The organism is Tissierella pigra, from assembly GCF_018917845.1.
Lineage (GTDB): Bacteria > Bacillota > Clostridia > Tissierellales > Tissierellaceae > Tissierella > Tissierella pigra.
On record NZ_JAHLPJ010000001.1, the window covers coordinates 3,053,906 to 3,111,576 of the forward strand.

Here is a 57,671-nt window from a genome sequence, read left to right on the forward strand (position 1 = left end):
CTTTAGCTTCTTCTTTTTTTAGGACTTCATTTTCTACATTATCTACATCTAGACCAAAATCTTTCATAATATTATACGCTGTAATTCCTTCATCATTTTTTAATCTCTTTAAATATTCTAATTTATATGCACCTGATAAAAACTTACTTCCAACCATAGTTGTTCCAAAGTTTGAACCTTCTTCTTCTGCAAATATAATTAATTCAATTGGGTTTTCTAGTTTAATATTATTTTCTTTTATTATTCTAACTACTTCTAAAGCTGTAACTACTCCTGTAAGACCGTCAAATTTTCCTCCATTGGAAACAGTATCAATATGAGAACCTATCATTATAGAAGGTTTGTCTTCGTTATTATCCATATATTTTGCTCTAATATTACCTACACCATCTACATTAATAGATAATCCCAAGATTTTCATTTCCTTAGTTAAGTATTCCCTGACTTCTCTATCTTCTTTGCCATAAGAAAATCTAGTGCATCCCATATTGGGAGTTGCTGTAATCTTTGTTATGTTTTCTATATCATTTTTTATTCTTTCAATACAGGATTCCAATTTCATCCCTCCTTTATTTTTTATTTGTCATTATATATAGCAAATGCCATGCCAAAAATAGAAAGTTGAGTTATATAAATTTATTAAAAGTTTCTTTTCCATTATTTAAGGTATGGTCAACCCTTTTAAAAGCAAGGTTTTTCAATATTTTTTTAAAAAATAAATATTAATAAAACAAAACAATATCCTTTTAAAATTCCTAATTTAAGTAATTTTTTATTTAAAATTCAATAAAAAAAATAAGGTTTCGATGACATTCGTCATCGAAACCTTATGATTTATTTCATCAGCAGTATTTTATATTTAACTTCTTTGCTTTTTTTACTACTGTTGATTGGTCTATCTTCAATACTTCTGCAACTTTTCTAGTTGTTTTATATTTATCAAATGCTGATATTAATATTCTGCGTTCTAAATCCTCTACTGCCAATTTTAGAGGAATTATTTCATCAATATTGTTTTGTTCATTAGGTATTTCTAATATTTCTCTAACATTTATATCTTCAATTATGTCTCCAAGAGTAGTTATTACAAGTCTTTCAATTATATTACCAAGTTCTCTTATATTTCCTTTGTAATCGTAATTTATTAGAATATTATAGGCTCCTTGGGATATATATTTCTGTGTATTATGTTCTTTATTACATTTATCAAGAATTTTCTTGACTAATCCTGGTATATCCTCCTTCCTTTCTCTTAAAGGAGGAATAGTCACTGGTACTACATTTAAGCGATAATATAAATCTTCTCTAAATTTTCCTTCACTAATAAGTTTTTTCAAGTCCTTATTAGTTGCAGCAATTAGCCTTCCTTCAATCTTTATAGGTCTCTCTCCACCTACTCTAAATATCTGCTTTTCTTCTAAAGCATGAAGAAGTTTTACTTGAAGATTCATTGGCATATCTCCTATTTCATCTAAGAATATAGTACCCTTCCCTGCAATTTCAAATAGTCCTTTTTTTCCACCTTTATTGGCACCAGAGAAAGCTCCACTTTCATAACCAAATAGCTCAGATTCCAAAAGATTTTCTGGTATAGCACCACAATTAATTGGAACAAAGGGTTCATTCTTTCTAATACTACTTTCATGAATTACCCTTGAAATATATCCTTTACCTACTCCTGTTTCTCCTAATAGCAAAACTGTAGCATCTAAATCTGCTATATGAAGGATTAAATCCATTATCTTCCTCATTGAAGGACTTTTATAGCTTACATCAGAACTATCTATTCCCTGTCTCTTATTTAATTCTTTTTGGAACCATTGTAATTTACTTTGGACTTCTTTAAGTTCTAATCCTAGATTTTGATTCTCCGTTATATCTCTAGAAATATTTATTATTTTAGTTATATTATTATTTTCATCCAATATAGGAATTCCCGTTACCATTAGTATTTTATTAGCTCCCGTTTTTTGTATCAAGGTCACCTTTTTACCTTTTCTTATTACTTCTGCTGTAACAGAAACATCAAATACTCCATTTTTTTCTAGTTCAAAGGCGTTAATCCCAATTATCCCCTTTTCCTGAACTCCAAAATAAGGCTCACATGATTTACTTACTCTCGTAAATACTCCATTTCCATCTGCTATTGTGATTTGATCATAACTTAAATCTAGTATTAACTTTAATTCCTCATAGGCTTGTTTATAGTGGTCTAATAATTTATTATTGCTCATGGACATCGCCCCTATCTAGAATTGAAAATCTTATTATATATAATATCATTAACTTATATATTTTTGCAAATTCAGAGTATTATATAAAAAACGGATTCAAAAGAATCCGTTTTTTATATCTTAAATTGTTTTACTTGGTCATTTAATTTTTCTGCAATAACTGAAAGTTGTTCACTAGAGTTAGCAATTTCCTCCATTGCTGCAGTTTGTTCTTCTACAGATGCTGAAGCTTCTTCTGTTCCTGCTGCATTTTCCTCTGATATGGCTGATAAATTCTCCATTATTTTTATAATATCTTGTTTTTTAATAGTTATTTCATCACTAGAATGATTTACCTCGTTAATCGCCATCTTCATATCCTCTATGGCCTCAGCTATTCCAGCAAATTTACTATTTGTTATATCTACACTTTTAGTCTGTGATAAAACTATATCTTCTAACTCCTCCATAGTTTTTACTGCTGTTAATGTTTTATTATTTAAATCTTCTACTATAGTACCTATTTCTTCAGTAAACTTATTGGATTGTTCTGCTAATTTTCTTATTTCCTCTGCTACAACTGCAAATCCTCTTCCTGCATCTCCTGCTCTAGCTGCTTCAATGGCAGCATTCAGTGCCAATAAATTAGTTTGACTTGCAATACTTTTTATCATTTCGCTGGCATTAGCAATTTTTTCTGCACTTTCATTTGTATCTATAATAACTTGCTGAACTTCCTCAGAATATTTACTATTTATATCTGTTTTCTCCACAAGAACTTTAAGTACATCTAACCCTTCATCCTTTAGTCTATTTACTCTTTCAGCAGAATCATTTAGATTTCCTATATGAGATTCATTTTTCATAACTATATCTCCAAGTTCAGATATAGATAATACTCCTATTTCTGTATCCTTAGCCTGTTCAGTTGCTCCAGTTGCTATTTCTTCAATAGCTCTGGCAATTTCATCAGCAGCTGTGGCAGATTGTTGACTAATAGCTGTAAGTTCTTCTGATGAGGTGGCTAGACTATGGGATGTATCTATTACATTCTTAATTATATCTCTTACTGAAGTCTGCATTATACTTATTGCCTGAGATATTTCTCCTAACTCATCATTTTTATTTATTAAATCTTCTGATATATCATTGGAGAAATCCCCTTTTTCCATGTACTGCATTTGTTCCTTTAATCTAGTTATGATTTTCACAGCATAGTTAGAAACACTAAATAGAATAAATCCTAAGACTATAAAAGAAACAATCATAATTGCAACAACAAAAATAATATTGTTCTTAATAGTCTTCTGAACCTTATCCATAGAAAGCCCTATAGATACGGCACCAATATGTTCTCCGTTAATTACAACTGGGTATGAAATATCTAAAACATTGACATCACTTTCTTCATAGTACCATTCTTGTGTAAAAAGAACACCATCTATTGCTGCTGCTTTGCTACCTTCATCATCAAGTATTATACCTATTTCCTCTTTGTTATTATGCGCTAGGACTTGTAAGTTTTTATCTACAAATAATCCATAATAAATCTGTTCATCCTGAGATATTTCGTCTAGAAAACTTTGATAACTAAAAGAATCTGTCAGTTCTTGAACTTTATTTGCATTGATACCAACTTGTACAAAGGTTCCTTCTGATCCCTTTATATATCCATACTTTAAATAATTATCGGACTCTGAATCTTTTCTAATCTCCTCCATTAATTCCTTGTCACTACTTATCATGAAGTTATGAACAGCATGTCCCTTATCAGCCTTCCAGCCTATGTATTCATCAATATTGGAATATACGGCTACTCCATCTGAATTATAGTAAATTATTTGTTCTACTTCTAAATCTTCGGCCAATCTTTTTATAAATTCATTACTTAACATATTTTCGTTGCCCATTACCATTTTTCCAGCAGATTTAATTTTATTGTCTAAGAAATCATTGATTATTTCCAATGATCTATAGTTATCCTCTATATTGGCTATAAATCTTTCTGCCATATAAACTCCGTTATTCTCCATTTCATCCCTCAAACTTGTTCTCAAAAAATAAGAAGAAAAAATACCTATAGACGATATTACAATAAATACTACAATTAATGGTATTACAATTAGTTTAGTTTTGATAGATCCCCTTTTACTTTTGGAACTGGTTTTCATAAACTCCCTCCTATTTTTGTCGTTTGTTCAGCTTATTCAAAAAATTATACAAGAATAATATTCTTATATCACAAATTATAATCTCGATAATTCATACCCTTATTTACCTTTTCAAAACATCTTAATCATTGGCTTTTACAAATATATAACTTTCACATTATTTGCTTTTCCTAAGAAAAAGTTCTTCTATTTGAGATAAATATATAAATTTAATTCCTTCTTCCTCCAATTTTTTGGACATTTTCTCTATGGTATCTACAGTAATCTTACCACCTTGACCTCCTACATGACCAATTCCTATGGCATAGCCCTTTTCTAGAGCTATTTTTCCAAGCTGATTCATGGCTTTTGTAATAGAGTATTCATTTCTTTCATTGTCTAAAAAAACATCTCTTTGAAAGTATACTACTTCCAGCTCTTTACTTAGATCCGCTGCGACATTTGTTTCATCAGTTCTACTATTTAAGAAATAGAGATTTCTTTCCTTAACTACATTTAATATTTCTTTCATAATGATTTTGTCCTTCATAATCTTGGAACCCATATGATTATTTATTCCCTTCGCCCATTGCAGTTGGTCTAAGGCATCATTAATTATTTCTCTAATCTCATAATCACATAAATTACTTCGTATTGCTCTAGGTCCTAACCATTTTGGGTCTCCTTTTTCGGGTTCCATGGGTAAATGAAGTATTATTTCCATATTGGCATCATATGCTTTTTTAGCATCAATCTCTGTATATTCTAAAAATGGCATTACTGCTGCGGTAATTGGTATATTAAGTTTAGTAAGTTCATCTATACCTTCACCGTTGTTTCCAAAGTCATCTATAACTAAAGCTATATATCCTGATGGTGTTGTACTAGTTGGGACTGCCTTTTCAAAGAAAGCAAATTTAAAAATAAAAAGAAATATAATTATAAGAGCTAAAATAATAAAATTTATAGTTTTTTTATTTAAAATAATAATCATATAAACACCTCCCAAAAAATTATCAAGGAATAATCTATAAACTAATATATGAATTATTCCTTGATAATATTAATAAAAGCTTCTGTGGAATTATTATTAAGACTTAATAAATTATTAGTCTTAGTTGTTTTTTAGGGGGTTTCCTGCATTATACTGCTCATTATATTTACTATTTTTTCTCTTTTTTTGATTATTTCTATAGCAAGTTTTTTAGTTTTTCAATAGACTTTCTATCTTTTTCTAGAATTTCACCTGCCATATCTCTAGATTTATCATCTAAATCTCCTCTTAATACTTTTTCTGCCATATTAATTCCTTTAGTCTCTCCCTCTATGGCTTTTTTAACAACTTCCTCAGTATCTGAACTAGAACCTAGATCCATATTGAGTTTAATCTCTCCCATTGTTCCCTTCATGCCAAGATTTTCGTCTGGCTGTCCTCCTATATCTTGTATATAATTTGCTAACTTATGAATATTCTCCCGATGTTGTTTTTGTACTTCCTGAAAAACATTTTTGACACTGTCATCATCTAACCTAGATATAAAGTTATTAAAACTTTCTACTGCCATATATTCTCCTTGCAAAAGTCCATTAAGTGACTTTATCGTTTCTAAATTGCTACTCAATTTATATCCTCCTTAGAAAAATCTTATTATTTTCTCTATTTTTCCACTAGATTACAAATTTATTCCACTGGCAAGAAGAATAAAATTTCTATTGCAATTTAAATATTTATAGCCTAATGTACTCTTTTATCTAAAAACAATTATTCCTAAATGACTAAGTAAAATCTTGAAACCCATAAGTATTAAAATTAATCCACCTATAAATTCTGCTTTTGACTTGTAGACTGAACCAAAAACATTTCCTATTTTTACGCCAATCATCGATAGTATAAAAGTGACAATTCCAATAAATGAAACTGCTGAGGTAATATTCACATTAAGAAAAGCAAAAGTAACGCCTATTGCTAAGGCATCAATACTTGTTGCCAATGCTAAAACGGACATATTTTTAAAATCAAGAAACTCATTAGTACCTTCATTAGTTTGAGAATTAACTTCAATCCCACATTTACCTTTTCTTGACTCTCTAATCATAGTTATTCCAATGAATCCAAGCAATATAAATGCTATCCAATGATCCATATATGTAATTTTATTGTGGAATCTTATTCCGAGAAAATATCCAATCAAGGGCATTACTGATTGGAATATTCCAAAATACAAACCTACTATTCCAGCTTTTTTAATACTAATCCTATTCATAGATAATCCTTTGCAAACGGCTACTGCAAATGCGTCCATTGATAAACCAACTGCAATAATAAACAATTCAAATAAACTCATGTTTTTTTCTCCTTTATACTTAATTTTCTAATATAAAAAGAGCGTCTACGACGCGTTAAATATTTGCGTTACTATACTTCAATAATTTAAAAACTAAATTTTTCTGCTCATGTTAATATTCTATTTATTTTTGGTATAAATAAAATGGTGATAATATGAGCAGCTTTTCTATTAAAATTAAAGATATTTTTTCTGACCATTGGGATGCCTTTGTTTTGGAAGGATATTCCCTTCGTTCCGCTGTCTTAAAAAATGTTGATAAAATCATTAAGTGTGGTGACCCTTCTATGGGTCATGCTCTTTATCATTGTGAAAATTGCTCTAAATTTAAGTATGTCTATTTTACTTGTAAGAGCAGATTTTGTAATTCTTGTGGTGCTAAATATATTCAAGATCGTGCTTCTAAGATTTCTTCTAAGCTTATTAATTGCAAGCATAGGCATATTGTTTTTACCATTCCAGAAGAACTTCGTATCTTCTTTCGTAAAGACAGGAATTTGCTCCATTTACTCTTTAAAGCTAGTGCCGACACTATTCTTACTTGGTTTTCTAAGCTTAATAAATCTGAGAATTTTAAACCTGGTATTATCTCTACTATGCACACTTTTGGACGGGATTTAAAATGGAATCCACATATACATATGATTGTTACCGAAGGTGCTTCAGGGAATAAAACTATTTGGCGTAAAATTTCTCATATTCCCTTTAATATGCTTCGAAAGAGATGGCAAGCCACTATATTAGATTTTCTTCATAAATACTTAGGCAATTCTTTTTATGCTCTGAAGTCTCGTCTATTCAAGACATACTCTGATGGATTTTATGTTTATGCTAAATCTAATATGGATTCAAAGGCTAAGGATGCTGTTGAATATATTATTCGATATACTGGGCGTCCTGCTATGGCTCAATCTCGTATTCTTGATTATGATGGTAAATTTGTTACTTTTTACTACGATCGCCATGAAGATAATCAACGCGTTACTGAAAAAATACATGCTTTTGATTTTATTAAGCGTCTAATTATCCATATTCCTGATGAACAATTTAAAATGATTCGCTATTACGGCCTTTATGCCAAGGAATACACTCATTCCTCAAAGCTTTATCGCATGGAAAGCCTTGGAAAAAGAAAGTTTAGAAAAAAGTATTCTCATTGGCGTGCACGCCTTCTTCTTGCTTTTGGGCTAGATCCCCTTTCATGTTCTTGTGGCCAAACAATGGAACTGGTTGATATTTTTAATTTTAACAAGAACCCTTATATTGATAATTTATCTCCTCCTAGGTATAATAGTGCTTAGTAATTAATTAGCACTATGGGGGTTTTTTATTATGAATATTCTAGAAGGTTTTTCTAAAAATGATGATTTAGTAGAGTTTATCTGTACTAAATGCAATTATTCACTATGGGTTCCACGTTTCATTGTACAAGAATTAGAAGAAGATAATTTATTTAATGGACTTGATCCATCTGTACCACCACAACCTTTTTGCCAAGTTTGCGATGGTATCATGACTCCAAAATCTTATACTGGTATTCGTGGTGTTCATTACGAGTACAGAAAATAGTCTAACAATCTTAGGCTTTATTGGCATGCTCAAGATTCCTGGGCTGCCTTTTTTTTATTTAATAGGAAAAGTAGGACTTTCCTATTAAATAAAAAAAGACTTGTCTGCAGTCTTTTTCTGCAGACAAGTCTCATTATTTAAAATAAAGCCAGATAAATTTTATCAGTATGTTGACTTTATTACACAAATTTTATTGTGCTAATTACTCCCTTATCCTATCAACAAGTATATACAACAATACTTGTACTGTCAATATTATATTCAAATTATTGGCTCTGCATCAATCTATTATATACACTTATAATTATTTATAATAGGTTTTTAGAGCATCTTTCTGCAATTTAATTATTTACGATATTATAAAAGAGGCTTCACATAAGTTCTCTAAACTTATGAGTAGCCTCTAATATTTATATTTGGGCAACAAAATCGTAATAAATCAATTCCATCTTGTTTCAGATCTAGTAAATGTAATAGATTTGGGGCTTACTACATCATACCGCCCATACCACCCATGCCACCCATTCCTGCCATGGCTGCCATTGGGTCTTCTTTTTCTACATCTACTACTGCACTTTCTGTAGTAAGTACCATTGCTGCTACAGATGCTGCATTTTGTAGAGCTGATCTAGTTACCTTAGTTGGGTCTGCTATACCTGTTTGAATCATATCTACATATTTTTCATTTAAAGCATCGAATCCAGTACCTACAGCTTCTGCTTTAACTTTTTCTACAATAACAGAACCTTCTAATCCTGCATTAGTTGCTATTTGTCTAACTGGTTCTTCTAATGCACGAACTATTATACTAACTCCTGTTTTTTCATCTCCATTTGTAGTTTCAAGTAATTTAGCAACAGCTGGTATTGCATCTATTAACACTGTTCCACCACCAGGAACCATACCCTCTTCAACTCCTGCACGAGTTGCAGCTAGAGCATCTTCTATTCTAAGTTTTCTTTCTTTAAGTTCAGTTTCAGTTGCAGCACCTACTTGGATTACTGCTACTCCTCCTGATAATTTAGCTAATCTTTCTTGAAGTTTTTCAGCATCGAATTCTGAATCTGTTTCTTCAAGTTGAGCCTTGATTTGTTTAACTCTATTTTTAATTTCTTCTTGGTCCCCTTCTCCATTAACTATTACAGTTGTTTCTTTATCTACCTTAACCTTCGCTGCTCTACCTAACATATCAACAGTAGCTTCTTTCAAATCATATCCTAATTCTTCTGATATTACTGTTCCACCTGTTAATATAGCTATATCTTGTAACATTTCTTTTCTTCTATCACCAAAACCAGGTGCCTTAACAGCAATACAGTTGAATGTTCCTCTTAATTTGTTAACTACTAATGTAGCCATTGCTTCTCCTTCAATATCTTCAGCAATGATTATTAGTGGTTTACTCATTTGTACTATTTCTTCAAGAATAGGAAGAATTTCTTGGATATTTGTAATCTTCTTATCTGTGATTAAAATATATGGATTATCATATTCCGCTATCATTTTTTCAGTATCTGTTACCATATAAGCAGATACATATCCTCTATCAAACTGCATACCTTCTACTACATCTAAAGTTGTTCCCATGGATCTTGATTCTTCTACAGTGATTACTCCATCTTTACCTACCTTTTCCATAGCTTCAGCTATTAATTTACCGATTTCTTCATCTCCTGCTGAAATTGATGCAAGTTGAGCTATAGCTTCTTTGGAGTCAACAGTCTTAGAGAATCTTTTGATTTCTTCTACTGCAGTATTTACAGCAGACCTAATTCCTTTTTGAAGAATCATTGGGTTTGCACCTGCTGCAACGTTTTTAAGCCCTTCTCTAATAATTGCTTGAGCAAGTAAAGTAGCTGTTGTTGTTCCATCTCCTGCCACATCATTAGTTTTTGTAGCTACTTCTTTAACAAGTTGAGCACCCATATTTTCATACTTATCTTCTAATTCGATTTCACGAGCAATAGTTACACCATCATTTGTAATAAGTGGTGCACCAAATTTTTTATCTAATACAACATTTCTACCTTTAGGTCCCAACGTAACTTTTACAGTATCAGCTAATTGGTTTATTCCTCTTTCCATTGCACGACGTGCATCTTCTCCAAACATAATTTCCTTAGCCATTTATATCCACTCCTTTTTAAATTCAGTTAATAGTTTTTTTAGTGAATAACTAATAGTTGAAAAGATTAAGGACCCAAAAGTCTTACTTAAAACTTTTCACTATTCACTATTAGTTATTCACTGGTTTATTCTACTATTGCTAATATGTCAGATAATTTTAATATAGTTAATTCTTCACCATCTACTTTTATTTCAGTTCCTGCATATTTTGAAAATATTACTTTGTCTCCTGCTTTAATTTGATCTTTTTTCTTTTCATCATTTGTAATATCTGCACCGATTGCAACTACTTCAGCCATTTGTGGTTGTTCCTTAGCAGAACTTGGTAAAACTATACCTGATTTTGTTTTTTCCTCTACTTCAACCTTCTTAATTACAATTCTATCACCTAGTGGTCTTAGGTTCATAATCAACTACCTCCCTATGTTAATAGTAATCTTTTTCTTTTTATTAGCACTCATTGTTATTGAGTGCTAATGTTTACAATATATATGTTACTTAAATGAATTGATGGAATCAAGTCTTAAATTTGACTGTATTAAGTCATCATTTGCTAAAATATACCTTTTTATCCATCATTCTTATTTTTTCTTTAATTTACTCTTATTATCTTATTAAATTAACCAAATTTACTAATATATAGTAAATAATAGGAATAAAAACTGACGGAAGCATATTTCCTACCTTTATTTTTTTAATCCCTAGTATATTTATTCCTATTGCCATAATAAGTAGCCCACCAACTGCTGACATTTCATTTACTACTTGCGGAGTCAATAAACCTTTTACAGAATTAGCTAATAAAGTAATACTGCCTTGATAAATAAACACTGGAATACTTGAAAATGCTACTCCGATTCCTAACGTTGAGGAAAATATTATAGCTGAAATACCATCAAGAATTGATTTCGCAAATAATGTTTCATGATTACTTTGTATACCAGATTCAAGAGAACCAACTATTGCCATAGCTCCCACGCAATATACTAAAGAAGCTGTTACAAACCCTTTAGAAAAATTACTATCCTTCCCTCCAAATTTACTTTGCAAGGAATTTCCTAGATTGTCTAGTTTGTTTTCTATCCCAATTATTTCACCTATTATACCTCCTACTACAATACTTCCTATAACTAAAATAATATTTTCAGATTTAATTCCTCCCATTATGCCAATAACCATTACTGCAAGACCTATCCCATCCATTATTGTATTCTTATAATCATCTTTAATTCCTTTTTTTATACCTATACCTAATAATGATCCTATTATAATTGCTACAGTATTTACTATTGTTCCTAGCATAATTAATCTACCTCCTTAAATACAGTGAATAGTGAATAACTAATAATGAATAGTTACTTATTCCATTTTTACTCTATTTTTTTAATTATATTTTACTTTTCTTATATACATTGTCCTTATTATAATAAAATAAATCATCTGAAACACTAAATATCCCAATGCAACTACAAGTCCGTTTGCAAAAAGATTTTTTTGAAGTAAATTAGAAAGAGATTTCAATGCAAACAAAGAATGTGTAGTACTAACCACAAAGGGCAAAAAGAATATAGTCCCTATTTGCTTAGTTATTATCTTATTTATCTCCTTCTCCGTTGTTCCAATTTTTCTAAGTATGTCGTATTCTACTTTATCCTGTTTTACTTCGTTGAATAGTTTAAAATATATTATACTGCCTGAAGCTATAAAGAATAAAAAGGCTATGAAAAATCCTATGAATAATGTGAGTCCGAAACTATTTTTAATACTTTTATATGGAATTGCCTTGGCATAATAGCTGTATTCATATTTACTTCCCAACATCTCCTTTATTTCAACTGAAGCATCAAAGGAATTCTTCCATTTATCTAGTTTTATTCCATTGTATATAACTAGATCCTCATCTCCTGCTATTTCCAGCCAGTTTTCATAGTCTTTATCATTTAATATAAAGGCATCAAAATATCCTAGTTTATTTAATGACATTACACTATCATGTAATTCTCCACTTACTTTATATTCTTTTACTTTGTCCTTTAGTTTTAATTGTGCTGTTTCTAAAGGATACCTCTTAATCTTTTCTGGTTTACCATTATAGTCAATTATCTCATAAGGAAAATTATATACTACCTCATTCTCTTTTACTGTAATTTCATCCTTTCCTTGATAAACTGCTAGTTTATTATAATCCTCATTGGATATAAGTAAAATTTCTTCCCTAATATTATCATTAATTTTTTTTGATTCATTTTTAATCCTTATATTTTTAACTGTATGAAACTCATTTATTTTTAAATCATAATTTTCTAGGATTTCTTTTACTTTATCTATGCTCTGATTATCCTTCAATGTTTCTCCTTTTTGTATTATTCCAATATCCTCTGGTGTATCAATTCCTGATATACTTGAACTTTCTGTAAAAAATGAATATATAGTTTCTGTAGCAGTAAAGGTAATTGCACCTAAAATCGCTGCTGCAAATAATACCTTAGCTGTATCTTGTAATTTGAATATCATTTGAGAATAGGATATCATATTAACCTTTTTATAAAGGATATTTTCATTTTTTAAAACTTTATTAGCCACAGCTATGCTAAATTGAGTAAATGTAAAATAGGTACCAGCTACAACTATAAATATAACTGGAAGCATAGCCAAAGGGACAAAAGCTCCTTCTACAATCCAAGCTATACCATATCCTAAGACCAATAAACTAACACCAAGAATTGATTTTTTTCTCGAAAAGTTTGGTATTTCCTTAGGTATCCTATTGCTTTTAATCTGTTGTATTATTTCTTTATTTTTTATTTTAAAAAGCATTAAAATACTTACTATTTCAAATAAAACAAAAAACACTAAAATCGTAAGCCCTAAAGCCTTAAAGGATATATTAAATGGAAGGCTAATATCCATAAATGCTTCCATGGCCATAAGAAATAATTTAGAAAAAACTAATCCTGACAATATCCCAGTTCCTATGGATAAAATTGTTATTATAGTGTTTTCTATAAATACATATTTCCTTATTTGTTTTCTTGTCATTCCATATAAAGAAAGTAATCCAAACTCCTTCCCTCGAGACTTCAAAAATATGGAGGTAGAATATTCCACAAATAACACGGAAAATATTACTATAATAACTTGACAAGCTATCATACTATTAATTACTCCCATTTGTGATACTGGATGTCCACCTATACCCTTATAATTTAAAGAGGGATGAAATACAAAGTTAGCAAATATAAAAAATGCTGTAACAGCAAACGCATTGCTTAAATAATACATTACATATCTATATAGATTTCCTTTAACATTACTAAGAGCCATATTAGATATTTTCATTATACCCACCTCCTAAAAGAGATAAGGCATCTAATATTTCTTTAAAAAATATTTGTCTGTTAGAATCCTTAACTATTTCAGTGAAAAATTTTCCATCCTTTATCATTATTATTCTCTTACAGAAACTAGCTGCAAAGGCATCATGAGTTACCATTACTATGGTTGCCTTTCTCTTTTCATTAATTTTCTCTAAAGAACTCATTAAATCAAAGGATGCCTTAGAATCTAAGTTCCCTGTAGGTTCATCTGCTAGAATAATAGCTGGATTATTAATTAATGCCCTTGCACAAGCAGTCCTTTGCTGCTGTCCTCCTGATATTTCATAGGTTCTTTTATCTAAAATATCCTTAATATTTAATATGGATGATATTTCATCTAATTTCTTTTCTATTTCTTTTTTTAATAGTCCTTCTAAAACTAAAGGAAGAATTATATTTTCTTTTACTGACAATGTGTCTAATAGATTAAAATCTTGAAATATAAAACCCAAATTTCTTCTTCTAAATATAGCCAATTTATCTTCTTTTAGCCTGTATGGATCTTCTCCATTTATATTGATTTCTCCTGATGATGGAGAGTCTATTGTAGCAAGGATATTTAATAATGTAGTCTTTCCACTACCTGAAGGACCCATTATTCCCACAAATTCTCCTTCTTTTATATTCATGTTAAAATTATCTAACGCCTTTACTGATATTCCTTTGCCTTTGCTTCCATATATTTTAGATAAATCTTTAGTTTGTAATACTGCCATTTCATTACCTCCTGATTTGTATTTCTATATATATCATAATAATTTAAGGGAAATCTTTCTATCGATTTCCCTTTCAAATGGAGATATTATCTTACAATATTGTTAGGTTAGGTCATTTTCCGCAGTTTCCCAACTCAAATCTATTTACTCACTCCGTTCACTGTGTTAGGTCATAAATACTCTTGCCGTGGTAAAAAATAATACTTGATTTTGTACCTTCTCCTTCAATGGATTCTATGGATACTCCATGACCTAGTTTATCACATACATCCTTCACAAGGTACAGTCCCATTCCTGTAGATTCCAAATATTTCCTGCCATTCTTCCCAGTGAAAAAAGGATCAAACACCCTATCTAAATCCTGCTTAGGTATACCTACTCCCCTATCTTCAATTAGAACTACAGTTTTATTATTTTCATCATAGACTTCTATATCTATTACCTTATTATTACTATCCTTAACCTTCGAATATTTAATACTATTAGATAGTATTTGACTGATTACAAATTTAATCCATTTTTTATCGCTTTTAACTATTTTGTCTTCCTTTGAAATTATTTTAGGATAAATAGAATTTGCTATAAAGGCATTTTTATTTTCATTTATAATACTTCTAAGGATTTCAAATAAACTAACATCTTCTACTTTAAAGTCCAGTTCAAAATTGCTGACCCTAAGTGTATATAATGCCATTTCTAGACCATGAGATAGCTTTTCTACTTCCTCTCCAATACTTTCATAATTTTTTCTAGTATATTCATCAATATCCCTATCCCTTTCATCTTCCAAAATAAGCTTAATAACCGATACTGGAGTTTTCATCTGATGAATCCATCTATTATTAAAATAATTTTGTGTTTCAGAAGACTTTTTATGCTTTTCCAATGTACTTATATATTTAAGATAATTGCTGATTAAGACCTCTTTAAATAAATCATACTCTCTGCTTATTTTATCTGGAATATTGAATACATCAGTTAATTCAACATCATTATCCAATTTATTACTGATTAAATTATAAAACTTTCTTTTTCTCCCAAAATCAATAGATAGAAAAACTGTCAAGAATATAGTTGATAAAACAAAAGCATATATTATATTTGCTGTATGAAACCTTTCCTTTCTAATTATTAAATCAAGCATCATTATGATTATAGCTAGAAAATTACTAAGGAAATATATAATAATATAAAATAATCTATCTTTCAAATAATCTCTAAATCTCATTTTATCACCTAATCCCAAGTTTTTATCATGGAATAACCTTGGCCTCTTTTGGTCTGAATTGTATCATATATTCCTATATCCTCTAAGCGTTTTCTTAGCCTAGCAATATTTACTGATAAGGTATTATCATCTACAAACTCAACATCATCCCATAATTCTTCTAATAGTATTTCACGAGATACTATTTCATTTATATTGGATATAAGAATATACAGAAGACTAAATTCCTTTTTACTTAACTCTATCTTTTTCCCTGTCCATTCAACTATACTTTGATTTTTATATAAATATACTCCGTCTACTTCATATATATCCTTTGTATTGTTCTCTGCATATTCACCATATGTTCTTCTTATTGCTCCTTTTATTTTTGCCAATAATAAATCAAAGGAAAAGGGTTTTATGATATAATCATCCCCACCATTTTCTATTGCCATTACTTGATCCATATCTGAAAACCTAGCTGAAATAAATATTATAGGAACCTTAGATATACTTCTCAATTCTCTGCACCAAAAGAAGCCATCATAATTAGGTAAATTTATATCCAACAGGACTATATGTGGATTCTCAATTATAAATTCTCCTTTTATATTGGAATAATCCTTAACTGTAGTCACTATATAATTATATCTTTCTAATCTATCCTTAATAAGATTTAAAATTTTTTCATCATCTTCTATAACAAAAATTTTATACATTTTGTCACCTCTTAAATTCTGCACCCTTTACTCATTTATTCACTCCCATTGGGATAAGGTATTTCTCCTTTTCCCTCTCTTATAAAGGAATTTGTCCACTGTGGCATAGGTGGCTGATTATTTTCCTTAATCATTTCCTGCCATTTTTCATCTGTTAGCCTCTCTCCAGATATAAATTCATGATAACTAAATATAGCTCCCCTTGTAAGATATAGATTGCCATCTATAGGTACAACCACATATATTTCGTAGGCAGGACCTACTCCTGCTTCTACATATCCACCATCACTATATTTATTGGGTGCTAAAGTTTGAAAATCAGCAATAACTGCCATGTTCTTATCTGTTTCAGAAGTTATCTCAAACCAACGCATATAATCCCCTGCAAATGAAGCAGTTAAATCCTCTAAAATTCCGCCAAAAATATTGATACGTTCATATTCTTCTATAGTTAAGCTTTCATTTCTAAGCTCTTTAATAGAACAATTAATTAGAAATTCTAATATATCCTCAAATTTCTCCATTTTCATATGAATACTTTCTACAGTAAGTCCCCTTGCAGATAAATTTTTCCTTGAAAACTTTGTAAGCCAAAGAAGTTTTTCATACACTTCTATATTAGGTTCCACATATCCTTTTGGAATATTCTCTTCATATCCATCACCACATTCTGCCCCTATTTGTTTTCCATATAGAATTGTATCATGTTTAAGTTCTGACCAAGACCCCAATGCTGTGTTTAAATCTTTATCATTCCAAGCTTCATTGGTCATAAAAGATGGATAACCTTCACCAAAAGGCTCTAAAAATCCTTTTAATACCCATAACCATCCTTGATACATATTGGCTCTCCAAGACTTATCTGATAGTCTGTTGAACTTTTCTTTTAAATTTTGAAATATAACAGGATAATCTTTCCACTGTTGATTCTCCTCCTTAGTCAATTGAATTACTTTAGCTCTTTCTGACCCTAATACTCCCATTACATCAAGTCCCGATGCTATTGGTCTGGCAAAGGGTTCTACCAATTCCTGCATTATTTCTGCATCTATTACATACCTTTGTCCCATGAGTCTAAATTGTTTGCCTGTTGGAGTAGATTCAGATGTATATTTAGCCTTTATCTGTGGTTCTGGTAGTTTATCAGCTTCTTTATAGAATTTCTCTAGTTTCTTCTTATTATTTAATTCGTTTATATCAAAATGCTTTCCATATACTTTTGTAAGTACTTCTCCATATTGATATATGTTTAAATCATCAGAACTTCCCACAAAGAAATTAGTTGGCTCATATATATTTTCCCATTTAGTATAGCTTTCCTCATCTGAGTATAGACTACAAGTAATTAAGAGAGCCTGTAGGGTTTGTTCTATATTTCTTTGTTCTATACCTTTATCTGCCTCTTCAAAATACAATGGAAATGGAGCTTGCCCATACCACATCATAGCCCTAAAATACCTTTCTAAATCTTTGGACCTTGTATAATGCCCCCTTATAGTATATTGGCTATAATCTAGTTTGTATGGGAATATATTTGACTGAGAAAAACCACTACTATTTTTAATTAAATTCCATTCAGCCTCTGCCATTTCCTTTGATACCACAGGAATATTATTTGGTAAATTCTTTTCTAAAGCAATCTGTGCAGTAGCAAAATATGCAATATTTTTAAGCTGAATTTCTTTTAACTCCTTATTTGTTAAGTCATTATATAATTTAATAGAATTATTCAACATACTATTTGTCATTTCTTCAACTAAAGCTAATAGCTTATCACTTTCCAATGTTCTCAAAGTATAGTCATAGAATATGTGATATACTTGTAATACTGAATCAGTAGTAATAAAAGATGGTATTTCTAGATATTCATTATTCTCATAAATATAAAATAACTGCTCTTCTTTAGTAGGATTTACCACAAAATTATTCTTAGCCAATAATTCTAATTGCTCTTTAGAAAAACTTCCAAATTTCTCAGAATTTAAAACATTAGTCATATTCTCATTAGTCTTATATGGCTCTACTAAGGCTTCAATGGTTCTAGGTTCATAGGGAACTTCTATATTTATCAATCCCTGATTTATTTCAATATCAATTTCCCTTTTCTCACTTTCATTCTGTTCATTTTCCTTTAAAGGATTATTTACTTCTAAAGGATTATGCACCTCTTTACCAACACATCCAGTCATTATAATAGACAGAACTAAAATCAAAGCAACTATTGAATACATGGTTCTTCTCTTCACTCTAATCCTCCCTTTCTACTTTTATACGATTTTCTACTATTTTTATTAAAGCTTTATGGCTTTTTCTCTGTTCCTTAATCTTAATAAACAACTGGTTATCTTTTGTAATTAGGTCACTTATATCTTCATAGCCTTCTGTTTCCAAATATACTTCAAATCCAAACCCTTTCCATTTATATGTATTGATTACTTTTCTATTATCTGCTAATATTTCTATGGCTACTATTTCATCTACTCCATCTTCATCTATATCAAAAAACACATAGTCTAAAAAAGGTTTGGATAATCTAGAACCTCTCCATTTTGGCTCCAGCTTATTCCCCTCAAAGGAATATATAAATGGTCTTTTAGCCATTACAGGATGAAGGGGTGATGTTTTATATACTCCTATGGATATTTCTTCTTTACCATCTCCATCTATATCTCCTATGACTATTTTCCATGGATTATAGGCTGAGTAATCCTCCCTATATATTTCTTTTCTATCTTCTATGGAATATATAATTACTTCTTCTCCAAATTTCCTTCTCCTGCTTCCTGTAAGTACAACTAAATATTCCTTATTATCTCCATTTATATTTCCTACGGCAAAGTCCTTAACTTTTTCATTTATTTTTATAAGAAGTTCTACTGTATCATGAGGAAAAAATAATGTTAATATTATTAAAAATGATATTACAATAACTCCATATTTGGTTTTAATTATATAGTTAGGTTTATTTGTTTTTATTTTAACCATCTTTCTTCCTCTAACTTCCTATTATTTAAATAAAGTATATCACTATTATATAATGGAAAAATTACAAATAATTTACAATTACTTTCCTATTCCCAATTCCCTAGCATAATAGAATAGATATTGCTGTGCAAATCCTGCAAGGCTGCCAAATATTCTAGCACCATGTTCCCCTATATGTTTTACATTGGTTTCTTCCTTTAAATAAAAATATTCCATTACCCTTTTAACCCACACATCTACTGGAAAAGCCTCATCTTTATTAAAAGCAAATAACAATATACAATCACTTACCTTTGGTCCTACCCCAGGTAAAGTCATTAAAAGTTCTTTTCCTTCATCTCTATTTAAATTAAATATGCTGTTTAAATTTAATTCTCCTTTAGCTATAATCTTTGCTGTTTCTACTATCCTCTCTCCTCTAAATCCTACTTTACATATTTCCTTTAAATCTTCTGGATTTACCTTTGATAAACTTTGTGGTGTGGGAAAACTATAATATTTTTCATCTATTTTTTCACCATAATTTTTTGACATTAATTCTATAGATTTTTTTATTCTTGGTATTTGATTATTGGCTGATGTTATGAAGGATATTACCATTTCAAAAGGCTCCTGATTGAGAATTCTTAATCCTTCTCCAAAGTTTATGGCATCAGCTAATATAGGGTCTTTAGATAATTGTTTCTTTATCTCATTATAATCCCTTTCTAAATCAAAGTACCTATACCAAATGTTGTTAAAATCCTCCATATTGGTGTCAGATAGAATTATATCATTTCCATCTTTTTTTACATTTAATACTTTTCCGTAGGCAATTGTTGTATAGGAATTATCCTCCTCTACATACCATCTAAAAGCTTGACCACATTCAAATATATGTTTAGGATCAAAGTTTTTTATGTCTTTAATTATTATCTTTCCTTGTTCTTCAATTAAATTATATTTCATATCATTTCTCCTTTTAAGTAAAATACTGTTAATTCAATTTTATTCTACCCTTTTTTGCAATAAAAAAACTGGCCTAGGCCAGTTTTTTATTATATGGTATTAGTACCATCCTCTTAACTTCATTACTTCAGCAACTTTCTTAACTGAAATCATATAAGCTGCTTCTCTTATTGTTACATTATATTCATTTTTAAGTTTCCATATTGCGTTAAACGCTTTAACCATTTCAATTTCTTGTTTCTCTTCTACTTCTTTCTCTGACCAGTAATATCCTTGAAGATTTTGTGCCCATTCAAAGTAAGAAACTGTAACTCCACCAGCATTTGTTAATATATCTGGAGTAACTATAATTCCTCTTTCTTTTAGGATAACGTCTGCACCTGGAGTAATAGGTCCGTTAGCAGCTTCACAGATTAACTTAGTTTTTACTATTTTTGCCACATCTTCTGTAATAGCATTTTCTAAAGCAGCTGGAATCAACATATCTACTTCAAGACTCCAGAACTCATCTAAGGAAATCATTTTTGCTTTTGGATAATCTACTAAATTTCTATGCTCATTGAAATAAGCTTCCATATCATAGAAATCTAATCCATCTTCATTATATAATGCGTAAGTTCCAACAGATGGTGCCCACTCAGCTATTGCAACAATTTTAGCACCTTGTCTTTGAACATTTTTAACTGTATATCTACCAACGTTTCCAAATCCTTGGATAGCAACTGTTGATTTAGCCATATCTATACCTAATTCTCTAGCTGCTTCTCTAGCTATAACTGCAACTCCAAATCCTGTTGCTTCGTTTCTTCCTTCAGATCCACCCCATGCAACTGGTTTTCCAGTAAGTACTCCTATATTCATGTTATCGTTGTTTAATTTAATGTATTCATCTACCATCCAAGCCATTACTTGTCCGTTAGATCCTACGTCTGGAGCTGGAACATCTATTTTTTCTCCTAAATATTTGTGAAGACCTTGTACATATCCTCTAGATAATCTTTCTAACTCTCCTTGTGATAATTGAAGAGGATCAACAGTTATTCCACCTTTACCTCCACCATAAGGAACTCCCATAACTCCACATTTAAAAGTCATCCAAATTGATAAAGCCTTAACTTCATCTGGGTTAACCCCTGGATGGAATCTAATTCCACCTTTAGCAGGTCCTATAGCTGTATTATGTGATGATCTATATCCTTTAAATACTTTTACTGAGCCATCATCCATTTTAACAGGAATTGAAATCTCAATAATTCTTTGTGGTTCTTTAAGTAATTCATATACTGCCGGTTCTAGACCTAATGCATCACAAGCGTGTTTAACTTGTAACTGAGCACTTTCTAATGGGTTTAGATTTTCTTTTGACATTATACAAAACCTCCCTTTATTTTAATTGGTGAATTTTTTCACCAATAGATTATCTTTCCAATGAAATTATAACATATTGATTTCACAAGTTCAATATACCTAATTATTAATTGTTAATTTAAAATTATAAATTGAAAGAATGAATTCTAATTCAAGTCAAGATGACAGTAAAACTGTCAATTTCAATTGAAATTAAGGATACTATTTAAAAATTCTTTATCCTCTATTTAAAGCCTCTACTATATCATCTACATTGTCCAGCGACTCTATAAGAAGTGGTAATATTTCATAAACATCTCCAATAATACCATAGTCTGCAATTTTAAATATAGGTGCATCTTTGTCTTTATTTATGGCAACTATTACCTTAGATTCCTGCATACCTGCCAAGTGCTGAATTGCTCCTGAAATACCACAAGCAATGTAAAGAGAAGGTCTAACGGTTTTACCTGTTTGTCCTACTTGATGTCCATGCTCTATCCATCCAGCATCAACCGTAGCACGAGAAGCTCCTACTACTCCACCTAGTTTCTTTGCTAAATCTTCAATTAACTTAAATCCTTCTGGATTTCCTAATCCTCTACCACCTGATACTATTATTTTAGAATCTTCAAGTTGTACTTCTGCCTTTCCGCCTTTAACTACTTCTACAACTTTAGCTCTAATATCGGAATCCTTTAGTTCTGGAATAAATTTAATTATGTTGCCCTGTCTTTTTTCATCATATTTTGCCTTTTCCATTACTCCTGGTCTAACTGTTGACATTTGAGGTCTATGATCTGGACAAATAATAGTTGCCATTAAGTTTCCACCAAAGGCTGGACGAGTCTGCATAAGCCTTCTATTTTCTAAATCAACATCTAATTTTGTACAATCGGCAGTAAGACCTGTGTGAACTCTAGCAGATATTCTAGGTCCTAAATCTCTACCTATATTTGTAGCACCTATTAACATAATTTCAGGTTTTCTTTCTTTAATTAAGTCATAAATTACTGAAGTATATCCATCAGTTGTATATACATCCAATAGCTCATGATCTCCGTATAAAACTTCATCTGCTCCATATTTAACTAATTTTTCAGCTAAATTATCTATATCTTTACCTAATAATACGGCAGTCAAAGGAACTTTTAATTCATCAGCTATTTTTCTTCCTTCTCCTACTAATTCTATAGACACATTAAGTAGTTCCTTATCTCTTTGCTCTGCAAATACCCAAACTCCTCTATATTCATCTACGTTTACGCCACCAGCTCTATATTTGTTTTCTTCTTTTTCTATTGCATCTACTGGACAAGCTTCTATACATTGTCCGCAAGCCGTACACTTATCATTTATTTTAGCCTTTTTATCTACCATATTTATGGCATCAAAAGGACATACTCTAACGCATTTTCCACAGCCAATACATTTTAATTCTATAACTTTAACAGCCATTTGACTTCCTCCTTTATCAGATGATATATTAAATAAGATGTTTTTCTTTTAATCTCAATACTAAGGACTCAACTGCTTCTCTTCCGCTTCCCTGTAATATTTCTCCTTCACCTGATCTTCCTGGTGGTGTAAATGATTTATTTACCTGAGTAGGAGAACCGTTTAGCCCTAAATTATCAAAATCAGCTTCCACATCTTTTGCTGATAAAACCTTAACATTGTCACTACTATAGGCATTGTAAATACCTTTAATAGAAGGGTACCTTGGTTCATTTAACTCTTTTATAGCTGTTAAAAGTACAGGCATTTTAGATTCTACAACAAAATGTCCGTCTTCCAATGCTCTTTTGGCTATAACCTTATCTCCTTCAATTTTTAGTTCTTCAACATAAGTAATTTGAGGTAAATTTAAATGTTCTGCTATTTGAGGTCCAACCTGTGCTGTATCACCATCTATTGCCTGTCTACCACAGAATATAATACTATAGTCTCCAATTTTTTTGATACCTGCTGCAAGGGCAGTAGATGTAGCCCAAGTATCAGAACCAGCAAAGGCTCTATCACTTAAAAGTATAGCTTCATCTGCTCCCATGGCTAAAGTTTCCCTAAGGGCAACATCAGCCTGAGGAGGTCCCATACTTAAAACTATTACTTTTACATTTTCCATTTTATCTTTAATCTTTAAAGCTTCTTCTAAAGCATTTCTATCATCTGGATTTATAATACTTGGTACTCCTTCACGAATAAGAGTTCCACGTACTGGATCTATTCTAACTTCATTAGTATCTGGTACTTGTTTTATACATACAATAATATTCATATCCTAACCTCCCCAGTTCTATTTCAGTACAGCGGCTGATATAACCATTTGTTGTACTTGTGATGTACCTTCATATATTTCAGTAATTTTAGCATCTCTCATCATTCTCTCTATTGGATAATCCTTTGTATATCCATATCCACCAAATAATTGAACACATTTAGTAGTTACATTCATAGCACATTGTGCTGCAAATAGTTTAGCCATAGCCGCTTCTTTACTATAAGGTAAATTATTGGCTTTGTTATAAGCTGCTCTATATACAAGGAGTCTAGCTGCATCGATTTCAGTTGCCATATCCGCTACCATCCATTGAAGTCCTTGGAATTTAGATATAGACCTGCCAAATTGCTGTCTTTCTTTTATATATTTAACAGTTTCATCTAAAGCACCTGAGGCTATTCCTAAAGCTTGAGCCGCTATACCTATTCTACCACCATCTAAAGTAGACATAGCAATTTTAAATCCTTCTCCTTCTTTACCTAGTAGATTTTCCTTAGGTACTTTACAATTTTGGAATATTAGCTCGGCAGTTGCAGATGCCCTGATACCCATTTTTTCTTCTATTTTTCCGATGCTAAAACCAGGGAAGTCTTTTTCAACTATAAATGCAGATATCCCCCTAGTGCCTTTACTTTTATCAGTCATAGCAAATATTATATATGTATCTGACTGCCCACCATTTGTTATAAATATCTTTGAACCATTTAAAATATAATTATCACCATCTAAGATAGCAGTAGTTTGTTGTCCTGCTGCATCAGTTCCAGCATTAGGTTCTGTTAATCCAAAAGCCCCTAAATGCTCTCCCTTTGCCAATGGAATTAAATATTTTTGTTTTTGCTCTTCTGTACCATATTTATATATAGGCCAGCATCCTAAAGATGTATGAGCTGAACATATAACTCCTGTGGTACCACAGGCCTTTGATAATTCTTCTACAGCTATAGCATAAGATAATTCGTCTCCCCCTGCACCACCATATTCTACTGGAAAAGGTATGCCTAACATATTATATTTAGCCATTTTTTCTACAGTTTCTATTGGAAATCTTTCTGTTTCATCAATCTCAGCCGCAATGGGTTTTACCTCTTTTTCTGTGAATTCTTTCATTACATTTCTTACCATTTGTTGCGCTTTAGTTAAATTGAAATCCATATATTATTTCCCTCCCTAATATATTAGCTGTATCTCTCTTTTTATTATAATCCATTTAATATTTAATTTCTACTAATATTGTTAAATTTTTATCCTTTTTTTACATAAAAAAAGGCAATCCTTAAAGATTAGCCTTTTGTCTGTTATATTAATGTATATGTTTTTGTTTCAAGAAATATGAAAGTGCAAATAGTGATTCATTTAAACGAACGTTTTCCACTATTATATTATCAGGCACATTTAAGTCTGTGGGAGCAAAGTTCCAAATCCCTTTTACTTCTGCCTTAACAAATATATCTGCTATATCTTGAGCATATGCCTTGGGAGTAGTAATTATCCCTATATCTACATTATTTTCTTTTATAAATTCAACCATATAATCAACATCTTTTATTTCAATTTCTCTAATTTTTAAACCTATTAACTTAGGATTCTTATCAAAAAGAGACAATACCTTAAATCCTGCATCCTCAAATCCTTTATAATTTGCAATTGCTTGACCTAAGTTTCCTGCACCTGCTATTACTGCTTTATATATAGTATCTAGCCCTAGTATTTTTCCTAGTTCTCCATGAAGTTCTTCTACATTATATCCATAACCCTGTTGTCCAAATCCTCCAAAGTTGTTTAAATCCTGTCTTATTTGAGAAGCTGTAAATCCAGTCATTTTACTTAACTCTTGAGATGAAATTCTATTAATGCCTTTATCTATTAATTCTCCTAAGTATCTATAGTACTTTGGTAATCTTCTTATGACTGTTATGGAAACTTTACTATATTTGTCCATTATCTCACCACCTAATAATATTTTACAGATAATTATATCATCATGATATTAATATGTCAATTTTCAAAAAATATATTTTTTTGAATATTTAGTCATATTTTTGACACACTAGTACTGAAAGGAGTGATTGACATGGCAAGCAAGGAACAACTGCGAAAAGTAGCATTGTATTGCAATGAATATGACCCATCGAGAAACGAGCTTATTGATTCTGCTCGAACTTATGAGGATAAATATGAGAACTGTGTCAATTGTAACCATTATAATAAAGAAGGAAGATGTACATTAAATCTAATTGATCCCATACTATCTTCCATGGCAATGGATTTGAATTTAAAATCTTAAAATACTCCTGTTTCTAGGAGTATTTTTTATATATCATAGACTTATACCATCTACAGTCAGGGATTTTATCCATAAGATTTTACTAAGGTCAATTTTCAACTCATCATTTCTCACTATTAAATTTGGAGCAAGATACACTTCTATACCTTCTATATCATACATACGAAACTTACTTTCACTATTTGGTTTTCCTATCTTAACAGATGGTTCATATCTTGCACATCATCCTCCTCCTACTTGTACTGAACTAATTTGTATAGAGCCAGATTTAAGCTTTATATACTCCTTTGCTTTATTACTTATATATATATCCATATCTTCACCTTTTCTTTCAACATTTATTTGCTTATTATACCATAGAGGGGTATTAAATACAATGGAAATGAGTCTCCTTTTTTGATACAATATACATATTACAACTATAGGAGGAAATATTATGTTAGTCCTTTCATGTAGCAATTTAACTAAAACCTATATAATAGATACTATTTTAGATAATCTTAGTTTTACTGTAGAAGATGGAGATAAAATCGGGGTAATCGGACTAAACGGTTCAGGAAAAACTACTCTTTTTAATATATTAAATGGAGAAATACCACAGGACAGTGGAGAAATATATATTCAGAAAAGCGTACAAATTGGGTATTTAAAGCAACATACCAGTATAGAAAGTAACAAAACTGTATTTAATGAATGTTTAGAAGTTTTTCTTCCTCTAATAGAAATGGAAGAAAGTTTAAGAAACCTTGAACATGAAATATCCTTAGAAGGTTCTAGGGGAGAAAGTGAAAAATTAAGTACCTTAATGGAACAATATGCAAATTTATCTGAGAAATTTTTATCTCTAAATGGATATGGATTTAAGTCAGAAATTAAAGGAACGCTTAAAGGTCTAGGATTTAAAGATGAAGACTTAGATAAAGAAGTCAATGTTCTAAGTGGTGGACAAAAGTCTCGTCTATCTTTAGCTAAATTACTTTTAGAAAAACCCGATATACTGTTACTGGACGAGCCTACTAACCACTTAGATATAGATGCTATTGATTGGCTAGAAAAGTTTTTAAAGGACTATAAAGGTGCTGCTTTAATTATATCCCATGATAGGTACTTTTTAGACAGAGTCGTAAATAGGATATTTCATATAGAACATCTAAAGCTAAATGTCTACAATACAAATTATACTAACTTTATGGCTAGAAGAAAAAAGGATTTAGAAATATATCAAAAACATTTTGAAGACCAACAAAAAGAAATAAAAAGACAGGAAGAAATAATTCGAAGATTTAAAGCCTATGGTGGTGAAAGATACCATGGTCTTGCTGAAAGTAGGCAAAAGATGTTAGATAAAATGAAATTGCTAGACAAGCCTATGGGAGAACAGCAAAAATCTAGAATTAAATTTGAACCTAAAGTTAAGTCTGGAAGAGATGTATTAAGAGTTGAAGGATTAGAAAAATCCTTTGGAGATTTTAAACTTCTAAGGGATATAAACTTCAATATCTATAGGGGAGAAAAAGTAGGGCTTATTGGAGCTAATGGTATAGGAAAAACTACTTTATTTAAAATAATCTTAGGTGAATTGTCTAAAGATGGCGGAGAAATAACTTTAGGCCATCACGTTGAAAAAGGCTATTTTGACCAAGAAATGACCAAGCTTAACTTAAATAAAACCATTATGGATGAGATTTGGGATGAAAATCCAACCTTTGACCACTATAAAGTAAGAAGTATTCTTAGTCAATTTATGTTCATAGGTGATGATATATTTAAACAGGTTTCAGATTTAAGTGGTGGAGAAAAAGGTAGATTATCTCTATTGAAGCTGATGTTATCCCAAGCCAACTTCCTACTAATGGACGAACCTACCAACCATTTAGACATAGACTCTAAAGAGGTATTGGAAGAAGCCATAATTAACTATGAAGGTACATTATTTGTCATCTCCCATGATAGGTATTTCTTAAATAAAGTAACAGATAAAATCTTAGAATTGACTAAGGAAGGTATAAAAGAATATATTGGAAATTATGACTATTATTTGGAAAAGAAAAACGAGATATTATACGAAGAAGATGAAGAAGACGGAAAAACAAAGACTCAAATAAAACTAGAAAAAAGAAAAGAAAAAGAATTATTAAAAGAAGAAAAAGTCAAAAGAAGAGAAATAAAAGCCTTAGAAGAGAAAATATCTAATCAAGAATCTAAGTTAGAAGAATTAGATAATATTCTTTGTGATTCTTCCATATATGACAAACCAGAAAAAGTTGTCGAATTAACTAAGGAAAGGGAGAATTTACAAATGGAACTAGACAACCTTTATAATCAATGGATTTTGTTGACAGAAGAATAATTCCACAGATAATTCACATGTTATACACAGTACCCACAACCTTATCCACAGTACAAGGTCTATATTTTAAGGTTTTCTACATTTTTTCCACATTGTCCACATATTTACATAATAAATTATGTTTTTATATGTGGACAAAATGTGGAGATAATTGTTATTTTTTATCCTTTTAAGTCTAAGTTAGGTATAACATTGAGATGAATATCTGATTTATTTCCGTTCTTGTAATTAAAATATGCAGCTGCACCAATCATAGCAGCATTATCTGTACATAAAATTCTTGATGGATATAGGATTTCTATATTTTCCATTTTTCCCCTTTCCTCCATCATAGTCCTTAAACCTTGGTTAGCAGCTACACCACCTGCCATTACTATTTTTTTAGAATTTCTTTCCTTTGCCAATCTAAAAGACTTATCCACAAGTACATCTAATACCGATTGTTGGAAAGATGCTGCCACATCTTCTACTACTATTTCTTCACCTTTTTGCTGCTTTTGATTCAAATAGTTTAGCACTGCCGTTTTTAATCCACTGAAACTAAAATCATAAGACTTTGGCTCTAACATAACCCTTGGAAATTCTACGGATTCTTTATTTCCACTTTCAGCTAGTTTATCTATAATTGGTCCTCCAGGATATGGAAGTCCCAATGCCCTAGCCACTTTATCGAAGGCCTCACCTGCTGCATCATCTCTCGTTCTTCCTACTAATTCATAGTCCGTATACCCATTTACTTGAACTAAATAAGTATGTCCCCCTGACACTATAAGGCAGGTAAAGGGAGGTTCTAAATCCTTATGTTCAATATAGTTTGCACATACATGACCTTCAATATGATTCACTCCAATAATAGGTATGTCTAATCCATAGGCCAATGCCTTAGCTGTAGATATTCCTATAAGCAATGCTCCAACTAATCCCGGTCCTTTAGTTACCCCTATTAAATCTATATCCTGAAAACTAACTTTCGCTTCGTCTATTGCTTCTTGAACTATATTATTTATACTTTCTATATGTTTTCTTGAAGCTATTTCTGGTACTACTCCACCAAATTTCCTATGAATATCTATTTGAGAAGATATTATATTGGATAAAACCTCTCTGCCATCTTTAATAACAGCAACTGAGGTTTCATCACAGGAAGTCTCTATGGCTAATGTCAACATAACAAACACCTCTTAACTATAATTTTTTCCACATAATAAGTGCGTCTTCATTATCATCTTGATAATACTTTGGTCTAATTCCCGATTCCACAAAACCATATTTCTTATATAAATTCTTTGCTACAGTATTAGATACTCTGACCTCTAAAGTCATTCCATTAATATCCAACTTGGTACAAAGAAAAATAAGACCTTCAACTAAGGCATTTCCTACACCTAATCCTCTATAATTGCTTTTTACTGCTATGTTGGTTATATGTCCTTCGTCTATTATAAGCCATATACCACCATATCCTACTATGGTTTCGTCTATTTCAGCTACAATATATTTTGCCAATTGATTTTTAGTTATTTCCATTAAAAATGCTTCCCTAGTCCATGGAGTAGTAAAAGCATCTTTTTCTATTTCCATTACATCATCTAAATCACTTTCTCTCATATTTCGGATAACAATATCCATTATCTTCCTTCCCTTTCTTTCAATTCTCTTTGAGCCTGAGACTCCCTTAAATATTCAGGAACTAATGTATAGAAGTCATCAATTTTCCCCTCATTATACTTCTTTAGTGCTAACTCTCCTATACTAGTGGCCCTACAAAAGTTTTGACCATTAGTTGAAAACTGTACCTTTTTTCCTAATTTCTCTTTAATTATATCCCTATGAAGAAGTCCTCCATCTCCATTTACTATTAATCTATCGTATTTCCCAAGAACATCTAAAAGATCATTTATATCTAATACATCTGGCTCCATTACAGTCTTTATATTACTTTCTTCCCATGTATATATTCCTGTATAAACCCTATCTCTTCTTGCATCTATCATTGGCACAATAATTTCATTATAAGGAAGATTAAAAGCTAATCCTTCCAGTGTAGATACACCTACTACAGGTTTATTAAATAAATGTGCAAAAGCTTTTATTGTTGCTACTCCAATTCTAAGTCCCGTAAAAGAACCAGGCCCTAGTGCAACTCCATAAAGATCAATATCACTTACATTTAACCCTAAACTATCTAATAATTCCTTAACCATTGGAACCAATTTTTCCGAATGAGTCTCCTCTTGATTTAAAGAATACTCTCCTAATATTCTATTTTCATCTAATACTGCGCAAGTTGCCATCATAGTTGATGTGTCTAAAGCTAATATTTTCAATTCTTTTCCAACTCCTTAGTTATTTCTACATATCTATTACCATAACCTGTAATGATTATCCTTCTTTCATCTATATCTTTACCCTTTTCTATATTAAGTACTATTCTTTCTTTAGGTAATAGTTTTTCTATTTTTTCTGCCCACTCTATGATGGAAATTCCATTTCCATAAAAATACTCGTCAAAACCTAAATCATAAAGTTCATCTACATTTTCAAGTCTATATACATCAAAATGGTACACTGGAATTCTTCCTGTATATTCATTGATTAAGGCAAAAGTAGGACTAGTAATATAGTCTGTAACTCCAAGTCCTAAACCTATAGATTTAGTTAAAGTAGTTTTACCTGCACCTAAATCTCCATTAAGACACAAAATATCACCTGTTTTTAAAAGATTACCTAATTTCATCCCGAATTCTTCAGTCTCTTTCAATCCATTTAATTTTATTTCCAAAAATATCAACCTTTCAAATATATTGCTAATATTATATTATAGCATAAATCAATCTACAATACATATACAATGGTTATTTATAGCATATTTGTTACTATTTATAGTGGTTAGGAAAAATCATACTACTATTAAAAATATCAATGATAATAATCTCCACTATCAAATAGTTTGATTGTTATAATTTTCTCATTGGCTATATAATGTTTATGGATTATATTTGCAAATTAATTCCAATACTTAATTTATATTAAATAAAATTAAAGAAAGGAGATTCAAGTGAGAAAAGAAAAGATGACCCCAAGAGAAAGAATGGATGCCTTCGCTAAAGGGCAGGAAATCGATCGCGTAATCTGTGTGCCAGATATGGGTGCAACTATGACACCTTTCATAGGTGTAAAAACAAGTGATTACTATCATTCAGCAGAACTTATGGCAGAGTTGGAAATAGCTTTATTTGAAAGACTTCGTCATGATAGTGTAGGTATATCTACAAGTCTTAGAGGTGTAGCAGAAGCTATGGGGGCTAAAGTAGCCTATCCCGACCATAGTATTTCTTATTTAGTAGAGCCTGCTATTAAATCTATAGACGAAATAGAATCTCTTAAAATTGTAGACCCTCTAAAGGATGGAATCTTACCAATCTTGCTTAAAGCTATAAAGCTTACAAGAGATGCACTTATAGATAAAGTAGATGTTGGTGCTTCCATGTCTGGACCCTTTAGTGTTGCTGCCTCTGTAGTAGGAACAGAAAATCTGCTTAAATGGATGATTAAATACCCTGAAAGAGTTCATACACTAATGGATATAGTGGCTGAATGTAATAACAGATATATAGAAGAAGTTGCTAAGCTAGGAGTATCCATAGGATTTGCAGACCCAGTATCATCTACAAGCCTCATAAGTCCAAAACAATTTAGAGAGTTTTCCCTACCTGCTCTTCAAAAAAACATTAAAAAAATTAAAGAAAAAACAGGAAGTGCTCCAGGCATCCATATATGTGGAACAAGTAAAGAAATTTGGGAAGATGTAGTAAATGCTGGAGTTTCTAATTTCAGTATAGACAATGTGGAAAATTTAGAAGAAGCTAAAGAGATGATTGGAGATAGAGTCACTATTACAGGTAATGTTCCTCCTGTTGATGTAATCTATGCAGGAAATAGGGAAACTATTTTTAAATCAGTTAAGGAATGTGTCAGAAAAGGTTATGATTCAAAAAAAGGATATATTTTAAGTACAGGCTGTCAAATCCCAATGAATACTCCACTTGAAAATATTGAATTATTCATGGAAGCAGGGAATTATTATGGAAAATACCCAATAGATTTAGGACTATTAACAAATGATTAATTAGGAGGATTTAAAGTGGAAAAATTAAATGAAAAAAAAGGTAACGGAGTGGCTTTATTACCCTTTCTTATTTTTGTATTTGTATATTTGATTTCAGGAATTATACTACAGATTCAAGGAGTTGAAATGGCATTTTATCAATTCCCAGCTCCCGTTGCAGCAATTATAGGAATAATATTTTCTTTTATCTTAACAAAAGGTTCGTTAGATGAAAAATTTGATATATTTATCAAAGGTTGTGGAGATGATAATATAATAATCATGTGTATTATATATTTATTAGCAGGGGCTTTTTCTGCTGTTTCTAGTGCTATGGGTGGTGTTGATTCTGCTGTAAATTTAGGTCTGACTTTAATACCAGCTAAATATATTACAGTAGGAATATTTGTAATATCTGCATTTATTTCCGTTTCAACAGGAACATCAGTAGGTACTGTAGTAGCTCTAGGCCCTATTGCTGTTCAACTAGTGGAAAAGGGTGGTTTAAATCTACCTCTAGTATTAGGTGCATTAGTAGGTGGCTCTATGTTTGGAGACAATCTATCTATTATATCCGATACGACTATAGCTGCCACAAGAACTCAAGGAGTATCTATGAAAGACAAATTTAGAGCAAATTTAGGATTTGCATTGCCTGCAGCTTTAGTTACGGCTATTCTTTTATTAATCTTTGGTAAACCAGTAAATATTCCTGAAGCTCAAGAATATACTTTTAATATAATTAAAATTCTTCCATATATATTTGTTCTAGTAGCCTCCATAGCTGGAATGAATGTATTTGTAGTTTTAACTGGAGGTGTTATTATATCCGGTGCCATAGGACTAGGTTATGGAGACTTTAAAGTATTACAATTTGTACAAGAAATATATTCAGGCTTTACAGGGATGTTTGATATTTTCTTATTATCTTTATTAACGGGTGGACTAGCAAATATGGTATCTAGTGGGGGAGGACTGGATTGGCTACTATATAAAATAAATAAAAAAATAAAAGGCAGAAAATCTGCTGAATTAGGTATAAGTGCATTAGTATCCCTTACAGATATGGCTACAGCTAATAACACAGTTTCTATAATTATAAATGGACAAATAGCAAAAGAAATATCTACAGAACATAATATAGACCCAAGAAAAACAGCCTCACTTTTAGATACATTCTCATGTATAATACAAGGTATAATACCCTATGGTGCTCAATTATTAATAGCTGGAAGTTTTACCAGTGGATTAGTAAGCCCTGTACAACTAGTACCCTATATATGGTATTGTTTCGTATTGGCTATATTTGCCATAATATCCATATTGACTCCTTTTGGAAATGGATATTTAAGAAGGAATTCTTAATACTATTAAGATAACCTACATAGAAAGTATTCCCTATATAATATAAAGGGTCAATGCTTCTATGTAGGTTATTCATTTTTGAAACTATATAAATTCACTAGTTATTTTTTTGAGAAAAATACTCATTAATTAAATATCAAAATATATCTTTATACATCACATATGTTTCACTTCTCTAGACTTCGGATACGGGTAATACCATATAGACTGTCTTCTAATTTTACTGTAATATATTCTTGATTATTTAATATAGTCTTTCTTCTTAAAACACCTTCCCAAAGCTTCATCAACATTGACTAAAAAGAAACATGAATAATTAAGCTCTCTCCCGTTGACATGGCATGAATCTCAAATCCATGTGCTTCTAAAATGTCCTTTGCAATGGAAAGTCCCAGTCCCGAACCGTGAAAGACTCCTTCTTCTTCAATTCGATAAAAAGGCATAAAAATTCGTTCAGTATCTGAATCTGACATCCCTAGGTAATCGTTTTCGATTTGGATGCCATTTCCTTTTTCACTGGTACGAATTCGGATTTTTCCACCAGGCTTCGTATATTGAATAGCATTTTTCAGTATGTTCTGAAAAGCTCGAGCCAAATCTTCTTGGTAAGCTTTTAAAAAAATCTGTTCTTCCAGTTCAATTTGAAAATCTAGATTTTTCTTTTGAATTTCTGGATAAAACATTCCCTGCACCTGATAAAGAAGTTCCATACACTCTACAGACTCCCTGGGAGATGTATTCTTCTCTTGAAATTTTGCTGCATTTAATAATTGGTCAATATATTTTCGCATAACCTCAGTTTTTTCTAAAATAATACTCAAATACTTTTCTTTCTCTTGCGATGATAAGCTCTCGTCTTTTTCCGAAAGATAGTTTGCATAGCCAGAGATGGAAGTCAAAGGATTTCGAAGGTCATGAGCAAGATAGGACATAACTTGATAATAACGATGAAGATATTCTTCATTTTCCTTTGCTGCAAGCTCTTTCTCTTGAATCAGCTGTCGAACCTCTTCCTCCACTTCTTCGTATGCCTTTTCCACGTTTCCTCTTTGACCTGTTCCGATTTCACGAATCAATTCATGAATCCGAAATATTACATTATCCTGAATTTCAAGTTTCTTATACATAGCAATTCCATTTCCGAAAAAAAAACAAAATGTGAAAATTCCATAAATCAATAAAAATAAAACCGATTTTACTTTTCCCCAAAAAACTAATTTTATCCAAAACTCTCGATTATATCCTGATTCCACTCCGAAAAGTTCTGCTATAGCTTCTTTAAAGTTATGACTATAAGTAGTTCCAGTAATCAGTAGATTTATGAATGTATTTGTCAACTGAAAAGTGTACCATATAATAATCGAAAACTGTACCACTTGGTAATGTAAACTAATTGGTTTCTTCTAACCATTCCCTAGTTTCTTTAATCCTATAAGAATCACCATTCATATTTATTACATAAGATTTATGGGTTAATCTATCAATTAATGCAGCTGTCAAAACTGGGTCATTGAATATCTCATTCCATCTATCAAATGATAAATTAGTAGTTATTATTGTAGACTTTCTCTCTGCCCGGAGGGAGAGAAATGTAAAAAGTAATTCACTTCCTTCTTTGTCAAAAGAAATATATCCTAATTCATCTGCCACGATTAAATCATACTTTTCAAATCTTTTTTCAAAAGTATATAATTTCTTGTCACTTCTGGATTCTTTCAATTCATTTATTAGGGATGCTACTGTTGTAAAGTACACTTTATAGCCCGTATTGCAGGCTTCTATGCCCAGTCCTATTGAAAGATGGGTCTTACCCGTTCCTGGATTTCCTGCTAGTATTATATTCCTACCTTCCTCTATGAAATTAAGTGTTTTAAGCTCTTTAAGCCTCTTTCTACAGTCTTCTGGTAAATATTCTACCCTTAGTTCATCTAGATACTTTTTGTAGGGAAATCTAGCATTCTTAATTCTGTTTTTCTTGCCATTTTCCTTTCTCATATCATAGGCTTCTATTAAGATATCTCTTAAGAATTCTTCATAGGGTTTATCAAATTTGTATGCTTCTTCAATGCTCATCTTTAACCCTTGATTCACACCTGGAATCTTCAGTTCTGATACATATTTTTTAATTTCTTGTAATATTTCATTCAATTTTCATACCTCCCTATTGGTTTTAAGTTAAACAAATCATTTAATATTGAGATTTGCTTTAATGATGCATTTTGTATTGATATATCCTTAGTTTCTAAGGATTCTTTATCCATTGGAAGTTTGAAAATTATATTTTTAATATTATCTGTTGTTACTAATTCTTTCTTTATTTTCCTTAATTCTTCTACTGCTTTTAATACGCTGTCTAAATCTTTTTCCTTTATTAATTCCAAAAGTTCTATGAAATCTCTTGGATTACTGGTATAATATTCTTGATATGTTTCTTGAAGCTCTGGGCTAAGCTGGTGTCTACCAACACTTGCGTGTAATGCTCCAGGCTTCTTTTTTAATGTATGAATAAAATGATTTATATCTATACTCCAATAATGGGCTTGATATGACCTCTTATGTTCAGCTATCTTATTATCTTTGTAATATATTTCTATTATCTCTGGATATATTTTTACATTTACAAATTTACCTACTAGATAATCTGGTACTGAGTATTTATTTTGATCTATGGTTATTACACTATACTTATTAACCCTTGCTTCAACTCTTCTAGAGGCATCATAGGGTGGCTTTAACGGTATTAGATAAGCCATTTCTTGATTTAATATATCTAAGGGACTTTGATTTTGTAACCAGTTTCTTTTTTTAGAATTAAGTTCTAATAGTTTCTCACCAAGGTAAGTATTTGCTTCTTCTATAGACTCAAAGTCAGTTTGACTTGAAAATGCTTTTCTTCTAACATATTCAATCCCTTTTTCTACATGACCTTTTTCATTTCCTTTAGCCACATTGCAGAACCTGTATTTAAACCCATAGTAAATTGATATTTTAATTAAATCCTCTGTAGCTTCTTTCTCATTTCTTCCAACAAACCTTCTTACGGCCTGCTTTAGATTATCATAAACTAATTCTCTATGGACCCCACCCATACGATTAAAGGCCCTAACATGAATATCTAAAAAGTTTTCCATCTTCTGATTTTGGTAAAGTCTTGCATAGTGATGTGAACCACAGGCTGTAGTTAAAAGACCCATTTGAAAAGTTGTAGGCTTACCACCTATTGTAATTTTAACTTCACCCCAATCAAATTCTAGTGTTTCCCCTAAATCATATTCCTGTCTGATAAAAGCTTCCTTTTTCTCATGATTATCCCTTATGTAATTACAAACTGTAGGATAGCTAATATCAAATCCTAGTTCAATCAATTTTTCATGTATGTCAATTTTCTTCATTAATTGCTTATGTCTACCGAGTAACCGGTTTCTCTCATTTTCTTTTATTAATTCATTTATCTTTTCTATTATTTCATCTGTTAATTTAATTCTAGTCCTTTTACTAGTATCATATTTAGGTGCTGATACCATTTCTGAAACAAGATTTAAAGTATCACTATTAGTAATATTATTATCCTTAGCTAGTTCTTCTATTTCTTCACACTTAGATTCATAATTATTAATATATTTTCTTACTGTAGTTCTAGAAACCTTCATCTCTCTAGCTATTGCTCTTTGAGACATATTTTCTCTAAAATATTTCATTAGTATTTCTGCTTTCTGATCCAGCTTTATCACCTCTTGCCCCCCCTCAAAAGATATCTTCAAGGGGTATTATATTTTAAGGTGGACCAGTTTTCAATTATTATGGTGGTCTACTTTTAGATTAACATAAACAATGAAAAAAATAAAAATCGTGAGTAAAAGCAATAGCTTAATATAATCTTTAAGAATTTTATTCAATCCGATACCCCTTTCCCCACACGGTTTTTATGTATATGGGGTCTTCAAATGAGTCTTTAAGCTTCAGTCGCAAATTGGAAATATGTGTGGCCACGGAATTATATGCTTGATTGTAGTAATCTTCTCCAGTGACTTCTTTTAAAATTTGTTCCGCCGAAAACACCTCCCCTAGATTTTGAGAAAGAAGTTTCAAAATCTTGTATTCCATCGTGGTCAGGGAAACTTCTTCTTCATTTACCAACACTTTTCCCTTTTCATAGTCAATGAACAATCCACGAAAGCAAAAAATATTCTCCGTTTCCTTTTCCTTGCGATAATAAACCTCTTTTCGTCGAAGAAGGGCCTTTACTCGTTGAACCAATTCCATGGGATTAAAGGGCTTTTTAATATAATCATCACTTCCTAAGATTAAGCCTTTTAACACATCTACATCTTCCGTTTTTGCGGAAACCATAATTACAGGATAAAAATAGTCTTTGCGAAGCTCTTCCACTATTTGATAGCCGTCAATTCCTGGCATCATAATGTCTAAAATCAACAAATCCGGAGGCATTCCCTTTAATCGTTCTAATGTCTCTTCTCCGCTATAAAATGTTTCCACTTCATATCCTTCATTTTGCAAATATAATTTCATCAAATCAGCAATTTCCAAATCATCATCTATAATGACAATACGACTCATTGAATCACTCCCTATTCCCCTTTTATTTCTCATATTATCATTATATTCCCCAATTGTCGATATTTTCCTAATCCACTTCCCAGCGTTTAATTTTTCCATAGGTCACCCAAAAACAACTTACGATGAAAATTATCTGAATAAAATATGCCAACGTATAAAATGTCACAGGATGACCTAAAATCGAATAGATCTCCATGGTCGATGATTTAAAACAACTGGAAAGATAGGGTAGAAAAAATAAAAAACTTCCTTGATTATTAATCCATCTTTGTAAATTCGGAAACTCTCCCCTAAATGTTATGAAAAAATTAGAAAAAAAGAAAAATAATCCATATACTAATATCACCCATTCTTTTCGCTTGAAAATCGAAGAAAGCATTGTGGCAAAAGCAATCAGTACAAAAATATGTAATATTCGAAGCCCATATTCCACAATTCTAAGTTTTGAAATACTCCACGGTAAAAATTCAGAAGTAGATTCCAATTGTAAAGGTAGATCCCATCCATCGACTCCAAAAAATATAAGTTGAGGAAGAATAATCAATAGAAAGCTTAGAACAGCTATGACAACACCGATGAAAAAAGCAGTTTGAACTTTGGAGTGAAAGAGTTCTTTCCTTCCCTTTTTTGAGGAAAGAAGCAAAGAATCCATGCCACTTGTCCGTTCCTCAGAAAAAATACCACATACGAGTAGCCCAGAAAGAAGCAACAAATATTTGATGGAAGAATCCATCGTCATTTTAAGCACCCACCAGCCTTCACTATAACCAATTTCAAATGGAGTCTTGACCTCTTTTATAAAGGACATTAAATAATTCTTTTTTGCATCCGAATATGGAAGGGTTTCGATTTTATTTGCCATTTTCTGCTCTTGAATTGTATAAAAACTTGGAAGAGATTCCTGCTTTTCCAATAAACTAAAAATATCTGAAATTGGCTCTTCCAGCGAGTCAAATCCATCTGCCAACCCCCAAAAATAGTTTCGTCGGGAGATAAAATAAGGGTTTTTAAATAATTTTTGAAACGCCACTTCACGATCTACGTTGGAATCCTTGAAATTCAACTCTTTTTTGAGTCGTATCAAATCTCGCTGAATTACTTCATCTGTCAATATCCCCTCTGGGTAATCTATCTCATATTGGTTCTTCAAATAAGAAACTGCCTCTTTTCCAGTAATTTCTTTCCCTTTCTCATTCATTGTAGGATAAGTCGTTGTGTGTTTCCATGTAGCACGAGAAACCAAAAAAAGAAGGAGAATTGTTATTAAAATATTCCAACGGCTTCGAAATATTTTCTTAAATTCATATTTAATCATCGTTCCCATAAGATCCCTCCCATTTATATATTAAGAAAGAGTACAGCGACAAATCGTCATTTGTCGCCTCTCTCTTTTGATACTACTTATAGCTTACCATGTCGTATCACTTGATGCGGCGGACGTTCGGTTTCCCTTTCGGACTTTATCTGTTCCACAAGAACAACCACACGAATTACAAGGTAGTGGCTTATTCCCACCCCCATTTCTTGCTCCTGCATGTGCATCATAATCACTGCATACGCATCCCAAAGGTGTTACTATTCTCTTTCCTGTCGGTTTTAAAAAGTTCATCTTCTCACCTCCAAAGTAACTCCATTCTTATTAGCTTCCTGAAACTAGTTTCTCTTATCTCTAAAATGATTTTCCATTCTTTCAGAAAAAACATTTGAAAATAAGTGGTGTTAGTATAATATTGTAGACACGATTTTCCGAATACTATAAAATATAGAAAAGGAAGGAAGTGTCTAGAATGTCAAAAAGATATACAGATGAATATAAAAATACCATTGTAGAACTTTATAATTCCGGTAAAACACTTGCTGAGCTTAATAGTGAATATGGCCTACCAAGATCTACAATACTAACATGGGTAAATAAGGCAAAACCAATAGCAGTAGATGATAATAAAATAATTACTCAAGCTGATTATCAAGCCATGCTTAAGAAGATGGCTAGAATAGAAGAGGAAAATGAAATACTAAAAAAAGCCATGGCCATATTTGCAAAGAAGTAAGCTCAATATATAAGTTTATTACTGATAATAAAGATACTCATGATATAAAGCTAATGTGTAAAGTTTTAAATGTATCTAGAAGCTCATATTATAAGCATATTAATAAAAAAGAGAGCAAAAGAAACATTGAAAATAGATTTCTAGAAAAAGAAATTCTAAATATATATAAAGCTAGTAAATGTCGATATGGAGCTCCTAAAATATATGAAAAATTAAAGTCTAATAATATACCTATAAGCCTTAAAAGAACTCAAAGGCTTATGAATAAGCTAGGCATAAAATCAATAGTATGCAAGAAATTCAGACCATTTTCATCAAGAAGTAAAGTCGAGAGTAGAGAGAATATAATTAACAGGGACTTCACTACAACTGGCATTAATCAGAAATGGGTAACTGATATTACTTATATTCATACAATTAAAGATGGCTGGTGCTATCTTGCTTCTGTTATGGATCTTAACAGCAGGAAGATAGTTGGATACTCTATGTCTAAAAATATAGATACTACATTGGCTATAAAGGCTTTAGATAATGCCTATATACTTCAGAAACCCGCTGAAGGTCTAATTCTACATAGTGACTTAGGTAGTCAATATACAAGTTATGAATTTGGAGAATATGTTAAAAAGCATAAAATAACTCATTCCTTTAGTGGTAAAGGGAATCCCTATGACAATGCTTGCATAGAATCCTTTCATTCAGTATTGAAAAAAGAAGAAGTTAACTTAGTTAAATACTTTGACTTTGATGCCGCTAGACTTGCAATATTTGAATATATAGAGTCATGGTATAACAGTGAGAGAATACATAGCTCTTTGGGCTATATCACTCCTCAAGAGTGGGAAGATAAATCTAAAAATATTGCATAAAAATTGTTCGAGAAAATGTGTCTACTATATTGACATAGGTCCAAAGCTTGATTCTTGTAAACTTATTGTACCAAAAAATATTCATTCATTTATCAAGAAAAATTTAAAGAATCTTCAAGATTTCTTGAAACTTTTGAGGGAAAACCCTATGCCTTTACTTCTTCTGATCTTGTTGCTGTTGAAAGACGTAGAGAAAAAGCACAACCAATGGCAAAAGCAAGAGATAAAATCCAGGAACAAACTCATAAAAGGTCATGGGTTTCCCGAAAAAGTAATACACTTGATATCGCTCATAGCCAAAATCCATTCCGAGGCAAAAGGGAAAACTTACGACAATCCGTCCTAAGGGTCGATTTTCGCCCATTCCCATCATACTGGAATAACGAGACACAGCATAAAATCCAAGAAGTACTCCGTAGTTTACAAAAGTCCGTTTAGATAAAAGTGAAATTGCAAGAGATAAAATCACCACTGCTGTTCCTCCCAGACAAATGAGAGCAACTTGCCACACAAAAGTTTCCTTAATGGTCCAAGGATAAAGAATCAAAGTACTCATCGCTTGAATAGGTAAATCCCCCCCATCCATAGTCAAAAAGAAAAACGATCCGAAAATACCTACCCCAAGGAAAACAGTCATTACTCCCAGCATAAAAAGAAATGATGCAAAGATTCTCGCAAAAAACAGTTTATTCCTTCCATATCTGGAGGAATAAAGCACCTCATAGGAGCCTGTTTCATAGTCTTCGGAAAATAAATGCCCCACTGAAATACTGATGACAAGAACAACTATCGGAACTGTAAAGGACAATGATAAAATACAGATAAAAGGTAATCAAAAAGTACAGAGTTCTTAATCAAAGAGGGAACACTACCTAAAGAATAAAAAATAATAGGTGGTGTGAATATGAAAGGAGAACTTTGGATGGATATAAGAAATGATTATCTTAAGGGGCTATCCATTTCAGAAATATCAAGAAAATATAATATCAATTGGAGAACAGCTAAAAAGTATGCAGCAGCTATTGAGACGCCAAAATATACATTAACTAAAGATAAACCTTCTAAGTTAGATGACTTTAAACCTATGATAGATGAGTTACTAGAGGAAGCCCCATATAGTGCTGTAAGGATATTAGAAATAATAACTGATCAAGGGTTTGATGGTAAAATTGGTATAGTTAAAAACTATGTTAGAACTAAAAAGAAAGAGCTAAATACAAAAGCTACAGTCAGATTCGAAACTTTACCTGGGAAACAGGGTCAAGTTGATTGGGCTCATTTTGGAACATTCATGGATGAACTAGGAAGAGAACATAAACTGTATTGTTTTTTAATGATTTTAGGGTACTCGAGAATGCGATATATAGAATTTGTTACAGAGATGAGCACAGAAACTCTAATAAGATGTCATAATAATGCTTTTAGATATTTTAATGGATATCCAGAGCATATACTCTATGACAACATGAAGCAAGTTGTTGTAAAAAGAATGATAAAGCAAGAAGATTCTAAGTTAAATCCATTATTTGAGGACTTTGCAGGATTTTACGGAATAAAACCTATACTATGTAGGCCTTACCGAGGCCAGACTAAGGGTAAAATTGAAAGAACAGTCAGATATGTAAGGGATAACTTCTTTACTGGTATTAAATTTGTTAACCTAATAGATTTAAATAATGAAGCTCTCTCCTGGTGTGAAAAGATAAATAGAAAGGTCCACGGAACTACAAATAAAATTCCTTATGAAATGCTGCAAAAAGAAAAGTTAAATAAATTCGATCGAGAATATGTTTTAAGTATTGAAGAAAAAAGAAAAGTAGAGAAAGACTGCTTGATTTCCTTTAAGGGTAATAAATATTCTGTCCCACCAGAATATATAGGAAAAGAAGTTTCAGTATTCTCTACAGACAACTTAGTTAAAATTTATCATAATAGCTCATTAATATCAACTCATAGCACATGCTTTGATAGGAATAAACTAATAGTCTTAAAAGAGCATTATGAATCTATAGGTATAGTATCTCCAAAAAGATATGGTAAAAATACATTGATTAAAACAAATGTTAATCCCTCTTTTGATGTAGAAGATAGAGATTTATCAACATATGATGAAATTTATGAGGAGGGAAAAAGTGAGTAATGTAGCTTATGAGAGAATTAAAAATAACTTAGAAAAGCTAAAACTAACAAAAATAAATGAAATAATAGATAACTATTTGGAAATAGCCTTAAAAGAAGAAACCAATATAGTAGATATACTAGACTATCTTTTAGATCAAGAAACTAAATTTAAAGACACAAGAGCTTCAGAAATACAGGTAAATGTAGCAGGTTTTCCATATAGAAAAACCTTGGAAGACTTTGAATTTGAATTTCAACCTTCAGTTGATAAACGATTAGTTGAAGAATTATCTACATTAAGGTTTGTGCATAATGCTGAAAATGTGGTGTTCTTAGGACCACCTGGAGTTGGTAAGACCCATTTAGCTATAGGATTAGGTATCACAGCAGCTAAGAATAGGCATTTAACATATTATATTAGTTGTCAGGACTTAATATCAGAACTAAATAAGGCACACTTTGAAAACCAACTTCAAAAGAAACTCAAACATTACGCTAAGTACAAGCTATTGATAATAGATGAAATAGGGTATCTTCCTATGGATATTCAAGGGGCTAACCTATTCTTCCAACTAATAGCTAAAAGATATGAAAAGTGTTCAACTATATTTACTTCAAATAAGTCATTTTCACAGTGGGGTGAAGTATTTTCAGATAATACAATAGCGGCTGCTATTCTAGATAGAATACTTCATCACGCAACGGTAGTTAATATTAAAGGAGAATCATACAGATTAAAAGATAGAAAAGAGTATATGTCTTCTAGAAAAGAAATCACAAATACTCTTTTAAATAAATAAATTCTCTGCACTTTTTAAATGACTTTTTTATGTAGAATTAGATTGTCGTTGACAGAACAAAATAAAGAAATTTAAATGCCCAATCCCATCCTTCAAAATATCCGTACTCATAAGGACTTCGAGAGTTTTCTTCCATTTTTAATAAAAATTCGCGAGTTTTTCCTTGAAATTTGTTTTTATCCAATATCTTTTTTACTCTCTCCACCCGTCCTTCTTCAAAAGACGGTAAGGATTGGTTTTCCAAGATTTTGCTGAATTCATTGCCATAGCTCCCCCAGCCGAGATAATTTTCTTGCACCCACAAATAGTAGGATTCCCGAGGAAGATAATGAGAATAATAAACCTTCGAGGGTAGAGAAGTCTTCATATCATTACGAGAAATCTTTTTCTCCTGTTCATAGTGCTTTCTTAAAAAATCCAAATCCTCTTTCACTTTCTCGTTAGTAATCACACCATAATCAACTTCCTCTGCCCATTTTCTCTCTTGAAGCTTTGCCTCGATTCCCATTAGGATTTGCTTATCATTTACTGAACGTTCTACACTTTGAATATCTAAAAACAAAAGCAAGAGTACGAAAAAAATAACAAGGAGAATGCCGATTCGTGTAACCATAGAATATGTTATTCGTCGTAATTCCGTCTGAACCATTCGCAACATTCAAATCCACTCCTATTACTTTCTTCCATGATCAATTTCTTCTGGATTATAGAAAAGATAAAGTGCCTCCAAAACTGGAGCTTTCGGAAGTGCATCTTTAGACGGTGATTGTTCAGAAACCACTTTTGCTCGTATTTCTACCCCATCTCGATGATAGCCAATTAATTGAACATTAGATGGCAAATTTAACAATTCTTTTTCAGTTATGGGATACTCCCAAACTTTTCCTTGAATTTCCATGAGTAATTTTTCTTCTTTTCCCGAACAAATAAGTTTTCCATCTTTGATAAAAATAATTTGATCTGCAATACTTTCCACATCTGAAGTAATATGAGTAGAGAGCAAAATAATCCGATTGGAAGAAATGGAAGCAAGATAGTTCTTCAGTTTTAAACGCTGTTTCGGATCTAGCCCTGCTGTCGGTTCATCAAGAAGCAAAATCTTCGGGTCATTCAGCAAAGCTTGAATTATATTTAGACGTTGTTTCATTCCTCCAGAATAGGTGCGAATCTTTTTATTCCAAGCTTCCGTCAAATCCATGACTTCAAAAAGTTTTTTTCCCCTTTCTTCCGTTTCTTTTTTCGAAAGACCTTTTACTGCTCCAAGATAATCGATAAATTCCCAGCCCGTAAAATTCGGATAATGTCCAAAAAGTTGTGGCTGATATCCCAAAACTCCGAGATATTCTTCTCTAATCTTGTGTATTTCTTTCCCATCCCACAAAATAGTTCCTGCTGTTGGCTTTAAAAGTGTAGCAATGATTCTCATAAGTGTAGTCTTTCCAGCTCCATTTGCCCCCAGAAATCCATAAATTCCAGGGTGAAGTGTTATTGTAAATCCGTCAACTACTGATTTTTTCTTAAATTGCATAGTAACATTTTCCAAAGTTAATTCCATTTTAATCCCTCATTTCTTTTTATAATGATTCTAATATTTTAAGGTGTTCATTTTTTTGTAAGTGTTGCTGACATATCTCTTCCTCTTTTTTTGAAAAAATCATTATTTCTTCACTATCCATTTCCTCGATGCAAAATCCTTTACTATAAATATGAGTTTATTATATCCCATTTTTTTTATCTATTTATCAAAAAACTATTAAGATTTTCAAAATAACCTTGAAGTTTTCTTAATATTTCCTATTTCAAAAAACCAGCTTTATCAACCAAAGTACAGTTGTTATCATCCTAATGGAAAATAAGTAACACATACCTGATAGCCTTTAATGAACTATCAGACCTATTTTCTTAATTTTAATTACAACATTAAGAAATTCCAAACTTGATTCATAAAAATTTATAATTCTATCTGAAAAAGCTCTATATTTTGATTTGCTTTAAGCATTTCATCAAAATATAGAGCTTTTTCTTTTTATTTACTTATACTCAGTTATTTCTAATTTTAATCTTATTATTTATTGAACTTCAATGATGTCCTCATTTTCTAATATAGCTTTTTCATTATTACATTCTATTTTTTTCTCTTCTTCTATACTTGATATGGAATATTCATCTATATTTGCTTGAAGTTTATTCCTCTCTTCTGTAATTATCTCTATCTCTTTCTTTAACTGCTTTATTTTCACACCTTGTTTTATTTGTTTAATAATACCTAATAAAAGTACAATTAAAGCTCCTATAACAGCAGAACCTAAGATTACAACAGCTTGAGAAATCGTAAACTTAGTGAATAAGAAATTGATTTCAACACTCCTTGCATTTTGAATAGCAAATATTGCCACTAAAACAGAAAATAATAGCGATATTATAAATTTGAATTCCATGTTTACTTTAAGCTTCATCAAAATCTCCCCTAATCTAATACATCTCCTAGTTATAATTTATGACTATTATAATATAAATACTTTATTCCTACAAGTACTTATCTATCTATTTTGTTCTTTATAACTATGGTTTGACATTAAGTATGAAAAATATAAAGTGAGGGTATTTATATATATAGAACCTGTCCATATATTTCTATAGACAGGCTCTATTAATTTAATCACTTAAATAATTATATACATATGCAGTAATTATATTTTTAAGTATATTGTTTCTTAAAATTTTCTCCTATGACATCAGCAACTAATATTGCTGCGTATACATCTTCTGCTGTTACTTTAAATGGCATATAATGAATTGTTTCACTTTCTACACAACTTAATTTTGCTGCTTCCATTAATTTTTCCTTTGGAACATCAGACATATTCAAGTCTGCTAAGGTAGTTGGAAGACCTACTTCATTACAAAAATACAATACTTCATTTAATTCCTCCATAGAAACATTTTCTAATACTAATTGAACCAATACCCCAAAGGCAACTTTTTCCCCATGATATAAAACATGAGCTTCTTCTATAACTGTTAATCCGTTGTGAATAGCATGAGCAGCACCAAGTCCACCACTCTCAAATCCAAGACCACTTAAAAGAGTATTTGCTTCTACTATTTTTTCCACAGCCTTAGTTACAACATTTTTTTCTACAGCTAATTTTGCCTTTAATCCTTCATTTATTAAAGTATTATAGCACAAATTAGCTAAAGAAATAGCAGCATCTGTAGCAAGTCCACCGGCCATAGTAGTGGAACCTGATTGAAAACTAGCTCTAGCTTCAAATTTTGTAGCAAGAGCATCTCCCATTCCTGCAACAATTAATCTTGCAGGTGCAGACACAACTGCCTCTAAGTCAATTAGTACAACATCTGGATTTTTAGGTAAAAGCAGGTATTCATCGAATTCTCCTTCATCTGTATATAGTACAGACAATGCACTACATGGCGCATCAGTACTTGCAATAGTGGGAACTATGACTACTGGCATATTTTGATAGTAAGCAACTGCCTTTGCAGTATCATGAATTTTCCCTCCACCTATGCCTATAATAGTATCTGCACCTATTGTCTTAACTTCTTCCTCAAGTCTCTTTATCTCCCCTTTTGAGCATTCACCATTGAATTTTGCAAAATGAATATTAGTAGAATGCCCAAAACTTTCTTTCACAGTTTCTCCAAATCTTTTATAACCTGATTCACTAATTATAACAAAAAACGATTTTCCTAAATTACCTATATGATCTTTAATTCTCTTTAACTCTCCAGTACCCTGTATATATTTCCCTGGTGAAATTATGATTTTTGTCACTAACAACACTCCTTTATAATTTTTATTTGTTAGTTATCATACCCTTATTTGGTAATTAATTAACAAATCATAGATATGTTTTATATTTAGATATATCATATAGATAAGATAAAGCTACTGATATAATCTCATCCTTTATATACTTTAAGTTTAATAATTTCTATACCAATGGTTATGGTATAGAAATTATTTATTGGAGATAAAAAAGTAAATATAATAAAATTGTAATGTCTAAGTAATAGCATGAATATAAGAGTTAATATTGCCTAAAACCAATATTAGAAAAATCTTATTAAATCAATTATTATATATAAAAATCTAATCCTACTTACTTACAGTTTTAAAATTAGATAAAATGTAGAAAGGCGGTACTATTAATATGGAAGTTAAACAATCTGTAATATGTGGAGTATGTCCTGGTTCTTGTGTAGTTGATGTTAATTTAGAAGATGGAAATTTAATTGATATTTTTCCTGCAAAAGATGAACCTTTTGGCGCTCTTTGTTTAAGAGGAAAATTTGCAAAAGAAATTCTTTATTCTCCAGATAGGCTGAAAAAACCTCTTATTCGTGTAGATGAAAAAGGAGAAGGAATTTTTAGAGAAACTAGCTGGGAAGAGGCATTAGATTATGTTGCCCATGGATTCTTGAAGATAAAGGAAAAATATGGACCAGAGGCTCTGATTAACCATTCAGGTCGTGGTGGATTCGAAGCAAGCACTTCAGACTTTCTAGGGATTGTAAACCCGGAAAACCGTGCCGTTCCAGGTTTTTTTCTGCCATTAGGATCACCTAATGTATCAAGTGTTGGTTCAGTATGTTATAATTCCTTTGGAGCATTTGCTCCAATTACAACCTTTGGTGCTTATGGTAATAGCATTTTACCAGATATAGCCAATGCAAATCGAATTGTAGTTTGGGGGGCTAATCCAATTACCAAATCCCCTCAATTCCAATTTCATGCTATTCAAGCCGCTGTAAGCAGAGGTGCTAAGATAACTGCAATTGACCATTTTAAAACTGATATATGTAAACGAGCTGAAGAATATTATCTGGTTCGTTCAGGTACAGATGGGGCATTGGCACTTGCAATCTTAAAAATTATTATAGAAGAAGATCTTTATAATAAAGAATTTGTGGAAAAATGGACTGAAGGATTTGAGGAACTTAAATCCTATGTTGCCTCTAAAACACTTGAAGAATGGGCGGATATTCCTGGATTAGATCCAGAGGCAATACGTCATCTAACTTATCAAATAGCAGAAGAAGAAAAGACTACCTTAGTAATGTATACTGGATTAGAATATTCCAATTCAGGAGTACAAACCATAAGAGCAGTTTATACTATTTGGGCATTATTAGGAAAAATAGATATTCCAGGAGGCATACTATTAAATTCACCAGCAAAGCTAAATAGAGTAAAAGAAATTTACTGTGAAAAACCAGATAAAAAACCTATTGGTGCCAATGAATATCCTTTATTCTGCGAATTAATGCAAAATGCCCATTTTATGAAATTTCCTCAAGCAGTTTTAGAAAATAATCCTTATCCAGTAAAGGGTTTATTAAACTTAGGTTCATCTATTTTAACCAGCTATCCAAATCCAAATAAATTTGCTAAAGCTCTATCTAAATTAGAATTTTTTGTTGTAATAGATAGATACTTTACAGAGGATTGTAAGTATGCAGATGTTGTATTACCTGCAACTACATATTTTGAAGATGAATCCTATGTTGTACATGGATCAACTATTAGAAAAAGAAGTCGTGTAGTAGAACCAATTGGTGAAGCACGCACAGATATTTTCATTATACATGATATAGCAAAGAGGCTTGGATATGGTGAAAATTATCCTAAAGATGAATTTGAGCTTCTTGAAAGAGCCTTGGGAAGCAAAGAGTTGGCGGAGCAATTAAATAGAGATGGTTTCGTTAAATATCCTGTACCTGAAAGGACTTTTAAAAAATATGAAAGTGGTAAATTTCGTAAAGATGGCAAGTTAGGATTTCCTACACCTTCTGGGAAATTTGAAATTAAATCATCATTACTTGAAGAGTTTGGATATCCAGGATTGCCAGAATATATGGAACCAACAGAGAGTCCTGTAAGTCAACCTGAATTGGCAAAAACTTATCCCTTAGTTCTAAATACAGGAGCACGTATCTCTACTACCTTCCGTTCACAATTTTTAAATATATCTGGCTTACTAAAAATTCAACCAGAACCTTTGGTATGGATCAATACAGCTGATGCAGAAAATCGTAATATAGCAGATGGAGATAAGGTATGGGTTAAAACTAAAAGGGATCAGGTGGAATTTATGGCTAAAGTTACTGATGAAATTCCATCAGGTGAAATAGAATTGAATATGGGTGGTGGCTCTGATTATCAAGCTGAAGCTTGGGCAAAGTCCAATACTAATCGTTTAACTGATGATGAAAATTGTGACTATATTTCTGGATTCCCTATTTACAAAGCTTTACTATGTGATGTGGAAAAATTAGACTCTAAGAAGAAATAATATAAACCCCTTAAAGAAATAGATAGTTATCCATTTCTTTAAGGGGTAATTAAAAGCTAATAATAAAATGGGATACACTTGAGAATCACTGTAACCACCATCTATTTAATTCATAATGAGGCATATCTTGATAATTTTTGAAATAATAGCCTGGAGTAAGTCCTACTTCTTTCCCAATTTCTGCACATTTTCTAAAAAACTCCAAATCTCCATAGGGTTCATCAGTATTATCTTCACAAATGTCAAATGCACGTCTTTTGGTATGTTTGCTATTTCTAGTCCATGTAACAATTGAACCAGATGTAGTCCTTCCTTGTTTATATAACATATCTTGTCGAGCCTGAGTTCTATAAGTTTCTGTAATTCGTACAGAAAGTCCATTTTCTCCACACTTTTCTAAAAACTTAATTGCCAGTTCTCTAGTCTTGGGACTTAGTTCATCTAAATCTGATATTATTTCAATGGAAGATTCGTCCATATATTCATATTTCCCTCTATCAAACAGAAATCCATACATACCAGTCCTCGGGAAAATTACAAATAGTAACAACAATAATAATAAAAATAATATTATACTTTTCCTCATATTCTCACCTACACAATTCTACTATTTATCATCAATCCTACATCTTTTAAAATATTCATCTCATCCAATTTTTATACCATTTATTATACCCTCTTTAGAATCTCTAACTGTAATAAAAATTATAGTTTTTTATTTTTTCATAACTCCTTATATCTGCTCTTCTATTCTTGATATTCTCACTTAAAGAGTATAAAATTGTATACGAGGTGATTTTGTGGATATTTATGAATCTCTTAAAACCTATTTTGGATATACAGAATTTAGAGATGGTCAAGAAAAATTAATAAATGGAATATTAAATAAAAAAGATGTCTTAGGTATAATGCCTACTGGTGGTGGAAAATCCCTTTGTTATCAATTACCTGCTGTTTTATTAGATGGCATTACTATAGTGGTTTCACCTTTAATATCTCTTATGAAGGACCAAGTGGATTCCTTAAATGAAATTGGAATAACTGGTACTTTTATCAATAGTACCTTGGACGATAGAGAATATAATTATAGAGTACAAGAGATTAAAGAAGGTAATTATAGAATAGTCTATGTAGCACCTGAACGTTTAAATACCTTATCTTTTCTCAATCTAGTAAATGATATAAATATATCTATGGTTGCCATCGACGAAGCTCATTGTATTAGCCAATGGGGTCACGATTTTAGACCTTCCTATAGAGAAATTCCAAGGTTTATAAGAAACCTTTCCCGTAGACCAGTGGTATCCTGCTATACCGCAACTGCTACTAAAGAGGTAATTGAAGAAATTAAGGAATTAATTGAACTTAAAAATCCTGTAGAATCTATTATTGGATTTGATAGACCAAATTTATTTTATGAGGTAATTAAGGTCAGTGATAAATATACTTATTTAAAAAATTATATAGAAAACAATTATCCTAATGAATCTGGAATTATCTATTGTGCAACAAGAAAGACTGTAGAAAGTTTAACTGAAAAATTATCTAGAGATGGATTTTCGGTGGTAGCATATCACGGTGGAATGAGTAGTGACGCCCGTCAGGAAAATCAAGATAGTTTTATTTTCAATAGAGTTCAAATAATTGTAGCAACTAATGCCTTTGGCATGGGAATAGATAAGCCAGATGTTAGATTTATAATTCATTATAATATGCCACAGAATATGGAGGCATATTACCAAGAGGCAGGACGTGCAGGAAGAGACGGAGAAAGTAGTCGATGTACTCTTTTATATTCTCCACAAGATATAGTAAAGCAAAAACTTTTAATCCAAAATAATCCTATGTCTTTAGAACGAGAAACCTTGCTATATAAAAATCTTCAGTATTTAGTAGATTACTGTCATACTCATGATTGTCTTAGAAACAGTATATTGGAATACTTTGGAGAAAAAGGTAGTCACAATAACTGTGGGAATTGCGGGAACTGTATAGATCAATCTGAAATGATGGATATTACCATAGAATCACAAAAAATATTATCTTGTATATATAGAGTTCAAGAAAGATACGGTTTAACTACAGTAATTCAAGTTCTAAGGGGTTCAAAAAGTAAGAAGCTCCTTGAAATGGAACTTGATAAGGTATCCACATATGGAATTATGAAGGAATATGGAGAAAATACATTAAGAGAAATAATAATGACTTTAGTGTCCATGGGATATATTCATATAACTACAGATAAATACCCTGTTTTAAAGCTAACAGCAAATGCTGGAAAAGTATTAAAAGGAGAAGTTAAAGTCCATCACAAAAAACATTTAGTAGAAACCAAATCTTCTAATGAAAAGAAATCTTTTACAGGAGATGTATTGGAAAACTTTAATGAAGATTTATTTAAGGAGTTAAAGCTTCTACGATATTCCATATCTCAAGAAAATGGACTAGCACCTTTTATGATATTTCATGACTCCACATTAAAGGAAATGGCTTCGATTTTTCCTCAAAACAAAGAATCTATGCTTACTATAAAAGGCGTAGGACTTAAAAAATATGAAAGCTACGGAGAAAGTTTTATGGATTTAATCAAAACTTATTGTAATACCAATGATATAGAATCCATAGAGGCTCCCCCAAAAATTATTAGAGAGGATTTAGCAGATAGATATGAGTTAACTTATGGCTGTTATCTAGAAGGGCTTTCCTTAGAAGAAATATCTCAAAAAAGAAACTTTACTAAAAACACCATAATAGAACATCTTGCAAAATCTCAAGAACAAGGAAAAGCAGTGGATTGGCTCAGATTTATAGATAATCCTAGAAAAGAAGAAAAAATATTATCTGTAATCAATCAGTTGGGATTAGAAAAATTAAAGCCTATTAAGGAAGCTTTGCCTGAAGATATTACTTACGAAGATATAAAAATAATAATAGCAAAAAATGAACTTAAATAAAAATCATATCCTATTAGTATAAACTAATCTACAATTCTGTAAAAATAAATGCTCTTTTCTGGTAAGAATCAAAATAAGATAATATCAGAAAGAGCATTTTATATTAAATTAAAGAAGAATTTTAATTTTAACTATTCCACCACCATTTACATCGTTGGATAATATAAGTTCTCCATTATATTTTTTAATAATAGTATCAGCTATATATAAACCCAGTCCATGATGTCCACTTTTTGTTCTGCTTTCATCACCCATTATTAGTTGTTCTTTTCCATATCTCAACATTTTGGGAGAAAATCCTTTGCCTTGGTCTATTACTTCAATGGTCAGGTAAAAATTATCTATAAAACCATTAACCTTCACAGTAGAGTTCTTTGGAGAAAAGTCTACTGCATTTACTATAATATTCATTATTCCACGTTCTAACTCATTTCTATTTCCTTTTATATATACATCTTCTTCAATATCTATTTCCAAAATAATTTTGATATTTTTTGTTTTTCCTAGGGCATCTCCTTGACTTTTTAAGTGTTTTAACATCTTCACTACATAGATATTTTCATTTTGGATATTATTTTCTGTCTGATTTCTTGCAATAGCCAATAGACGTTGTATATATTCTTCCATCTGCTTACTGCTTTCTTCAATATAATTACAATAGCTTTTCTGCTCCTCTGTTATATCAGTTTCTACAAGTAATCCTATATTACCTCTGACTATTGTAAGAGGAGTTTTTACATCATGAGCTAATGCAGAGATTTGTGCTCGTTTTTGTTGCTCTATTGCCCATTGTTCTTCCAGTGCAACTTTTAAAGAACTTTTCATCTTATGAATTCCTTGAAGAACCATATTGATTTCTCTTAAGTTGCTATTTTCTATATCAAATTCCAAATTCTGCTCTTCTATTTTTTTAGTTGCAGATAAAAGCAACTTTAATTCTTTATTAATCTTTTTAGCAAATCTATTTGATACTAAAAGCAGCACTATGATAAATTCTATAATAAATACTATAATAGTTGTAATTTCTCCATTAGGTAAAACTGATCTTAATTTTTCATTTTTATATTGTAAAGTAAGAGGATATTTTATTAGTAATATACCATCTTCTCGTTTAATGCTAGCTATATATTTCATTATCCCAGAAGACATCTTATTATTATTATAATTATCCCAAATTAGATCTTGGTCCACCTTAGAAAAATTTCCATATAAATAATCTCCATCATTTGAATAAACTCCAAAGCTACACATAGGTGTCAGTAAATCCATTGTGACCTTAGGAGATTCTTTTAATTTATCAAGATTCTTTTGAATAATTTTTTCTGAATAATTAGCTGGATATACTCCAAAGGAAACTATAAAAATTAGATAATAATTAATCATCAATAAAATTATAATAAAAAATCCAAGAGAAAGTATATATTTTATGAAAATTGACCTAAGCTCTTTTTCTTTTTTTAATCCCATTTATACCCTACTCCCCAAACTGTCTTAATTGGTTCTTCATTGAATTCAAGGAATTTAGCCCGAATATTTTTTATATGTTCTACAATTGCACTTAAATTACTATCTTTTTCAAACCCAAAAACTCTTTCAAAGATTTGCTCCTTTGAAAATATTTGACCGTGATTAAGAGCTAAATACTCACTTATTTCATACTCACTTTTAGTAAGTCCTACTTTGTCTTCTAATACAAAACATTCTTTACTAGTCATTAAAAATCTAATATTTCCTATACTCATTGAATTGGTTTTTTCTCTTTGCTCTCTCCTAAGATGGGCATCTACCCTTGCACGTAATTCTTGAACTCCAAAAGGTTTAGTCAAATAATCATCAGCCCCTAATCCTAATCCTTTAATTATATCTGCTTCTTCCACTTTTGCCGTAAGAAATAGAATTGGATAATCAACCTTCTCCCTTATTCTAGAGCATAATTGAAATCCATCAATATTAGGCATCATAATATCTAGGATTATTAAATCATAATAGTTTAAGTTTTCATTAAAAACTTCCTCTGGTTGATTTATTTTTTTAATAAAATGACCGCTTTTACTCAGTATATTATCTACTAAATCCAATATTCCTATGTCATCATCTATTACCAAGATTTTTGCCATACAATCCTCCTATTCTTCACTTTTATTTCCTTCCCACTTTGTAAACCACACTAATACCATTATAAAAGCTAAAATCGTTCCAACAAAAGCAATCTTAATACCTAAGTTCAAAGATGGATCTACATAATTATTAATGTTTCCATATTTTATCATCAAAGAGTTAATAAATCTAATACTCCAAGCACATGGAAAAAATGGCCATCTTCCATCTCCCATTCCAGTTATAAATAAAGCTGATATAAGTGATTCTACAATTCCAACTCCAATAGAAACTCCTTTTGAAAATCTAAAACTTAGAAAAAAATGAAAAATATATTCTAATAGATTACTTCCGATTAATATGAAAATAACAGATAAATATATATTAAAGGAAAAAATATTATTTCCCATATATGAAAAACCTATATAAAACCCAATGACAGATAGTATAGTGCTTAGAAGCCCTAATACTAATACTACTATATATTTACTTATAAATGATAAAAATTTAATCCTTGAACTAACTAATATATTTTGGAAATCTCCTGCCATATGTTCCTGTTCTCCTATTATTGAAGTAATTATTCCTATCAATAATGGAAAGGATATACATAATACCTGTAAATATGCAGATATTTTACTAAGGTCTTTCCATGGAGTATAAGAATAATATCCTAAAAAAATAATCAAACTTAATAGGGGAACACAACAATGAATCCACAGTAATCCTGAAGATTTTAATTTTATTATATCAGTTTTCAATAGTCTTTTTAAATCATTCATTTAATTTACCTCTTTCTTCTTAAACCATATAGTAGTTAATATAGTTATTATAAGGAAAGTAATTATATTAATAGTAGTATCTCTTATTATAGTATCTCCCTTTAATAAAGGACTATTTTCTGGAACTGAAAGTCCATTTGGTAAAATTTTAAGTATGGGACACATCAATGAAGATATTATTCCATAGGGAGAAAACTTTAAAAATGAATTGATTCCAAAGCTTACTACTCCAAAGATAGTCATTCCTATATTGAAGAGAACAGTAACAAACATATTAAACTTTGCCGTCAAGAATAAACTCATTGGAATCTGAAATAAAAATGTAATTATCAATATAATTGTAGCTAATATATTAGCCTTTAATGGTATTACAGGTTTGTCTACAAATCCTATTATTATAATTCCCATCATAAATATTAAGCTGGTGATTATAATTAGTATACTTATATATGCTATTTTTCCTAACCATATATCTTTTTTGTCTATAGGATATAATAAAATCCCTTTATATCCAATTTTTTTCTCTGCTGTAATTACTTGAGATGAAATAATAGCTAACATACCTGGCAGAAACATAGTATACCACCAATTATATGCCCCATTTTGACCTCCCCCCCATGAAAATGAAAACAGAAGTGCAAGTAATGGTGTTATTATAATAAATTTATTTATTGACGTTCTTTTACTTTTTTGAAATTCTGATTTAATTATATCTATCATATATTTTCACCTCTATTTCTCTCTACAACATCTAAAAACAATTTCTCAAGATTATCTTCTTTATTGATTTTTCCATTATATCCAAGGATTCCATTGGATATAATTCCTATTTCATCAGCAACTTGTACTACCTCTGATAAAATATGACTAGATAGAATTACTGTAATCCCCTTAGATGGAAAAGACTTAATTAAATTTCTTAATTCTTCTATTCCTATTGGGTCTAATCCATTAGTAGGTTCATCTAATATAAGTAGCTTAGGGTTGTTGATAATAGCCATT

The 57,671-nt window shown here is 31.0% G+C and carries 53 protein-coding genes (2 of these 53 running past the window's edge); 11 read left to right on the top strand and 42 right to left on the bottom strand.

Annotation, left to right across the window (positions count from 1 at the left end; all coding sequences use genetic code 11):
• From KQI41_RS15090 to KQI41_RS15115, 6 genes are all read right to left on the bottom strand, one after another.
• Positions 1-556: the 5' end (the start) of a M20 family metallo-hydrolase gene (locus KQI41_RS15090; protein WP_154442439.1), read on the bottom strand. Its footprint begins 695 nt before the window's first position; 556 of the gene's 1,251 nt are visible here — the first part of the coding sequence; its start codon is at positions 554-556; its stop codon lies off the left edge, out of view.
• 286 nt (positions 557-842) lie between these two features.
• Complete coding sequence (locus tag KQI41_RS15095) at positions 843-2,234, bottom strand: sigma-54 interaction domain-containing protein (RefSeq protein WP_154442437.1); 1,392 nt, start codon at positions 2,232-2,234, stop codon at positions 843-845.
• A 113-nt stretch (positions 2,235-2,347) separates the two neighbouring features.
• A complete protein-coding gene (locus tag KQI41_RS15100; protein ID WP_154442435.1) occupies positions 2,348-4,384 on the bottom strand; it encodes a methyl-accepting chemotaxis protein in 2,037 nt (678 codons plus the stop codon).
• Positions 4,385-4,541: 157 nt separating this feature from the next.
• Positions 4,542-5,357, bottom strand: a complete 816-nt coding sequence (locus KQI41_RS15105; protein ID WP_154442433.1) for a divergent polysaccharide deacetylase family protein — start codon at positions 5,355-5,357, stop codon at positions 4,542-4,544.
• 196 nt (positions 5,358-5,553) lie between these two features.
• A complete protein-coding gene (locus tag KQI41_RS15110) occupies positions 5,554-5,985 on the bottom strand; it encodes a DUF2383 domain-containing protein (protein ID WP_154442431.1) in 432 nt (143 codons plus the stop codon).
• 126 nt (positions 5,986-6,111) lie between these two features.
• Positions 6,112-6,708 (bottom strand): manganese efflux pump MntP, encoded by a 597-nt coding sequence (locus KQI41_RS15115; protein ID WP_154442429.1) that lies wholly within the window; start codon positions 6,706-6,708, stop codon positions 6,112-6,114.
• 155 nt (positions 6,709-6,863) lie between these two features.
• Between KQI41_RS15115 and KQI41_RS15120 the strand changes: the two genes are divergently transcribed.
• Positions 6,864-8,009 (top strand): IS91 family transposase, encoded by a 1,146-nt coding sequence (locus tag KQI41_RS15120; RefSeq protein WP_216585595.1) that lies wholly within the window; start codon positions 6,864-6,866, stop codon positions 8,007-8,009.
• A 31-nt stretch (positions 8,010-8,040) separates the two neighbouring features.
• A complete protein-coding gene (locus tag KQI41_RS15125; RefSeq protein ID WP_154443144.1) occupies positions 8,041-8,277 on the top strand; it encodes a hypothetical protein in 237 nt (78 codons plus the stop codon).
• A 489-nt stretch (positions 8,278-8,766) separates the two neighbouring features.
• On the opposite strand, the gene groL is transcribed toward KQI41_RS15125, so the two are convergent.
• From groL to KQI41_RS15200, 15 genes are all read right to left on the bottom strand, one after another.
• Positions 8,767-10,404, bottom strand: coding sequence for a chaperonin GroEL (gene groL, locus KQI41_RS15130; RefSeq protein WP_154442385.1), 1,638 nt, complete (start codon positions 10,402-10,404; stop codon positions 8,767-8,769).
• Between the two features lie 125 nt (positions 10,405-10,529).
• The gene (locus tag KQI41_RS15135; protein ID WP_154442387.1) at positions 10,530-10,811 is read right to left on the bottom strand and encodes a co-chaperone GroES; all 282 of its coding nucleotides are present in this window, start codon (positions 10,809-10,811) and stop codon (positions 10,530-10,532) included.
• A gap of 199 nt (positions 10,812-11,010) precedes the next feature.
• Positions 11,011-11,706 carry a DUF554 domain-containing protein gene (locus tag KQI41_RS15140; protein WP_216585596.1) on the bottom strand — a complete coding sequence of 232 codons (696 nt, stop codon included), beginning with the start codon at positions 11,704-11,706 and terminating at the stop codon, positions 11,011-11,013.
• 81 nt (positions 11,707-11,787) lie between these two features.
• Positions 11,788-13,743, bottom strand: a complete 1,956-nt coding sequence (locus KQI41_RS15145) for an ABC transporter permease (protein WP_216585597.1) — start codon at positions 13,741-13,743, stop codon at positions 11,788-11,790.
• Complete coding sequence (locus KQI41_RS15150; RefSeq protein ID WP_216585598.1) at positions 13,730-14,497, bottom strand: ABC transporter ATP-binding protein; 768 nt, start codon at positions 14,495-14,497, stop codon at positions 13,730-13,732. The genes KQI41_RS15145 and KQI41_RS15150 overlap by 14 nt, the downstream gene beginning before the upstream one ends.
• A 157-nt stretch (positions 14,498-14,654) precedes the next feature.
• A complete protein-coding gene (locus KQI41_RS15155) occupies positions 14,655-15,725 on the bottom strand; it encodes a sensor histidine kinase (protein WP_216585599.1) in 1,071 nt (356 codons plus the stop codon).
• Positions 15,726-15,733: 8 nt separating this feature from the next.
• The gene (locus KQI41_RS15160) at positions 15,734-16,426 is read right to left on the bottom strand and encodes a response regulator transcription factor (RefSeq protein ID WP_154442397.1); all 693 of its coding nucleotides are present in this window, start codon (positions 16,424-16,426) and stop codon (positions 15,734-15,736) included.
• A gap of 35 nt (positions 16,427-16,461) precedes the next feature.
• Positions 16,462-18,672, bottom strand: coding sequence for a DUF3160 domain-containing protein (locus KQI41_RS15165; RefSeq protein WP_154442399.1), 2,211 nt, complete (start codon positions 18,670-18,672; stop codon positions 16,462-16,464).
• Between the two features lies 1 nt (position 18,673).
• Positions 18,674-19,411 (bottom strand): hypothetical protein, encoded by a 738-nt coding sequence (locus tag KQI41_RS15170; RefSeq protein ID WP_154442401.1) that lies wholly within the window; start codon positions 19,409-19,411, stop codon positions 18,674-18,676.
• 78 nt (positions 19,412-19,489) lie between these two features.
• The gene (locus tag KQI41_RS15175; RefSeq protein WP_216585600.1) at positions 19,490-20,359 is read right to left on the bottom strand and encodes a DNA-3-methyladenine glycosylase family protein; all 870 of its coding nucleotides are present in this window, start codon (positions 20,357-20,359) and stop codon (positions 19,490-19,492) included.
• A 99-nt stretch (positions 20,360-20,458) separates the two neighbouring features.
• Complete coding sequence (locus KQI41_RS15180) at positions 20,459-21,727, bottom strand: Glu/Leu/Phe/Val family dehydrogenase (RefSeq protein ID WP_216585601.1); 1,269 nt, start codon at positions 21,725-21,727, stop codon at positions 20,459-20,461.
• A 216-nt stretch (positions 21,728-21,943) separates the two neighbouring features.
• Positions 21,944-23,164, bottom strand: coding sequence for an electron transfer flavoprotein subunit alpha (locus tag KQI41_RS15185; protein WP_154442407.1), 1,221 nt, complete (start codon positions 23,162-23,164; stop codon positions 21,944-21,946).
• Positions 23,165-23,192: 28 nt separating this feature from the next.
• Positions 23,193-23,984, bottom strand: a complete 792-nt coding sequence (locus KQI41_RS15190; RefSeq protein ID WP_154442409.1) for an electron transfer flavoprotein subunit beta/FixA family protein — start codon at positions 23,982-23,984, stop codon at positions 23,193-23,195.
• Between the two features lie 18 nt (positions 23,985-24,002).
• Positions 24,003-25,142: an acyl-CoA dehydrogenase gene (locus KQI41_RS15195; RefSeq protein ID WP_154442411.1), complete on the bottom strand. Its 1,140-nt coding sequence runs from the start codon at positions 25,140-25,142 to the stop codon at positions 24,003-24,005.
• A 148-nt stretch (positions 25,143-25,290) separates the two neighbouring features.
• On the bottom strand, positions 25,291-25,929 hold the full coding sequence (locus KQI41_RS15200) for a redox-sensing transcriptional repressor Rex (RefSeq protein WP_154442413.1): 639 nt from the start codon (positions 25,927-25,929) through the stop codon (positions 25,291-25,293).
• Positions 25,930-26,061: 132 nt separating this feature from the next.
• Between KQI41_RS15200 and KQI41_RS15205 the strand changes: the two genes are divergently transcribed.
• The gene (locus KQI41_RS15205; protein WP_154442415.1) at positions 26,062-26,274 is read left to right on the top strand and encodes a hypothetical protein; all 213 of its coding nucleotides are present in this window, start codon (positions 26,062-26,064) and stop codon (positions 26,272-26,274) included.
• A 33-nt stretch (positions 26,275-26,307) separates the two neighbouring features.
• On the opposite strand, the gene KQI41_RS19325 is transcribed toward KQI41_RS15205, so the two are convergent.
• Positions 26,308-26,589 (bottom strand): CC/Se motif family (seleno)protein, encoded by a 282-nt coding sequence (locus KQI41_RS19325; RefSeq protein ID WP_326828363.1) that lies wholly within the window; start codon positions 26,587-26,589, stop codon positions 26,308-26,310.
• Between the two features lie 121 nt (positions 26,590-26,710).
• Here KQI41_RS19325 and KQI41_RS15210 point away from each other — a divergent pair, with 121 nt between their 5' ends.
• Positions 26,711-28,624 (top strand): ABC-F family ATP-binding cassette domain-containing protein, encoded by a 1,914-nt coding sequence (locus KQI41_RS15210; RefSeq protein ID WP_154442417.1) that lies wholly within the window; start codon positions 26,711-26,713, stop codon positions 28,622-28,624.
• Between the two features lie 161 nt (positions 28,625-28,785).
• On the opposite strand, the gene tsaD is transcribed toward KQI41_RS15210, so the two are convergent.
• The 4 genes from tsaD to tsaE are packed head-to-tail and all read right to left on the bottom strand — an operon-like array spanning position 28,786 to position 31,406.
• On the bottom strand, positions 28,786-29,793 hold the full coding sequence (gene tsaD / locus KQI41_RS15215) for a tRNA (adenosine(37)-N6)-threonylcarbamoyltransferase complex transferase subunit TsaD (RefSeq protein WP_195838035.1): 1,008 nt from the start codon (positions 29,791-29,793) through the stop codon (positions 28,786-28,788).
• Between the two features lie 16 nt (positions 29,794-29,809).
• A complete protein-coding gene (rimI, locus tag KQI41_RS15220; RefSeq protein WP_195838036.1) occupies positions 29,810-30,253 on the bottom strand; it encodes a ribosomal protein S18-alanine N-acetyltransferase in 444 nt (147 codons plus the stop codon).
• A complete protein-coding gene (gene tsaB / locus KQI41_RS15225) occupies positions 30,253-30,951 on the bottom strand; it encodes a tRNA (adenosine(37)-N6)-threonylcarbamoyltransferase complex dimerization subunit type 1 TsaB (RefSeq protein WP_154442419.1) in 699 nt (232 codons plus the stop codon). Before tsaB ends, rimI begins: the two co-directional genes overlap by 1 nt.
• Positions 30,948-31,406, bottom strand: a complete 459-nt coding sequence (tsaE, locus tag KQI41_RS15230) for a tRNA (adenosine(37)-N6)-threonylcarbamoyltransferase complex ATPase subunit type 1 TsaE (protein WP_154442421.1) — start codon at positions 31,404-31,406, stop codon at positions 30,948-30,950. Before tsaE ends, tsaB begins: the two co-directional genes overlap by 4 nt.
• Before the next feature lie 276 nt (positions 31,407-31,682).
• On the opposite strand from tsaE, the gene KQI41_RS15235 reads away from it, so the two are divergent.
• Together KQI41_RS15235 and KQI41_RS15240 are read left to right on the top strand one after the other, a co-directional pair.
• On the top strand, positions 31,683-32,753 hold the full coding sequence (locus KQI41_RS15235) for a uroporphyrinogen decarboxylase family protein (protein WP_216585602.1): 1,071 nt from the start codon (positions 31,683-31,685) through the stop codon (positions 32,751-32,753).
• A gap of 15 nt (positions 32,754-32,768) precedes the next feature.
• Complete coding sequence (locus tag KQI41_RS15240; RefSeq protein ID WP_216585603.1) at positions 32,769-34,097, top strand: Na+/H+ antiporter NhaC family protein; 1,329 nt, start codon at positions 32,769-32,771, stop codon at positions 34,095-34,097.
• 296 nt (positions 34,098-34,393) lie between these two features.
• On the opposite strand, the gene KQI41_RS15245 is transcribed toward KQI41_RS15240, so the two are convergent.
• The 5 genes from KQI41_RS15245 to KQI41_RS15265 all read right to left on the bottom strand — a co-directional run bounded on the left by KQI41_RS15245 (position 34,394) and on the right by KQI41_RS15265 (position 39,999).
• Entirely contained in the window at positions 34,394-35,350 is a 957-nt protein-coding gene (locus tag KQI41_RS15245; RefSeq protein WP_154442423.1) for an ATP-binding protein, read from the bottom strand.
• Positions 35,351-35,486: 136 nt separating this feature from the next.
• Positions 35,487-36,245, bottom strand: coding sequence for an IS21-like element helper ATPase IstB (istB, locus tag KQI41_RS15250; protein ID WP_280634044.1), 759 nt, complete (start codon positions 36,243-36,245; stop codon positions 35,487-35,489).
• Complete coding sequence (gene istA, locus KQI41_RS15255) at positions 36,242-37,828, bottom strand: IS21 family transposase (RefSeq protein WP_216554205.1); 1,587 nt, start codon at positions 37,826-37,828, stop codon at positions 36,242-36,244. The genes istB (KQI41_RS15250) and istA (KQI41_RS15255) overlap by 4 nt, the downstream gene beginning before the upstream one ends.
• A 157-nt stretch (positions 37,829-37,985) precedes the next feature.
• Positions 37,986-38,774: a response regulator transcription factor gene (locus KQI41_RS15260; protein ID WP_216585604.1), complete on the bottom strand. Its 789-nt coding sequence runs from the start codon at positions 38,772-38,774 to the stop codon at positions 37,986-37,988.
• Positions 38,743-39,999 carry an ABC transporter permease subunit gene (locus KQI41_RS15265; protein ID WP_154443127.1) on the bottom strand — a complete coding sequence of 419 codons (1,257 nt, stop codon included), beginning with the start codon at positions 39,997-39,999 and terminating at the stop codon, positions 38,743-38,745. The genes KQI41_RS15260 and KQI41_RS15265 overlap by 32 nt, the downstream gene beginning before the upstream one ends.
• A 463-nt stretch (positions 40,000-40,462) precedes the next feature.
• On the opposite strand from KQI41_RS15265, the gene KQI41_RS15270 reads away from it, so the two are divergent.
• Positions 40,463-41,595, top strand: a protein-coding gene (locus KQI41_RS15270; RefSeq protein WP_216584700.1) for an IS3 family transposase whose coding sequence is annotated in 2 segments (ribosomal slippage) — positions 40,463-40,700 and positions 40,700-41,595 — 1,134 coding nt in all. Because the reading frame shifts where the segments join, the coding sequence is not laid out codon by codon here.
• Between the two features lie 154 nt (positions 41,596-41,749).
• Here KQI41_RS15270 and KQI41_RS15275 read toward each other — a convergent pair.
• Complete coding sequence (locus tag KQI41_RS15275) at positions 41,750-42,232, bottom strand: hypothetical protein (protein ID WP_154443148.1); 483 nt, start codon at positions 42,230-42,232, stop codon at positions 41,750-41,752.
• A gap of 267 nt (positions 42,233-42,499) precedes the next feature.
• Here KQI41_RS15275 and istA (KQI41_RS15280) point away from each other — a divergent pair, with 267 nt between their 5' ends.
• On the top strand, positions 42,500-43,735 hold the full coding sequence (gene istA, locus KQI41_RS15280; protein WP_216584826.1) for an IS21 family transposase: 1,236 nt from the start codon (positions 42,500-42,502) through the stop codon (positions 43,733-43,735).
• Positions 43,728-44,516, top strand: coding sequence for an IS21-like element helper ATPase IstB (istB, locus tag KQI41_RS15285; protein WP_216584825.1), 789 nt, complete (start codon positions 43,728-43,730; stop codon positions 44,514-44,516). Before istA (KQI41_RS15280) ends, istB (KQI41_RS15285) begins: the two co-directional genes overlap by 8 nt.
• A gap of 37 nt (positions 44,517-44,553) precedes the next feature.
• Here istB (KQI41_RS15285) and KQI41_RS15290 read toward each other — a convergent pair whose 3' ends face one another.
• From KQI41_RS15290 to KQI41_RS15305, 4 genes are all read right to left on the bottom strand, one after another.
• Positions 44,554-45,174 carry a hypothetical protein gene (locus KQI41_RS15290; protein ID WP_154443057.1) on the bottom strand — a complete coding sequence of 207 codons (621 nt, stop codon included), beginning with the start codon at positions 45,172-45,174 and terminating at the stop codon, positions 44,554-44,556.
• Positions 45,175-45,189: 15 nt separating this feature from the next.
• Entirely contained in the window at positions 45,190-46,071 is an 882-nt protein-coding gene (locus KQI41_RS15295) for an ATP-binding cassette domain-containing protein (RefSeq protein WP_154443056.1), read from the bottom strand.
• A gap of 514 nt (positions 46,072-46,585) precedes the next feature.
• Positions 46,586-46,972 (bottom strand): LapA family protein, encoded by a 387-nt coding sequence (locus tag KQI41_RS15300; RefSeq protein WP_154443055.1) that lies wholly within the window; start codon positions 46,970-46,972, stop codon positions 46,586-46,588.
• A gap of 242 nt (positions 46,973-47,214) precedes the next feature.
• Complete coding sequence (locus tag KQI41_RS15305) at positions 47,215-48,315, bottom strand: glycerol dehydrogenase (RefSeq protein ID WP_216585605.1); 1,101 nt, start codon at positions 48,313-48,315, stop codon at positions 47,215-47,217.
• A gap of 379 nt (positions 48,316-48,694) precedes the next feature.
• On the opposite strand from KQI41_RS15305, the gene KQI41_RS15310 reads away from it, so the two are divergent.
• Entirely contained in the window at positions 48,695-50,836 is a 2,142-nt protein-coding gene (locus KQI41_RS15310) for a molybdopterin-containing oxidoreductase family protein (protein WP_154443053.1), read from the top strand.
• 85 nt (positions 50,837-50,921) lie between these two features.
• Here KQI41_RS15310 and KQI41_RS15315 read toward each other — a convergent pair whose 3' ends face one another.
• Positions 50,922-51,422, bottom strand: a complete 501-nt coding sequence (locus KQI41_RS15315; protein ID WP_216585606.1) for a M15 family metallopeptidase — start codon at positions 51,420-51,422, stop codon at positions 50,922-50,924.
• 214 nt (positions 51,423-51,636) lie between these two features.
• Between KQI41_RS15315 and recQ the strand changes: the two genes are divergently transcribed.
• On the top strand, positions 51,637-53,790 hold the full coding sequence (recQ, locus tag KQI41_RS15320; RefSeq protein WP_216585607.1) for a DNA helicase RecQ: 2,154 nt from the start codon (positions 51,637-51,639) through the stop codon (positions 53,788-53,790).
• Between the two features lie 108 nt (positions 53,791-53,898).
• On the opposite strand, the gene KQI41_RS15325 is transcribed toward recQ, so the two are convergent.
• The 5 genes in view from KQI41_RS15325 to KQI41_RS15345 are tightly spaced (at most 9 nt apart) and all read right to left on the bottom strand, a layout consistent with a single transcriptional unit that may run on beyond the window.
• Positions 53,899-55,257 (bottom strand): sensor histidine kinase, encoded by a 1,359-nt coding sequence (locus KQI41_RS15325; protein ID WP_154441793.1) that lies wholly within the window; start codon positions 55,255-55,257, stop codon positions 53,899-53,901.
• Positions 55,248-55,907: a response regulator transcription factor gene (locus KQI41_RS15330; protein ID WP_154441791.1), complete on the bottom strand. Its 660-nt coding sequence runs from the start codon at positions 55,905-55,907 to the stop codon at positions 55,248-55,250. The genes KQI41_RS15325 and KQI41_RS15330 overlap by 10 nt, the downstream gene beginning before the upstream one ends.
• Positions 55,908-55,916: 9 nt before the next feature.
• Complete coding sequence (locus KQI41_RS15335) at positions 55,917-56,669, bottom strand: lantibiotic immunity ABC transporter MutG family permease subunit (RefSeq protein ID WP_154441789.1); 753 nt, start codon at positions 56,667-56,669, stop codon at positions 55,917-55,919.
• Entirely contained in the window at positions 56,670-57,389 is a 720-nt protein-coding gene (locus KQI41_RS15340) for a lantibiotic immunity ABC transporter MutE/EpiE family permease subunit (RefSeq protein ID WP_154441787.1), read from the bottom strand.
• Positions 57,386-57,671: the final stretch of a lantibiotic protection ABC transporter ATP-binding protein gene (locus tag KQI41_RS15345; RefSeq protein ID WP_154441785.1), read on the bottom strand. The gene runs 422 nt beyond the window's last position; the window shows 286 of its 708 coding nt (coding positions 423-708); its start codon lies beyond the right edge, outside the window; the stop codon is at positions 57,386-57,388. The genes KQI41_RS15340 and KQI41_RS15345 overlap by 4 nt, the downstream gene beginning before the upstream one ends.

What these genes read in the sequence shown, in the direction of transcription:
- KQI41_RS15210 (WP_154442417.1), top strand. Translation starts at nt 26,711, where the DNA reads ATGTTAGTCCTTTCATGTAGCAATTTAACTAAAACCTATATAATAGAT.
- KQI41_RS15115 (WP_154442429.1), bottom strand. Translation starts at nt 6,708, where the DNA reads ATGAGTTTATTTGAATTGTTTATTATTGCAGTTGGTTTATCAATGGAC.
- rimI (WP_195838036.1), bottom strand. Translation starts at nt 30,253, where the DNA reads ATGGATATTGTTATCCGAAATATGAGAGAAAGTGATTTAGATGATGTA.
- KQI41_RS15335 (WP_154441789.1), bottom strand. Translation starts at nt 56,669, where the DNA reads ATGAATGATTTAAAAAGACTATTGAAAACTGATATAATAAAATTAAAA.
- KQI41_RS15330 (WP_154441791.1), bottom strand. Translation starts at nt 55,907, where the DNA reads ATGGCAAAAATCTTGGTAATAGATGATGACATAGGAATATTGGATTTA.
- KQI41_RS15260 (WP_216585604.1), bottom strand. Translation starts at nt 38,774, where the DNA reads ATGGAAAAATTAAACGCTGGGAAGTGGATTAGGAAAATATCGACAATT.
- KQI41_RS15200 (WP_154442413.1), bottom strand. Translation starts at nt 25,929, where the DNA reads ATGGACAAATATAGTAAAGTTTCCATAACAGTCATAAGAAGATTACCA.
- KQI41_RS15175 (WP_216585600.1), bottom strand. Translation starts at nt 20,359, where the DNA reads ATGAAATATAATTTAATTGAAGAACAAGGAAAGATAATAATTAAAGAC.
- istA (WP_216584826.1), top strand. Translation starts at nt 42,500, where the DNA reads ATGAAAGGAGAACTTTGGATGGATATAAGAAATGATTATCTTAAGGGG.
- KQI41_RS15145 (WP_216585597.1), bottom strand. Translation starts at nt 13,743, where the DNA reads ATGAAAATATCTAATATGGCTCTTAGTAATGTTAAAGGAAATCTATAT.
- KQI41_RS15195 (WP_154442411.1), bottom strand. Translation starts at nt 25,142, where the DNA reads ATGGATTTCAATTTAACTAAAGCGCAACAAATGGTAAGAAATGTAATG.
- KQI41_RS15290 (WP_154443057.1), bottom strand. Translation starts at nt 45,174, where the DNA reads ATGTTGCGAATGGTTCAGACGGAATTACGACGAATAACATATTCTATG.
- KQI41_RS15170 (WP_154442401.1), bottom strand. Translation starts at nt 19,411, where the DNA reads ATGGTTAAAATAAAAACAAATAAACCTAACTATATAATTAAAACCAAA.
- KQI41_RS15325 (WP_154441793.1), bottom strand. Translation starts at nt 55,257, where the DNA reads ATGGGATTAAAAAAAGAAAAAGAGCTTAGGTCAATTTTCATAAAATAT.
- KQI41_RS15140 (WP_216585596.1), bottom strand. Translation starts at nt 11,706, where the DNA reads ATGCTAGGAACAATAGTAAATACTGTAGCAATTATAATAGGATCATTA.
- KQI41_RS15185 (WP_154442407.1), bottom strand. Translation starts at nt 23,164, where the DNA reads ATGGCTGTTAAAGTTATAGAATTAAAATGTATTGGCTGTGGAAAATGC.
- tsaD (WP_195838035.1), bottom strand. Translation starts at nt 29,793, where the DNA reads ATGTTGACATTAGCCATAGAGACTTCCTGTGATGAAACCTCAGTTGCT.
- KQI41_RS15160 (WP_154442397.1), bottom strand. Translation starts at nt 16,426, where the DNA reads ATGTATAAAATTTTTGTTATAGAAGATGATGAAAAAATTTTAAATCTT.
- KQI41_RS15205 (WP_154442415.1), top strand. Translation starts at nt 26,062, where the DNA reads ATGGCAAGCAAGGAACAACTGCGAAAAGTAGCATTGTATTGCAATGAA.
- KQI41_RS15315 (WP_216585606.1), bottom strand. Translation starts at nt 51,422, where the DNA reads ATGAGGAAAAGTATAATATTATTTTTATTATTATTGTTGTTACTATTT.
- KQI41_RS15310 (WP_154443053.1), top strand. Translation starts at nt 48,695, where the DNA reads ATGGAAGTTAAACAATCTGTAATATGTGGAGTATGTCCTGGTTCTTGT.
- KQI41_RS15100 (WP_154442435.1), bottom strand. Translation starts at nt 4,384, where the DNA reads ATGAAAACCAGTTCCAAAAGTAAAAGGGGATCTATCAAAACTAAACTA.
- KQI41_RS15135 (WP_154442387.1), bottom strand. Translation starts at nt 10,811, where the DNA reads ATGAACCTAAGACCACTAGGTGATAGAATTGTAATTAAGAAGGTTGAA.
- KQI41_RS15125 (WP_154443144.1), top strand. Translation starts at nt 8,041, where the DNA reads ATGAATATTCTAGAAGGTTTTTCTAAAAATGATGATTTAGTAGAGTTT.
- KQI41_RS15105 (WP_154442433.1), bottom strand. Translation starts at nt 5,357, where the DNA reads ATGATTATTATTTTAAATAAAAAAACTATAAATTTTATTATTTTAGCT.
- groL (WP_154442385.1), bottom strand. Translation starts at nt 10,404, where the DNA reads ATGGCTAAGGAAATTATGTTTGGAGAAGATGCACGTCGTGCAATGGAA.
- KQI41_RS15120 (WP_216585595.1), top strand. Translation starts at nt 6,864, where the DNA reads ATGAGCAGCTTTTCTATTAAAATTAAAGATATTTTTTCTGACCATTGG.
- KQI41_RS15265 (WP_154443127.1), bottom strand. Translation starts at nt 39,999, where the DNA reads ATGGGAACGATGATTAAATATGAATTTAAGAAAATATTTCGAAGCCGT.
- KQI41_RS15295 (WP_154443056.1), bottom strand. Translation starts at nt 46,071, where the DNA reads ATGGAATTAACTTTGGAAAATGTTACTATGCAATTTAAGAAAAAATCA.
- KQI41_RS15300 (WP_154443055.1), bottom strand. Translation starts at nt 46,972, where the DNA reads ATGAAGCTTAAAGTAAACATGGAATTCAAATTTATAATATCGCTATTA.
- KQI41_RS15095 (WP_154442437.1), bottom strand. Translation starts at nt 2,234, where the DNA reads ATGAGCAATAATAAATTATTAGACCACTATAAACAAGCCTATGAGGAA.
- KQI41_RS15275 (WP_154443148.1), bottom strand. Translation starts at nt 42,232, where the DNA reads ATGACTGTTTTCCTTGGGGTAGGTATTTTCGGATCGTTTTTCTTTTTG.
- KQI41_RS15180 (WP_216585601.1), bottom strand. Translation starts at nt 21,727, where the DNA reads ATGTCAAAAGAAAATCTAAACCCATTAGAAAGTGCTCAGTTACAAGTT.
- KQI41_RS15190 (WP_154442409.1), bottom strand. Translation starts at nt 23,984, where the DNA reads ATGAATATTATTGTATGTATAAAACAAGTACCAGATACTAATGAAGTT.
- KQI41_RS15155 (WP_216585599.1), bottom strand. Translation starts at nt 15,725, where the DNA reads ATGAGATTTAGAGATTATTTGAAAGATAGATTATTTTATATTATTATA.
- KQI41_RS15340 (WP_154441787.1), bottom strand. Translation starts at nt 57,389, where the DNA reads ATGATAGATATAATTAAATCAGAATTTCAAAAAAGTAAAAGAACGTCA.
- KQI41_RS15150 (WP_216585598.1), bottom strand. Translation starts at nt 14,497, where the DNA reads ATGGCAGTATTACAAACTAAAGATTTATCTAAAATATATGGAAGCAAA.